40 protein-coding genes and 1 tRNA gene are annotated in these 57,671 nt (G+C 63.3%); 12 read left to right on the forward strand and 29 right to left on the reverse strand.

What is annotated here, in order from left to right; translation table 11 throughout:
* The 3 genes from P3T43_RS22780 to P3T43_RS22790 all read right to left on the reverse strand — a co-directional run.
* The coding region (locus P3T43_RS22780; protein WP_429283303.1) for an ATP-binding cassette domain-containing protein at positions 1-242 on the reverse strand (242 nt) is incomplete at its 3' end.
* Between the two features lie 12 nt (positions 243-254).
* Entirely contained in the window at positions 255-2,018 is a 1,764-nt protein-coding gene (locus P3T43_RS22785) for an ABC transporter permease (protein ID WP_429283304.1), read from the reverse strand.
* A 218-nt stretch (positions 2,019-2,236) separates the two neighbouring features.
* Entirely contained in the window at positions 2,237-2,386 is a 150-nt protein-coding gene (locus P3T43_RS22790) for a hypothetical protein (protein ID WP_429283305.1), read from the reverse strand.
* Between the two features lie 918 nt (positions 2,387-3,304).
* On the opposite strand from P3T43_RS22790, the gene P3T43_RS22795 reads away from it, so the two are divergent.
* Both P3T43_RS22795 and P3T43_RS22800 read left to right on the forward strand, forming a co-directional pair.
* Positions 3,305-3,439: a hypothetical protein gene (locus P3T43_RS22795; RefSeq protein ID WP_429283306.1), complete on the forward strand. Its 135-nt coding sequence runs from the start codon at positions 3,305-3,307 to the stop codon at positions 3,437-3,439.
* Positions 3,440-3,532: 93 nt separating this feature from the next.
* Positions 3,533-5,056, forward strand: a complete 1,524-nt coding sequence (locus P3T43_RS22800) for a carbohydrate porin (RefSeq protein ID WP_429283307.1) — start codon at positions 3,533-3,535, stop codon at positions 5,054-5,056.
* Between the two features lie 99 nt (positions 5,057-5,155).
* Here the strand turns inward: P3T43_RS22800 and P3T43_RS22805 are convergent, their stop codons facing one another.
* From P3T43_RS22805 to P3T43_RS22815, 3 genes are all read right to left on the reverse strand, one after another.
* Complete coding sequence (locus P3T43_RS22805) at positions 5,156-7,054, reverse strand: potassium transporter Kup (protein ID WP_429283308.1); 1,899 nt, start codon at positions 7,052-7,054, stop codon at positions 5,156-5,158.
* A gap of 518 nt (positions 7,055-7,572) precedes the next feature.
* A tRNA-Met gene (locus P3T43_RS22810) sits at positions 7,573-7,649 on the reverse strand.
* Between the two features lie 69 nt (positions 7,650-7,718).
* Complete coding sequence (locus tag P3T43_RS22815; RefSeq protein WP_429283309.1) at positions 7,719-8,006, reverse strand: hypothetical protein; 288 nt, start codon at positions 8,004-8,006, stop codon at positions 7,719-7,721.
* Between the two features lie 292 nt (positions 8,007-8,298).
* Here P3T43_RS22815 and xth point away from each other — a divergent pair, with 292 nt between their 5' ends.
* Complete coding sequence (gene xth / locus P3T43_RS22820; protein ID WP_429283310.1) at positions 8,299-9,075, forward strand: exodeoxyribonuclease III; 777 nt, start codon at positions 8,299-8,301, stop codon at positions 9,073-9,075.
* Here xth and P3T43_RS22825 read toward each other — a convergent pair.
* From P3T43_RS22825 to glnA, 4 genes are all read right to left on the reverse strand, one after another.
* On the reverse strand, positions 9,068-11,200 hold the full coding sequence (locus P3T43_RS22825; protein WP_429283311.1) for a prolyl oligopeptidase family serine peptidase: 2,133 nt from the start codon (positions 11,198-11,200) through the stop codon (positions 9,068-9,070). The genes xth and P3T43_RS22825 overlap by 8 nt on opposite strands.
* Positions 11,201-11,300: 100 nt before the next feature.
* The gene (gene ntrC / locus P3T43_RS22830) at positions 11,301-12,815 is read right to left on the reverse strand and encodes a nitrogen regulation protein NR(I) (RefSeq protein WP_429283312.1); all 1,515 of its coding nucleotides are present in this window, start codon (positions 12,813-12,815) and stop codon (positions 11,301-11,303) included.
* A 45-nt stretch (positions 12,816-12,860) separates the two neighbouring features.
* Complete coding sequence (gene glnL, locus P3T43_RS22835; RefSeq protein WP_429283313.1) at positions 12,861-14,003, reverse strand: nitrogen regulation protein NR(II); 1,143 nt, start codon at positions 14,001-14,003, stop codon at positions 12,861-12,863.
* A gap of 187 nt (positions 14,004-14,190) precedes the next feature.
* Positions 14,191-15,606: a type I glutamate--ammonia ligase gene (gene glnA / locus P3T43_RS22840; RefSeq protein ID WP_429283314.1), complete on the reverse strand. Its 1,416-nt coding sequence runs from the start codon at positions 15,604-15,606 to the stop codon at positions 14,191-14,193.
* Positions 15,607-16,082: 476 nt separating this feature from the next.
* On the opposite strand from glnA, the gene P3T43_RS22845 reads away from it, so the two are divergent.
* The gene (locus P3T43_RS22845) at positions 16,083-16,547 is read left to right on the forward strand and encodes a rhodanese-like domain-containing protein (RefSeq protein ID WP_429283315.1); all 465 of its coding nucleotides are present in this window, start codon (positions 16,083-16,085) and stop codon (positions 16,545-16,547) included.
* Positions 16,548-16,781: 234 nt separating this feature from the next.
* Here the strand turns inward: P3T43_RS22845 and P3T43_RS22850 are convergent, their stop codons facing one another.
* From P3T43_RS22850 to P3T43_RS22865, 4 genes are all read right to left on the reverse strand, one after another.
* The gene (locus P3T43_RS22850; protein ID WP_429283316.1) at positions 16,782-19,727 is read right to left on the reverse strand and encodes a GH92 family glycosyl hydrolase; all 2,946 of its coding nucleotides are present in this window, start codon (positions 19,725-19,727) and stop codon (positions 16,782-16,784) included.
* Between the two features lie 515 nt (positions 19,728-20,242).
* Positions 20,243-21,085, reverse strand: coding sequence for a competence/damage-inducible protein A (locus P3T43_RS22855; protein ID WP_429283317.1), 843 nt, complete (start codon positions 21,083-21,085; stop codon positions 20,243-20,245).
* A 19-nt stretch (positions 21,086-21,104) separates the two neighbouring features.
* A complete protein-coding gene (locus P3T43_RS22860; protein WP_429283318.1) occupies positions 21,105-21,938 on the reverse strand; it encodes an EI24 domain-containing protein in 834 nt (277 codons plus the stop codon).
* A gap of 349 nt (positions 21,939-22,287) precedes the next feature.
* On the reverse strand, positions 22,288-23,307 hold the full coding sequence (locus P3T43_RS22865) for a beta-propeller fold lactonase family protein (RefSeq protein WP_429283319.1): 1,020 nt from the start codon (positions 23,305-23,307) through the stop codon (positions 22,288-22,290).
* 580 nt (positions 23,308-23,887) lie between these two features.
* Between P3T43_RS22865 and P3T43_RS22870 the strand changes: the two genes are divergently transcribed.
* A complete protein-coding gene (locus P3T43_RS22870; protein WP_429283320.1) occupies positions 23,888-25,972 on the forward strand; it encodes a YadA-like family protein in 2,085 nt (694 codons plus the stop codon).
* A gap of 122 nt (positions 25,973-26,094) precedes the next feature.
* On the opposite strand, the gene hrpA is transcribed toward P3T43_RS22870, so the two are convergent.
* Entirely contained in the window at positions 26,095-30,456 is a 4,362-nt protein-coding gene (gene hrpA, locus P3T43_RS22875; protein ID WP_429283321.1) for an ATP-dependent RNA helicase HrpA, read from the reverse strand.
* A gap of 23 nt (positions 30,457-30,479) precedes the next feature.
* Here hrpA and argA point away from each other — a divergent pair, with 23 nt between their 5' ends.
* From argA to proP, 3 genes are all read left to right on the forward strand, one after another.
* On the forward strand, positions 30,480-31,868 hold the full coding sequence (gene argA / locus P3T43_RS22880) for an amino-acid N-acetyltransferase (protein WP_429283322.1): 1,389 nt from the start codon (positions 30,480-30,482) through the stop codon (positions 31,866-31,868).
* A 67-nt stretch (positions 31,869-31,935) separates the two neighbouring features.
* On the forward strand, positions 31,936-32,211 hold the full coding sequence (locus P3T43_RS22885) for an oxidative damage protection protein (protein ID WP_429283323.1): 276 nt from the start codon (positions 31,936-31,938) through the stop codon (positions 32,209-32,211).
* A 556-nt stretch (positions 32,212-32,767) separates the two neighbouring features.
* Positions 32,768-34,270, forward strand: a complete 1,503-nt coding sequence (gene proP, locus P3T43_RS22890) for a glycine betaine/L-proline transporter ProP (RefSeq protein ID WP_429283431.1) — start codon at positions 32,768-32,770, stop codon at positions 34,268-34,270.
* A 90-nt stretch (positions 34,271-34,360) separates the two neighbouring features.
* Here proP and P3T43_RS22895 read toward each other — a convergent pair whose 3' ends face one another.
* The 13 genes from P3T43_RS22895 to P3T43_RS22955 form a co-directional block, all read right to left on the reverse strand.
* Positions 34,361-34,840, reverse strand: a complete 480-nt coding sequence (locus P3T43_RS22895; protein ID WP_429283324.1) for a metallophosphoesterase family protein — start codon at positions 34,838-34,840, stop codon at positions 34,361-34,363.
* Entirely contained in the window at positions 34,837-35,178 is a 342-nt protein-coding gene (locus tag P3T43_RS22900; protein ID WP_429283325.1) for a cupin domain-containing protein, read from the reverse strand. The genes P3T43_RS22895 and P3T43_RS22900 overlap by 4 nt, the downstream gene beginning before the upstream one ends.
* Before the next feature lie 51 nt (positions 35,179-35,229).
* Complete coding sequence (locus P3T43_RS22905) at positions 35,230-36,624, reverse strand: FAD-containing oxidoreductase (protein WP_429283326.1); 1,395 nt, start codon at positions 36,622-36,624, stop codon at positions 35,230-35,232.
* Between the two features lie 149 nt (positions 36,625-36,773).
* A complete protein-coding gene (locus P3T43_RS22910; protein ID WP_429283327.1) occupies positions 36,774-36,962 on the reverse strand; it encodes a hypothetical protein in 189 nt (62 codons plus the stop codon).
* Positions 36,963-37,236: 274 nt separating this feature from the next.
* The gene (locus P3T43_RS22915; protein WP_429283328.1) at positions 37,237-37,851 is read right to left on the reverse strand and encodes a glutathione S-transferase family protein; all 615 of its coding nucleotides are present in this window, start codon (positions 37,849-37,851) and stop codon (positions 37,237-37,239) included.
* Positions 37,842-40,151 (reverse strand): putative bifunctional diguanylate cyclase/phosphodiesterase, encoded by a 2,310-nt coding sequence (locus P3T43_RS22920; RefSeq protein WP_429283329.1) that lies wholly within the window; start codon positions 40,149-40,151, stop codon positions 37,842-37,844. The genes P3T43_RS22915 and P3T43_RS22920 overlap by 10 nt, the downstream gene beginning before the upstream one ends.
* A 109-nt stretch (positions 40,152-40,260) precedes the next feature.
* Positions 40,261-41,256 carry a 2,3,4,5-tetrahydropyridine-2,6-dicarboxylate N-succinyltransferase gene (gene dapD / locus P3T43_RS22925; protein ID WP_429283432.1) on the reverse strand — a complete coding sequence of 332 codons (996 nt, stop codon included), beginning with the start codon at positions 41,254-41,256 and terminating at the stop codon, positions 40,261-40,263.
* A gap of 27 nt (positions 41,257-41,283) precedes the next feature.
* Entirely contained in the window at positions 41,284-42,033 is a 750-nt protein-coding gene (locus P3T43_RS22930; protein ID WP_429283330.1) for an SH3 domain-containing protein, read from the reverse strand.
* Positions 42,034-42,428: 395 nt separating this feature from the next.
* Positions 42,429-43,940 carry a chemotaxis protein CheW gene (locus P3T43_RS22935; RefSeq protein WP_429283331.1) on the reverse strand — a complete coding sequence of 504 codons (1,512 nt, stop codon included), beginning with the start codon at positions 43,938-43,940 and terminating at the stop codon, positions 42,429-42,431.
* Between the two features lie 13 nt (positions 43,941-43,953).
* Entirely contained in the window at positions 43,954-44,430 is a 477-nt protein-coding gene (locus P3T43_RS22940) for a chemotaxis protein CheD (protein WP_429283332.1), read from the reverse strand.
* Positions 44,427-45,254, reverse strand: coding sequence for a CheR family methyltransferase (locus P3T43_RS22945; protein ID WP_429283333.1), 828 nt, complete (start codon positions 45,252-45,254; stop codon positions 44,427-44,429). The genes P3T43_RS22940 and P3T43_RS22945 overlap by 4 nt, the downstream gene beginning before the upstream one ends.
* Positions 45,255-45,267: 13 nt before the next feature.
* On the reverse strand, positions 45,268-46,932 hold the full coding sequence (locus tag P3T43_RS22950; RefSeq protein ID WP_429283334.1) for a methyl-accepting chemotaxis protein: 1,665 nt from the start codon (positions 46,930-46,932) through the stop codon (positions 45,268-45,270).
* A 382-nt stretch (positions 46,933-47,314) separates the two neighbouring features.
* Positions 47,315-48,049 (reverse strand): ABC transporter substrate-binding protein, encoded by a 735-nt coding sequence (locus P3T43_RS22955; RefSeq protein ID WP_429283335.1) that lies wholly within the window; start codon positions 48,047-48,049, stop codon positions 47,315-47,317.
* A gap of 501 nt (positions 48,050-48,550) precedes the next feature.
* Between P3T43_RS22955 and P3T43_RS22960 the strand changes: the two genes are divergently transcribed.
* The 4 genes from P3T43_RS22960 to P3T43_RS22975 all read left to right on the forward strand — a co-directional run bounded on the left by P3T43_RS22960 (position 48,551) and on the right by P3T43_RS22975 (position 56,319).
* Positions 48,551-51,742 (forward strand): efflux RND transporter permease subunit, encoded by a 3,192-nt coding sequence (locus P3T43_RS22960; RefSeq protein WP_429283336.1) that lies wholly within the window; start codon positions 48,551-48,553, stop codon positions 51,740-51,742.
* Positions 51,732-52,919 (forward strand): efflux RND transporter periplasmic adaptor subunit, encoded by a 1,188-nt coding sequence (locus tag P3T43_RS22965; RefSeq protein ID WP_429283337.1) that lies wholly within the window; start codon positions 51,732-51,734, stop codon positions 52,917-52,919. Before P3T43_RS22960 ends, P3T43_RS22965 begins: the two co-directional genes overlap by 11 nt.
* Entirely contained in the window at positions 52,912-54,381 is a 1,470-nt protein-coding gene (locus P3T43_RS22970) for an efflux transporter outer membrane subunit (protein ID WP_429283338.1), read from the forward strand. The genes P3T43_RS22965 and P3T43_RS22970 overlap by 8 nt, the downstream gene beginning before the upstream one ends.
* 114 nt (positions 54,382-54,495) lie before the next feature.
* Positions 54,496-56,319, forward strand: a complete 1,824-nt coding sequence (locus tag P3T43_RS22975; protein WP_429283339.1) for an IlvD/Edd family dehydratase — start codon at positions 54,496-54,498, stop codon at positions 56,317-56,319.
* Positions 56,320-56,336: 17 nt separating this feature from the next.
* Here the strand turns inward: P3T43_RS22975 and P3T43_RS22980 are convergent, their stop codons facing one another.
* Positions 56,337-57,626, reverse strand: coding sequence for an ABC transporter substrate-binding protein (locus P3T43_RS22980; RefSeq protein ID WP_429283340.1), 1,290 nt, complete (start codon positions 57,624-57,626; stop codon positions 56,337-56,339).
* Between the last annotated feature and the right edge of the window lie 45 nt (positions 57,627-57,671).

The following is a 57,671-nucleotide window of genomic DNA, read 5'->3' on the forward strand; positions in this document are numbered from 1 at the left end:
CCGGCGATGATACGCAACAGCGTCGACTTGCCCGAGCCCGACCGGCCCAGCATGCCAACGATCTCGCCTTCGCGCAGCGACAGGTTCACGTCGTCCAGAACCAGCAGTTCGTCCTGATTCTTGTCGAAGCCACGGCTCACGTCTTTCACGCGCAGCACTTCTTCCCCGAGGCGCGAAGTCGTAGAAGGCGTCGGGGACGTCGACTGGAACAGATCTGCAGAGACCACATTAGGATTTAGCATTGTGTTTTACTCTCAGTCGAGCCGGAGCCTGGATTCGGCAAAGGCATACATCGGACGCCATAGCGTACGGTTAAACAAGGTGACGAACAGCGACATCACGGCAATGCCGAGAATGATCTTCGGAAAATCGCCCGCGGCGGTGGTCTGCGCGATATACGCGCCCAGACCATGGGCGACCACCTTGGTATCGCCCCACTGCACGAACTCGGCGACGATGCTCGCGTTCCACGCACCACCCGAAGCCGTAATCGCCCCGGTGATGTAGTACGGAAAAATGCCCGGCAGCATCACCTTGCGCCACCACTGCCAGCCGCGAATGCGGAAGTTGGTGGCGACCTCGCGGTAGTCGTTCGGATAGGCACTCGCGCCCGCGATCACGTTGAACAGGATGTACCACTGCGTGCCCAGCACGATCAGCGGCGACAGCCAGATATCCGGGTTCAGATGAAAGCGCACGATGACGATGACGAACACCGGAAACAGCAGATTCGCCGGGAATGCGGCCAGGAACTGCGCGACCGGCTGGATCTTCTCGGCGAGCGCGGGACGCAGCCCGATCAGCACACCCAGCGGTACCCAGATCACCGAAGAAATCGCAATCAGCACCACCACGCGCAGCAGTGTGATCAGCCCCAGCACGAACACGTGTTCCACCTCGGCGAGATCGACGCCGGTGCGCACAAAGCTCACGACGCGATAGACGACATAGAGCGTCAGGAGAATCACCAGCACGCCCCAACCGATGTCGCCCGCCAGCGAGGGCTTTTGCCGGCGCGGCATGCTGATGCTGATCCGTCCTACACCTGGCAGACTCGCTGGCAGACGCACGGGCACGCGCGCCGCGTTGGCGAACAGCTTGCCCATCGGCACGAGGCCACGGTGAATCAGCCGTGTGCGACGGATCAGGTCGAGCAGCCACGACTCCGGCGCGTTGCCCGAACTGGTGTTCTCCATGCGGAACTTGTCGGCCCAGGCGACCAGCGGCCGGAACAGGAACTGGTCGTAGGCAAGAATCACGATCGTCATGGTCAGGATGACCCAGCCGATTGCGTGCAGGTTTTTATCGGAGATCGCCTGGGCCAGATACGCGCCGATGCCCGGCAGCGTAATCGTGTTGTTGCCCACCGTGATGGCCTCGGAGGCCACCACGAAGAACCAGCCGCCCGACATCGACATCATCATGTTCCAGATGAGGCCCGGCATCGAGAACGGCACTTCGAGCTTCCAGAAACGCTGCCAGCCGGTCAGATGAAAACCGCGCGACACTTCGTCCAGATCGCGCGGCACCGTGCGCAGCGACTGGTAGAAGCTGAAGGTCATATTCCAGGCCTGGCTCGTAAAGATCGCGAAGATTGCCGCGAGCTCCGCGCCGAGCACGCGGCCCGGAAACAGCGCCAGAAAGAAGGTGACCGTAAACGAAATGTAGCCCAGCACCGGCACCGACTGCAGGATGTCGAGAATCGGCACCAGCACGAGGCCCGCGCGGCGGCTCTTCGCCGCCAGCGTGCCGTAGGTCAGCGTAAAAACCAGCGACGCCACCATCGCGGCGAGCATGCGCAGCGTGGTACGCAGTGCGTATTCCGGCAGACTGGCCGGATCGAGCGAGATGACCTGCGTCTTCAAGGTCGACATCGGCGCCAGCGTCTGGTGAAAGCCGATCGCGGTGAGCGCGAGCACGCAGATGATGAGCGGAAAGGCGACGAAGTCCCAGCCGTTGGGCAGCAGACGCCACGCGGAAGCATTGGCGGTGCGGTTGAGATTGAAACTGAAATTCATCAGGCGACTCCCCGGTTACGGAAGGTTGAAACACCGGGAGCGCCCTTGGCGCAATGCGCGGCAGTGGCAGTGGAAGTAGCAGCCAGCACTCGCGACGAAAGGCTCAAATGAGTCATGGTGGAACTCGGGCGAACAGAAAATGGCGCACGCTTGCGTCATCTGCTCGCGCGTATCATCAACGATGACGCCGCTTGCAGACGACACAAGATCGGGACAACTCAGGAAACGAGCGACTTCAAGCCGCGCCAGAAGGCGAGCAGCTTGTGGGCTTGGCGGGGTTCGTGGGCTTGCAGCGACAGCATGGCGTCGTAATGGACGCGCGATTCCTGCACGTGCGGCAGTTGCGACAGAAGAAGGCCGAAGTTCATGGTAATTCTCCGAGCGTTTGGCTTAACGCAATTCAGCGGAAGCCAGCAGACCCGGAGTACCCGCGTATCACACGCGCGGCGGCACAGTTCTACTCGCTTCCTTCAGACAAAGGGAAGGCATAGCGGCGTAAAGGGCAACTGTCAGGGTCTGGCATGGGGTACTCCTTATCGGCGTTCGGTGCGCCCGTCGTGGACGGCGCAACCACGGAGCCGCGCGAACGCGCGAGATCGCTGCGTTCGTACGGCGCGGATAAAGGTGCACGGAGAAAATCACTACGGCGCGCACCGTCTGCCTGCTGGCAAGACGGCGGCTCAGGAATACGGCGCGGGCGTCCTGCTGGTCAGGCAATGAAACTGATCGAAGATCGACTACTGCTACTGTCCAAGGCATTTGCCCCATTTGTGACGACGGCAGAATTCTAGACATTTTGAGAAGAAAATGTCAACTTGATTCGCTAAGCAGAGCCAACATATTCAAAAGCCCTCGTTAATCGGCAGAGGGCCGGGTCGTAATGCTTCATTGCCCTTTCAAAAAAGCCGTAGGGAAAGCTCTGCGCAAGTGGAATGTCGGCTGATTTTCGAGTGCCGCGCCTTTGTGCTTTTTTTACTTGCCGCGCCGCGCAAGTGGCGAATACAATCCGCCCGTCTCATCAAAAGGAGTCCCTTGTGGACACATGCAGTAGTGGTAGTCCGATGCCGGCCCAGGCCGGCGACACAACCGCGAGTTAGCGGCGCAGGATGCCTCCTTCGCCGCTAACTCGCTCTGGTCGGGTTAGCGCGCGCCCTCTCTGACTGGCTTTCTGCCAGTTCGTCAGCAGCACGCTCCCTTGTTTGTCCGTCTTTCGCAGGCTCGCTTGCGAGACGCCATCACGTCTTCATACGTCGCCTGAGTTCGTCAGGCTGGACGGGGGGAAGCTTATGTTCGTCACCACTTCCGGTTACAGCATTCTGGCGATGATCGCCGCCGCGTTTGCGTTAGTCGCGCTGTTGTCCCTCTCGCCCATCGGTCGCGCGCTCGATAGCGCGTTACCGCTGAGCGGGTGGTTTTCCTGACACGGGATGGCGTCACATTCCCGTCTTTTCCGAAGCATCAAATCGATAAACACCCAGGCGGCTACGCCGCGATAACGATTGCCCCCGCTCGCCATGAAAAAAAATCTGCAAGCCAAACTATTGATATGCCGTCGACCCATAAGCTTGAGCCTGCTGCTCCCGCTCGGAATCGTGCCGCCTGCGTTCGCCCAGGCTAATGGTGAAACGCCGCCCTCCGCACCGGCGTCGTCCGCTGCGGCGACTTCAAATGCACAGAGCGACGCGCAAGCCACCGGCCCGAACGGCACCGCTGCCCAAACCGATCAGACGCCTCCCACGCCGACCGGCTTCTGGGACCGCTCGAATCTGCTCGGTGACATGGGCGGACTGCGTCCACTGCTCGGAAATTATGGGGTGACGTTTGGCCTGCAGGAAACCAGCGAGTACCTGAACAACCTGTCGGGCGGCACGCGACGCGGCGGCGCTTACGACGGTCTGACCCAATTCGGTATCGGTGTCGACACGCAGAAAGCGTTCGGCCTGCCAGGCGGCATCTTCAACGTCTCGGGTCTGCAGATTCACGGCACCAATCTGAGCACGCGCGATCTGCAAACGCTCCAATACGCAAGCGGTATCGAGGCGGATGCAACGACGCGTCTGTGGGAACTGTGGTACCAGCAAGCGCTTTTCGGAGGCAAGGTCGATGTCAAGATCGGTCAGCAGAGCCTCGACCAGGAATTCATGGTGAGCCAGTACGCCGCCACCTTCATGAACGCAACGTTCGGCTGGTCCGTTTTGCCTTCCATCGATTTGCCCGCGGGCGGGCCAGCCTACCCGCTCTCGTCACTCGGTGTGCGTGTGCGGGCTGCGCCTTCTGACAACTGGACCGTGCTGGCCGGCGTGTTCGACGGCAATCCCGCGGGTTACGGCGTGGGTGATCCGCAATCGCTCAACGCACACGGCACGAACTTCAATCTGCATGACAGCGCCTTGTTCATCGGCGAAGCGCAATATGCATTTAATCCGGCGCCGTCCGATCCGGGAGCGCCGAAACCCGCCGGCCTGCCCGGCACCTACAAACTCGGCTTCTGGTACAACACGCAGCAGTTTCCCGATCAGGGTGTCGACACAATCGGTCTGTCGCTCGCGAACCCTGCGAGCAACGGCATCGCGCAGCATCATCGCGGCGATTACAGTTTCTACGCGGTGGCCGACCAGATGGTGTGGCGCCCGAGCGCGGATAGCCCGCAGTCGCTGGGTGTGTTTGCAAGGGCGATAGGTGCGCCCGGCGACCGCAATCTCGTGGATCTGGGCATCAATGCCGGCGTGACGCTGAAGGCGCCGTTCAAGGGCCGCGACAACGACGTCGTCGGGCTGGCGCTCGGTTATGCGCAGATCGGCTCGCACGCGCAGGACCTCGCCAGCGCCCAGGCCAGCTTCACACCGGGTTACCCGTCGCGTAGCGCGGAAACCGTCCTCGAAGCGACCTATCAGTATCAGGTCACGCCGTGGTGGCAACTGCAGGCTGACTTTCAGTATGCGTTCCGTCCAGCCGGCGGTATTCCGAATCCGGACAACCCGTCACACCGTATCGGCAACGAAGCGATCATTGGCCTGCGGACCAACATCGCTTTCTGAGCAGACCGAACTACTGCCGACACGCACGGGTGATGCGGTGCTGACGCAAGCGGCTGGGTACAGAGCGACTCGACCCAGCCGCGAGGCCAAAAAAGAAGCCTACAGGTTGATCTGGCCGCCCAGTTCGACGACACGATTGGCGGGCAAACTATAGTACTCGGCCGCCTGTGCCGCATTCCGTCCAAGGAACGCGAACAGCTTTTCGCGCCAGAGCGCCATGGCCTTGCTCTCCCCGGTAGCGAGCACCGTGTCGCGCGCGAGGAAGAAGGACGTGTCCTGCGGTTCGTATTGCCAGTCAGGGATCTTCTTTGCAACCAGCAACAGGATAGCCGGCACGTTGGGAATCTCCATGAAGCCATTGCGCACGGTGACCGAATAGCAGCCATAGCCCATGTCTTCCACGGCAACTCTCTGATCGTCGTGCACATGCGGCACGTTGTCGGTCATGCCGGCCATGAAGATGTTGATGCTGTGCATCACCCGATTGTGCTTGAGGTTGTGCATGAACGCGGACGGCGTCATGCCGGCCACGCCGCCGGGAAACACCGCCGTGCCATCGACACGCGGCGGCGGATGCGAGCCGCCGCACAGCGACTTGATCAGCCCTGCGAGCGGAATGTTGTCGCTCTTCATGCGCTCCACCACCACCTCGCGGCCGCGATGCCACGTGGTCATCACCGTGAACAGCACGCCGCCGGCCAGCAGCGGAAACCAGCCACCGTCGAGCACCTTGCTGATATTACTCGAGACGAACACCGCGTCGATCAGCGCCAGCGGACCGATGACCACGAAAGTCGCGAGCGGCTTCCACTTCCACAGCGAATGCGTGATGAAGTACATCAGCAGCGTGGTCAGCAGCATGGTCGAGGCGACAGCAATACCGTAGGCTGCGGCCAGATTGTCGGAAGATTTGAAAAACACCACCAGAAACACGACCGCGGCGTACAGCGACACATTGATGAATGGTACGTAGACCTGGCCCACCTCATGGGTCGAGGTGTGAACCACAGGGATGCGCGGCAGAAAGCCGAGCTGGACCGCCTGCTTGGTCATCGAGAAGGCGCCCGAAATCACCGCCTGCGAGGCGATGATGGTGGCGGCCGTCGCCAGCAGAACCAGCGGCACCAGCGCCCAGCCGGGCGCCGATTCGAAGAACGGTTGCTCCACCGTTGCGGGCCTCGCCAACACCAGCGCGCCCTGACCGAAATAGTTCAGCACGAGGCTCGGCAACACCAGCAGCAGCCAGGCGAAACGGATCGGCTTTTTGCCAAAGTGCCCCATGTCGGCGTAAAGCGCTTCGCCCCCAGTCAACGCGAGAAACACCGAACCCAGCACCACGAAAGCCGTGCCGGGTGCGTGAGCCACGAAACGCGCGGCAAACACCGGCGAGGCGGCTTCGATGATGGACGGTCCGGTCACGATGTGCAGCAGCCCCAGCGCTGCCAGCGTGATAAACCAGACGACCATGATGGGACCGAAGACCTTGCCGACCGTCCCGGTGCCGCGCTTTTGCAGCTTGAACAGACCCGTCAGGATCACGAGCGAGATGGGGACGATCCAGGCCGTCAGTTTCGGATCGACGAGGGTGACGCCTTCCACCGCCGAGATCACCGAAATCGCCGGCGTAATCATGGAGTCGCCGTAGAACATGGCCGCGCCGAACACGCCAAGCGTGAGCAGCAGGCGCGAGAGGCGCGCCGGCGCCACGCGCGACGCCAGTGCCGTGAGCGCGAGGATGCCGCCTTCGCCGTCGTTGTCCGCGCGCATCACGAAGCTCACGTACTTGAGCGTGACCACCATGATGATCGACCAGAGAATCAGCGAGACGATCCCGAACACATTCGGCTGGCTGATGCCGCCCGCGGCTTTCAGACATTCGCGCAACGTATACAGCGGGCTCGTGCCGATATCGCCGAACACCACGCCAATCGCGCCCAGGACGAGACTGGGGGCGGCATTGACGGTCTGAGTCGAGGAGCTGGTGACAGATGAGGACATAGGGTGTCGTAAGTTAAATGAAAACAACGGCATGCCTGACCGGATTGGCGCCTGACGAAAATACAGTCCTCGCACCAGCGGAGTATCCAGCTTGTAGCAGGTTCCTGATACAGCGCGATGAAACCAGGTCGCAACGGCGAGATTGTCCCGCTCGCTCGCGGGTGTGCGCGCAGCGCTACCTGAGTTTCCAGATACCCCAGATTGCGATTGCCAGCGCCACGCCGAAACCACCGCCCAACAGGATGTAGGTATCCATTTCAACGTCCTCGAAACCAGGGTTGCTGCGGGTCGAACGCCGTTGTCAGACGCACCACCCTTAAGCGCCGAATACTACCTTCGCTTCCTTTCAGAAGCTAACGCTGGTTTGCTTCTGGCGACGGCTGCGATATGGCGGCTCATCTCAACCCGATTGCTCAGGATTCCATAATGGTTGCGATACAGCCGCGCTGCCTGCAAACCTTGCGTATCTGCAAATGAAAAAGCCCGCGTGGCGATTGCCAGCGGGCTTTTCTGATATTTGGTTGCGGGGGTAGGATTTGAACCTACGACCTTCGGGTTATGAGCCCGACGAGCTGCCAGACTGCTCCACCCCGCGTCAGAGAAAACGGATTGTATAGAGATGTCGGCAGATCGTCAAACAATCACGCGGATTATTTTTTAGGCCTCACAGATCCGCGACCGACGCACCTTCCACCTTGCCGTCGATGATGTCTGCGCCGTACTGACTTGCGCTGCGTTTGGCGATGCCGAAATCGGAAAACGTGGAGGGACGCACGAGTCGAAACACACGGCTTGCCTTCGAGCCGCTAATCGCACCTGGGCGACACACGCGCACGGCGACGTCGTAACCCTCCGCATGCCTTTTATGGCCGTCGAACTTGTCGAACTCCCGCGAGAACACCAGCGGATGCACTTCGAAGTCCTTATAGATAGCAGGATAGAGTTCGGCCATGGCGATTCCCCGATACGTGAATATGAGACCCACTATACGCCGTGCAATGAGCCCATCCGCGATTTATTTTGCGGCGGGCGAAGCGGTGAGGCACGCTCGTGTTTTTCCTCATTTGCTGCTGTCTGGTGGCCGTTTCGAGCGTCGCAGCGCAGCAAATGCACGGCACGCCGCTAGCCAGAAGCGGCGGCCGGATCGCGGTAAGATTCGGGCAACCCACGGCGCGGGCGTTGTGCATGCCCGCGCCTGCCCTGCAGGGACACACCCCAGCACCCGACATCAATGAGAAATGCCGATGAAAATCGCCACCTGGAACGTCAATTCCCTCAAAGTACGCCAGCAGCACGTGATCGACTGGCTCGAAACCAGCCAGACCGACATCCTCGGCCTGCAGGAACTCAAACTGACCGACGACAAATTCCCGCGCGGCGAACTCGAAGCGAAGGGCTACCGCAGCTGGTTCACCGGCCAGAAGACCTATAACGGCGTGGCGCTTCTGGTGCGCGACGGCTTGAGCGTCGACGAAAGCACTATCGTGCGCAATATCCCTGGCTTCGAGGATCCGCAGCAACGCGTGATTGCCGCGACCATCGAAGGCGTGCGGGTGATTTCCGCCTACTTCCCCAACGGCCAGGCGCCCGGCACCGACAAGTTCGCCTACAAGCTGCGCTGGCTCGAAGCGCTGCACGACTGGCTGGCGGGCGAACTCAAGCAGTATCCGAAACTCGCGCTGGTCGGCGATTACAACATCGCGCCGGAAGATCGCGATGTCCACGATCCGAAGGCATGGGAAGGACAGAACCTGGTGTCCCCCGAAGAGCGCGCCGAATTCGTTCGCCTGATTGGTCTCGGGCTCGTGGATGCATTCCGCCAGTTCGAACATCCGGAGAAAGTGTTCTCGTGGTGGGACTACCGGATGATGGCGTTTCGCCGCAACGCGGGCCTGCGCATCGATCACATCCTGTTGTCCGAGCCCCTTGCCGCGGTTTGCACGTCCTGCGACGTCGACAAGGTACCGCGCAAGTGGGAGCAACCGTCGGACCACGCACCGGTGGTCGCGCAGATCAGCTAGACGCCGGACCGTTCAGACTGGCCCACAGAAATTCATACTCCATCGCGTCATGAACGGCCTGCTCCAGTTCATCGGAGCCGCCGCCATGTCCGCCGTCCGTGTTCTCCCGATACCAGACCCGCTCGGCGCCCTGCGCCTGCATGCGCGCGACCATCTTGCGCGCGTGTCCCGGATGGACGCGATCGTCGCTCGTCGAGGTCGTGAACAGCACCGGCGGATAGGCCACGCCGGCGCGCACCTGATGGTACGGCGAATAAGCCGCGAGCACGCGCGCCTCATCCGCTTCGTCCGGATCGCCATATTCGTCGATCCATGATGCGCCTGCGTGCAGCAGGTGATAGCGGCTCATGTCCAGCAACGGCACCTCGCACACCACCGCGCCGAACAGTTCGGGACGCTGCACCATGCACGCCGCCACCAGCAGCCCGCCGTTGCTGCCACCCTTGATACCAAGTTGCGCCGGCGTGGTCACACCGTCGTCGATGAGCGCCTGCGCAACCGCGATGAAATCGTCGAACGAACGCTGCCGGTTTGCACCTTGCGCTGCGAGATGCCACTCGGTACCGAACTCGCCGCCGCCGCGGATATGCGCGACGACGAACACCCCGCCCTGCGCAAGCCAGCCGATTCCGGGTCCGGTCAGATAGCTAGGCGTGAGCGGAATCGCGAAGCCGCCATAGCCGGTCAGCAGACACGGACGTGCGCCCTGACGCTGGCCACTTTGCGATCCGGATTCAGCCAACGAACGTGGGCCGATCACCGTGTATGGCACCCGTGTGCCGTCGGCGGAGCGCGCATGGCCGCGCTTCACTGCGTACGGTGTGGCGTCGAACTGGGTCGGCCAGCGGTCGAGCAATTCCCATTCGGCCAGACTCTCGTGGGTGAGATCGGCGAGCCAGTACTCGGGCGGCAACAGATAATCGTCGACGTCGACATACACTTCGTCGTTCAGCGTCGGCTCGATTGGCGAGACATCCACCTGCGAACTGGCGCGCGACGGAAACGCGCGCGACGACCACTGCCATTCGCCGTCCTCGGATTGCTGCGGTTGCCAAAGCACCGTTTTGCTCTGTACGTCGTCCAGATACGAGACGATCAGATGATGACGCGTGTGGGTCCAATCGCATGCCGAGGTCTGCGTGTTCGGCGTAAAGAGCGACACGAAGCCGCGCTCGCCAGCCAGAAACTCGCGCTCACGAATGACGAGCAGCGCGCCGCCCGGATACAGCGTGTCGCCATGCAACCAGTCGAGCCGCGGCTCGAACATCAGCCAGCCTTCCCAACCGCCCACTGCCACGTGCTCGGGCACGTCGTAGCGTTGCCATGCGCCGGCAGCGTCGAGGTAATACGTTTCGGAATCGAAGAAATCCACGCTGCGCACGACGGTATGGCGCAGATCGATGGGATCGTAGTTCGCATCGACGCTGATATCGTCGAAGTCGCCACGAAACACCACCGTTGCATCGGCGAGTGCCGTGCCGCGCGTCCAGCGCCGCACTTCACGCGGATAACCCGAACGCGTCAGCGACTTGCCGCCCTTGTCCCAGCCGACATAAACCGTCTCGCGATCGATCCACGACACCGTATGCTTGCCCGCTTTCGGGACCACGAAACCCTCGCTCAGGAAGCGTTGCGCGTCGATGTCGAATTCACGCACCACGACCGCATCCGAGCCGCCCGGCGACAGCGTCACGAGCGCGCGATCGCCGTCGGGATAGAGAATGTCGAGGTCGACGCAGACCCACGGCGTGCCCTCTGCTGCGCCGAGCGCGTCGAAGTCCAGCAGGTTCTGCCAGACCGGCGCGCCGTCGCGCCAGCTCGCCCATGACGTGCGCCGCCAGATGCCTTTGGGATTGTGCTCGTCCTGCCACAGATCGTAAGCCCAGTCCTGCCAGCGCTCGGGGATCACGGGCCGCTCACGCGGCAGATACGCCTCGGCGAGGCGTTGGGTCAGCGTATCGAAGCGCGCCCCGCTGCACCATGCGGTGTGCGTGCGGGCGTTCTGACGTTCGACCCACGCCATGGCGGCGGGGTCGTCGAGCGACTCGAGCGACAGATAAGGATCGGGAGATTGCGGCCAGAGGGGCCCGGAAGAGGAACGCGAAGTTGAAGCGGAAGCTGGCATGGTAGGCCGTCGTAACTGGATAACGACGATTATGCCTTGTGATCGGTTTGCGGCTCGCAAAGGGGCGATGCCGCGCATCGCCCCTTTGTCCCTTCACACATCAAGGCTCCAGGTTGAGTTCCTGAATCTTGCGCGTGATCGTATTGCGGCCAATGCCTAGCCGCTCGGCCGCTTCGACCTTGCGTCCGCGCGTGAAATCGAGCGCCTCGCGAATCACCGCAGCCTCGAAGCGCCGCGCGAGTTCGTCCATCACATCGGGCGCATTCTCGCGCAACATCTTTGCGACTTCGGTGCGCAATCCGCTCTCCCACGCAGCGACGCTCGCGCCTGCCGTCACGCCCGCTGTCCCCTGCAGATGCGACGCGCCAGCGGCACCGTTTACCGCCGACTGCCCCGCGATACCGCTGCCTGCATCGCCAGCCAGCACCCCGCCCGGCACGATCTCGACCGCGCCGGCTTGCGCCGGCACCAGATCGGGCGGCAGATCCTTGATCTCGATGGTCTGCGCCGGTGCCATCACGGTCAGCCAGTTGGCGAGATTTTCGAGCTGGCGCACGTTGCCCTGAAACGGCAGCGACGCAAGATACGCGAGCGCCTCCTCGGACACGCGCTTCGATTCGACGCCGAGATCGCGCGCACTCTTCTGCAGAAAATGGCGCGTCAGCAACGGAATGTCTTCACTGCGCTCGCGCAACGCCGGCAAACGCAAGCGAATCACGTTGAGGCGGTGATACAGGTCCTCGCGGAACAGACCCTGACGTACCCGCGCTTCGAGATTCTGGTGCGTAGCGGCAATCACCCGCACATTCGCACGCAACGGATTGTGGCCGCCGACCCGATAGAACTGTCCATCGGAGAGCACGCGCAGCAAACGGGTTTGCAGATCGAACGGCATGTCGCCGATTTCGTCGAGAAACAGCGTACCGTTTTCGGCCTGTTCGAAGCGCCCTTGACGCATCGCCTGCGCGCCGGTGAAGGCACCTCGTTCATGACCAAATAGTTCGGACTCCAGCAGATCTTTCGGAATCGCCGCGGTATTCAGCGCGATGAACGGACCATTCGCGCGTGGGCTATGTCGGTGCAAGGCGCGCGCTACCAGTTCCTTACCGGTGCCTGATTCGCCGGTAATGAGCACGGTTGCCGCAGAATGGGACAGGCGGCCGATGGCGCGAAACATGTCCTGCATCGCCGGCGCCTGGCCGAGCATTTCCGGTGCATCGGCGACGCGTTCGTCCCACGTCTGCTCGCCGCGCATGCTTTCGTCGACGGCGCGACGAATCAGTTCGACCGCCTTGTCGACGTCGAACGGTTTGGCGAGATACTCGAAAGCGCCGCCCTGAAACGCGGCCACGGCGCTATCGAGATCCGAGAACGCGGTCATGATGATGACGGGCAAGCCCGGCACCTTGTCGCGCACCGTCTGCAGCAATTCGAGGCCCGAACCGCCGGGCATGCGAATGTCCGACACCAGCACCTGTGGGCTGTCGTGATCGAGCGCGGCTGCCGCGTCGCGCACATTCGCGAAGCTGCGTGTCGCGAAGTTCTCACGGGCGAGTGCCTTTTCGAGCACCCAGCGTATCGATTGATCGTCGTCTACTATCCAGATCGGCTTCATATGGTCGGTCAGAAGTCTTTAGGTGCGCTTGTGACGCATGTGGTATTAGCAGTCGAGCGGCAGCAAAATCTGAAACTCGGTGTGGCCCGGCCGGCTTTCCACTTCGATCAAACCATCGTGCTGCTGCACGAAAGTCTGCGCGAGCGTGAGACCCAGACCGCTGCCATCGTCACGCCCCGAAACGAGCGGATAAAAGATGCGGTCGCGGATGTCTTCCGGAATGCCCGGTCCGTTGTCGATGATATGCAAGTCCAGTGCCAGCTTACATAAGCGTTTCGCAATCGTGATCTTGCGCGCCACGCGCGTGCGCAATTCAATCCGCGCGTCGCCCTGCGAAATCCGTTCGCGCAGCGCTTCCGCTGCATTGCGCACGATATTGAGCACCGCCTGAATCAGCTGCTCCTTGTCGCCGCGCAGATCGGGCACGCTCACGTCGTAGTCGCGCTCGATGGTGAGGCCGCGCGGAAATTCCGCAAGAATCACGGCCCGCACGCGTTCGCACACTTCGTGAATATTCACGTCACCCACGATATGCGGATGACGATGCGGTTCCAGCAGCCGGTCGACCAGTGTCTGCAGCCGGTCCGACTCCTTGATGATGACCTGGGTGTACTCGCGCAACTCGTCGCGCTCGCGTACGCCCAGTTCGAATTCCAGCAATTGCGCCGCGCCGCGAATGCCGCCGAGCGGATTCTTGATTTCGTGCGCGAGATTGCGGATCAGTTGCTTGTTGACCGCGGTCAGATCGTTGATCCGCTCTTCGCGATCGGTGCGCAGGTGGCGCTCGTTTTCGAACAGCTCGAGCAGGACGAAGTCCGGCGCGCTTTCGATGAAACCCACGATCGCATGCACATGTAGCGGTTCGTGGCCCTGACGCTCCAGTACCGCGTCGAGGTGAGTCGCGTGAAAACGGTGTTCGGCGATCGAGGCAATCGTCGCGATCAGTTCGTCTGAATTCGCGAAGATGTCGGGCCACGCCATCTGCGTGAGTTGCCGGCGCGAGAGATCGAGCATCGACTCCGCGGAGGGATTCGCAAACGCGACGCGCAGCGTGCGCTTGTCGAGCACGAGCACGACCGTCGGCAATGCTTCGAACCCCGTCAGCAAGCCCGACTCCACCAGCTGTGCGTTTTCCGACAGCGGCTCGGCATGCCCTTTTCTAGCTTTGATCAGATTCTTCAGAACCATCTTGCAGTCTGGCCGATGAGAGATGGTGATACATCAAACCGCTTGTGCGTCACAAATGGCATCGCAAACGTTAAGCACGTCGCAACAAAAAAGGGACGGCGCCGCCGTCCCTTTGTGACCCGCATTCGATCAGTCACGAGCGTCGGGCGCGCGCTTCGCCACTTGCGCGGCGAAGCGCCATCGCCGCTTACAGCGAGTAGTACAGTTCGAACTCGACCGGGTGCGTGGTCATACGCACACGTTGCAGTTCCGCTTCCTTCAGTTCCAGGTAAGCGTCGATCATCGAATCCGTGAACACGCCACCGCGCGTCAGGAACTCGCGGTCGGTATGCAGCGCTTCCAGCGCCTGGTCGAGGCCGGCACACACGGTCGGGATCTTTGCATCCTCTTCCGGCGGCAGGTCGTACAGGTTCTTGTCAGCGGCTTCGCCCGGATGGATCTTGTTCTGCACGCCGTCCAGACCCGCCATCATCAGTGCCGAGAAGCACAGGTACGGGTTGGCCATCGGATCCGGGAAGCGCGTTTCGATACGGCGGCCCTTCGGGTTGCTCACGTGCGGAATACGGATCGATGCCGAACGGTTACGCGCCGAGTAAGCGAGCTTGACCGGTGCTTCGAAGTGCGGCACGAGACGCTTGTACGAGTTCGTCGTCGGGTTCGTGATGGCGTTCAGCGCGCGAGCGTGCTTGATGATGCCGCCAATGTAGAACAGCGCGAATTCCGACAGGCCTGCATAACCGTTGCCTGCGAACAGGTTCTGGCCGTCCTTCCAGATGGACTGGTGAACGTGCATGCCCGAACCGTTATCGCCGACCACCGGCTTCGGCATGAACGTCGCCGTCTTGCCGTAGGTGTGCGCCACGTTGTGTACGATGTACTTCAGTTGCTGCGTCCAGTCAGCGCGTTGCACCAGCGTCGAGAACTTCGTGCCGATTTCGTTCTGCCCCTGACCAGCCACTTCGTGGTGATGCACTTCGACCGGGATGCCGATCTGTTCGAGCAGCAGACACATTTCCGAACGGATGTCCTGGAACGAGTCGACCGGCGCGACCGGGAAATAGCCGCCCTTCAGACCCGGACGGTGACCCGTATTGCCGCCTTCGAATTCCTTGCCCGACGACCACGGTGCTTCTTCCGAGCCGATCTTCACGAAACAGCCCGACATGTCGATGTTCCACTGGACCGAGTCGAAGATGAAGAATTCGGGTTCCGGACCGAAGAACGCCGTGTCGCCCAGACCCGTGCTCTTCAGATAGGCTTCTGCGCGCTTTGCCAGCGAGCGCGGATCGCGTTCGTAGCCCTTGCCGTCCGCCGGTTCGACGACGTCGCAAGTCAGCACCAGGGTCGACTCTTCGTAGAACGGGTCGATGAAGGCCGTGTTGGTGTCCGGCACGAGCAGCATGTCCGACGCTTCGATACCCTTCCAGCCAGCAATCGAAGAACCGTCAAACGCATGGCCGCTTTCGAACTTGTCTTCGTCGAATGCCGACACCGGCACCGAAACGTGTTGCTCTTTACCGCGCGTGTCGGTGAAACGGAAGTCGACAAACTTGACGTCCTCGTCCTTGACGAGTTGCATGACGTCGGCCACGGATTTACTCATAACCTATCTCCTGATTAACGAATTCGGCGGATTGAGCCGCCGCCCAAATCTAGCTGACCCGTCCCGGCACGTCTACCTCGCATTTCTGCAAAATTGACGCAGAGGCTGAATGCCGGTGCCCGAATCGATCGGCACCAAATAAGCAGCTTCTGTGCCATGTATGCGCCAACCCGGCGCAAAAGCTTATCGCCACGCGCGTTTGCGGGGAGCCGCCGCACCCTGGCAAGCTTGAACGAGCCCTGTTTCCCTCATCATTCGCACCACTATGGGGCGGGCGGGAAACGTGCCACATCACAAATCCCCATTTTTGGGCATTCACATCATTTTGCACCGTTTTGGCGCATTTCGCACTCCACTGAGGTCCGCGCCGTGCATCGCCGCTCATCACGGTGCGTCGCTCCGCTTGCCGGTGGGCCGCACCTGCGCAGAATACGCCGCGCTAGAATGGAAATTTGGTCCGACGGAGACTTGCTGTCATGAGTACGCTCGAACAGTTGTATGCCCAGGCCGAACAGCGCCGCCTCGACAACCAGTTGCCCTACGCCGGCGCGTTGTCGCCCGCGGAGGCCTTCGAGCTTCTTCAACTCGACCCGCGCACGCGTCTGGTCGACGTGCGCACGCGTGCGGAACTCGATTGGGTCGGCCGGCCGGTGATCGGCGACGGCCAGTACGCGCATATCGAATGGACCCGTTATCCCGGCGCGGTGCCGAATCAGGAATTCCTGCAGCAACTCGGTCTCGCCGCCAGCGCCGACACACCCGTGCTGTTTCTGTGCCGCAGCGCCGCGCGCTCGAAACTCGCCGCGCTGGCCGCGACCCAGGCCGGTTTCACCAAGGCGTACGACCTGCTCGAAGGCTTTGAAGGCGACAAGGACGGCCAGGGGCATCGGAAGATGGTCTCAGGCTGGTGTTTCCGCGGTTTGCCGTGGATCGGCGCCTGACGCCTCGTGAGGCTGGCTAACGCCACATCCGCATGAACCGGCGACTGACGCGGACCTGCCGCCACTCGCCTGCAGCAGTCCGCTAAAGCGGCACGCGCCGGCGACACATTGACTGCATCGTCGGCGCGTGATGTGACACTACGATGATGCGGCCGCGAACCCGCTTCATCAGCGAATGCGGCCGCTTCGAGCGCTTGCGTTTTACCGGCGCCGCGCGAGCGGCGCCTCATCGACTCAAGGTGCGGCGGCAATCCCGAAGACGTGCAACTTGCCGGCGCTGACCTGCCTCGGCAAGGTGACGCTCACCACCGCCTTGCCAGGTGTGAGCGGCACTTGCTGCACGAACAGATACGTCTTCACGGCATTGTTGGTGCCATCGCCCGCGTTGCGGTAGGTCGTGGTCAGCGCAATCGGGTCGATCGGAGCCGCACCGCCGCCATTGAGGGTCCAGTCATCGAAGGCCAGCGTGAACGGCGTGGTCGTGCCGTCCGCGTAGGTGATGAGCGCCGCACCCGAGCCAGGACCGTTGTTGGCCGAACCCAGCAGGACCAGCGTGCGACCGCTGGTACCAGGCGGCATCGCAATGGTCTGCCCCACTGCAACCGCGTTGTCGAGCGGGCCGCCCGACAGGATAAAGCTCGCGCCATCGAACACGAACGGTTGACCCGGTGCCGCGCCAGCCGCCTTCAATGCCTGCGACGAGTAGCTGTAGAGCGAACCGTCGAAGTCCGCACCCAGGCCGTCCGTATCGGTGCCGCCGTCCACGCTGATGCCGTGGTTGTTGAAGGCATCCGCCACACCGCGAGCAACCGGCACGCCATAGGACGGCGGTGCATCGGCCGCGGCCGTGCCCCAGTCCGAAGGCGACGAACCCATCGCGAAGTCCAGCGTCGCGCCATTGGCCAGCGCGTCGACGTCGAGCCACGAACTGTTGTGCGCGGCGCCATTGACGGTGAGCCTCTGTACGTAATTCGCGTTGGGTGCACCGGGTGCGTTGATGCGCAGCGTCTTGCCATTGCCCAGGTGAACGGTGATTGACGAGAATTGCGGGCTGCCAATCGCGAAGCCGCCGACACCCGGAATCTCCGGATAGAGGCCAAGCGCACCCCACACATACCATCCCGACACCGCGCCCAGGTCGTCGTTACCCGGCAAACCGTTCGGCCCTGTGCCAAAGGCACTTGTCATGATCTGCTGAACGACATTCTGCGTACCCGCCGGCGAACCCGCCCAGTTGTACAGCCAGGGCACCTCGAAGGTCGGTTCGTTGCCCATATAGAAATTCGGCAGACTCGTCCCTGCGTTCAACACCGTGAAGAACGTGTTCAGCCGCGACACGACCGCCGTATTGCCGCCCAGTTGGGCAAACAGTCCGGTCGGGTTGAACGGCACCATCCACGTGTATTGCTCGGCGTTGCCTTCCACGTAGTTGTCGGTGCTGCTCTGGGTCTCTGGAATCCAGCTGCCGTCGGCATTGCGTCCTGCGTTGATGGGCGGCGTCAACGACGTGTTCAGCACGTTTTGCCAGTAGGCCGAACGGCTGCGCATCATTTTCTGGATGGTCGAGTTGCCCAGTTCGCCGGCGAACTGCGAAATGGCGAAATCGCTGCTGGCGTATTCCAGCGTGGACGACGCCTGCCCCCATTCGCCGTTCGTGATGTAGCCGTACTGCAGATAACTGGCGCGGCCGCCGTTCGTCGTCACGCCATTGCACGCCGTACCGGGAACATTGGCCATCTGGACCATATGGTTCAATGCGCCCGTCGTATCGAAGTTGCGTGCGCCGAACCCGTAAGCGCCCGCCACGATCAACGATCCCGCGTCACCCGGCATTACGCCGTCTTCGACGTTGTCATTGACCCAATGCGGAATCGCCCCGCACTGGTCCGCATCGTTCACGAGCGACTGCGCCATGTCGCTGGTCTCCTGCGGAAACAGCGTGGCCTTGAGCGGTATCAGCGAACGGTAGATGTCCCAGCCCGAAAAGCTGGTGTACTGCGCAGCATGCCCCGCGCTCACCTGATGGACCTTCTGGTCGAAGCCGATATATTGGCCGTTGACATCGCTGAAGACGCTCGGTGCCCACGACGCGTGGTAGAACGCCGTATAGAACTTGGTCAGCGCAGTGGCATCGCGGCTACTCACCTGAATGGTGTTGAGGCGCTGATTCCATATTGCATCGGCCAATGCTCTCACACCATTGAAATCCCATGATGGATTTTCTTTCTCGAGATTCGCTTTGGCATTGGCGACACTCACGTATGAAATACCGATTTTCATAAGGACTGTCTTTCCTTTACCGAAATTCAGTACGGCAACGCCATTGCTAATGGAAGAAGTCGACGCAAATGGCTGGCTAAATTGCGCATAAAAATAGACCGGAACGTTGGTGCCATTGCCGCAGAAATGGCCGCCGGTGGTACTGCCTGAAAGCGTCTGGGCATCCACCTGGGTGACCGTGCCGGTCACGCTCGATTCCGTGTTGGTATAGGTCGTATTGAGGACCAGCGACGACGGTTGCTGATCCGGATAGATGAAGCGGCCAAAGCCGGTGCGCAGGGTCGCGGTCAACTCGACCTTGATCTGGTTGTCGAGCAGCACCGAATAGGCGCCCGCTACCGACTTCTCGTTGGCATGGTTAAACGTTTGCGCGAGCGGCTTAGTAGCATCCAGCGTCGGCATCACAGGGAATTCGCCGTCGTTGCCGCCGCAGCCTGCGCCGCTCATGTGCGTCAGGCTGAAGCTCTGGATCGAACCGATGTCGTAGTAGTAGCCAGCCGGCGAACCGGGTTCCGCGCTGTTCGACGGGGCGGGCGTGGTGTTGGTATCAGGCGCCCATTGCACCATGCCGTTCGGCAGGCCGGCTGCGGGCACGACGCTACCGGCCTGGCCTGCGGGCACCGGGTTCGGCGAGTTGCTGGCCAAGGTGCCGATCAGCGGATTGACGTACTGGGTCAAGCGGGTGGCGAACTGCTCGGCGGGTATCTGCGCGGCGGCATTCATAGCGGTTGAGCTTGAATCGCCAGCACTGCCGCCGGCGCCACTCTGACCCGCCCCACCAAGCTGTTTGGCCGCGACTGCGGCACTTCCGGCGTCAGCGGAGCCTGGACTGTCTCCTCCGCAACCCGTCAAAGCACCTATGAAGATCAGAGCGACCGAAAGACGGCGTAAAGCTACCATGGCTGTCTCCTGAATTTTTGTTTAGTCATCCGAATCATCAATCCGGGATTGACGAAATGACTGGAAGCCATGCTATACGACGGGTTCAAATGGCGTCAACAGATATCCATTTACCATTTCTGTTTATCCGGATTTACTAAACAAGCTAATATCCTTTCAAATTCATTCACCAATCAATTCAATTGAATAATGCGGCGTGACTGGGGTCAATCAGCCATGCGAAATACAATACATTTAGCGAATGTCTGGAAGTGATGCCAATGATCGCGTGAGCGGAATTGATGAAAATCGGCATGTATGGCCGGCTTTTGCTGCGGCTGCGGAAAAGCGGAGATTAATTCAGGTAATTAAGGCGGTCTGCGCCGTCAAGCGGTGATGGTGCGCACCGCCCATCGACCGTGTCCATTCACTGCGCGCACGGCGATGTCAGCGAATCGACGTGCGCGGCGGGCCCTCACCGATGCACCTGACCCGGGTGGTCCCGCGGCGCAACAAATGACGTATCGCCGCGACCGTCAGCTACGCGGTTTTGCTGCTGCCGCTGCTGCCGCCGCGTCCGGCTCGACGATATCGCCACCGAGCAGATGCACGCCCTCACGCAGCTTCACGAATGCTGCGGCGACCGCCTCCGGCTCACCCTTCACACCCAGATCGATGTGCCGACGCGCATAAATGCCGCCGCGCTCCGCATCGCCGACGCTCGGCAAGCTGAACACGCGCACGCCGGGGAAGTCGCGCTCGATCTTCTCCATCAGCGGCGTCAGCGTCGATTCCGGCAGTTCGAACACCAGTAACGACTTTTCCGCGTGCGGCATGGCGTGGTGCAGATGGGCGTATTTCGTGTCCAGCACCCATTCGATCATCGGCCATGCCATCACCGGAAAGCCCGGCACGAAATGGTGGTCGCCCACTGAAAAGCCCGGGATCTTGTTGTAGCCGTTCGGAATGATCGAGGCGCCCTGCGGGTACGTCCCCATGTTGAGACGGTGACGATTGTCCGGCGAGTCGAGATCCACGGGGTTGGGTGAATTGGCCGGATGCGTTTCGCGAATCCGCTCGCGGATCAGCTCCGCCGCTTCCGGATGCAACGCGAGCGGCACGCCGAGCGCGGCGGCCGCGCATTGACGCGTGTGATCGTCCGGCGTGGCGCCGATGCCGCCCGTCGAAAAGACGATATCGCCCGAAGCAAAGGTGCGGCGCAGCGTGGCCGTGATGCGGTCCGGCTCGTCGCCGATGTACTCGGCCCACCCGAGCGACAGGCCGCGTGCGGTCAACAGTTCGATTACCTTCGGCAGGTGCTTGTCGACCCGCCTGCCCGACAGGATTTCGTCGCCTATGATGATGACGCCAAATGCCATTGCGGCCTCTCAAATGAATTCAGTAGGGAACCACCGGCGCCGCGTGACGCGCGCCCTGTTCTTCCGCACGCATGCGCTGCAACGCGCGCAGACAGTAATTGCCGAACCATAGCGCCGAAAACACGAGGATGAACGCATAGATCCAGATCGTCACCGCCGTCATGACGGGGAACAGCACAATCAGCCAGACCGACGTCGCCCACAGCAACGTCGGCAGCGAACCCAGCAAACCACTCGCGACGCCGATCAGCAGCAACGGCAAGCGGTAACGCCGCACCAGCGCGCGCCGCTCGTCGCGGCTGGCATGCAAGGCGAGCGCGTCGTACGTCATCACGCGGTAGGTGAGCCAGCCCCACAGCAGCGGCGGAATCAGCGCGAAGAACGGCGGAATCAGCCACAGCGGCAACGTGACGATCAGCATGACGAGGCAGACGAGCGTGGTCCAGAGCGCCTGCGCGAGACTACCGTACCACGTTCCGCCGCGACGCATCTCGAGGCTAGCGAATTGGCGCGTGGACAGATGGCGGATCACACCTGGCATCGAAAGCGTGGCGATCAGCAGCAGGATCGTCACGACGATCAGCGGAATCGCCACGGCGATCACAATGAACGGCGCGAGCACGGTATGCAGCGCAGCAAAGCCGAGCCAGTCGAACAGATGATAGAGCGTGTGGGTGAACGGAGCGCTTTCAAGCCAGACGCGCGTGGTGCCGATCAGTGTTTGCCACGAAAACCAGAGAATCACGCCCCAGACGACCGTTGCCGCAAAGAACGGCAGAAAGGTCAGCCAGAGCATGCGCGGGTGGAGCGCGCTTGCGAGCGCGCGGCCGAACGAGCGCAACAGATCATTCATGCGAGCCAGTGCGAGTGAGCGAAACGATGGGACAAAAAGGAAGCCGGGCAACCATCCCGCACGGGAAGGTAACGCCCGGAGTCTGCACAGGATAAACCACGCGGCCAGGCGCCGGTAGTGCCGCAGCACTGCGAAGCGATTACGATCGGCTAGCGGGGGCCGCCGTGCGTGTCTTGGTTGTGATCCAGCAGATGCAAATGCGGGAGCGATCGCATTGGCTGCGCCGCGTCGGCCTGCGAGGCGGTCTGCACCGCGCGGACCCGGCGGCCGCGCGCCGCAACGATCAGATGAAACGAACCGTATGTCTCGTTCCCGCCGTCACGTGTGGCGCGCCAATCGCCTGCTGCGCTCAGGCGCCGTTGGGCGCCGTGACTGGCGCGCGGTCGTAGAAATAGATGCCGTGTGGCGAGCGGCCCACCGCGATGGTCTGGATCAGCTTGCGCGTGCTCAGATCGATGATGCCGACGTGTTTGGCAAAACGGAACGTGACCCACAGATAACGCTTGTCGGCCGATAGCTCCATATCGTCCGGGCCGGGCATCAGGCCGGTGATGTCGCCCACGTTGGTGAGGCTGTCTTCGTCGATGATGCTGATGGTGCTCGCGACACGGTTCGACACCGCGACGTGTTTGCCGTCCGCCAGCGAGCGGAAATTGTGCGCGCCGTTGCCGGTCTGGATCGTCTTGACGATCTTCTGGTTGCGCCAGTCGACGACCGCGACGTAGTCCGCCCCGGTCATGCCGATCAGCAGGTATTTGTCGCCGGGCGTCATCCACAGGCCGGCCGGCACCTTGCCGACTTTCATCTTCCACTTGACCTGCTGCGTGGCGAGATCGACCGCGGCCAGCTCGCCCGAAACCTGCAGCGTGACGAACACGGTCTTGCTGTCGTTCGAGAACGCCATGTGGCTCGGCATCACGGCGAGCGGCAGGCGCACGGCGAGCGTCATGTCGTGCCCGTCGTAGTGGTAGATGTCGAGCCGGTCGACGCGCAGCCCCGTCGTCACGACCCACTTCTGGTCAGGCGAAAAGCCGATCTGGTACGGATCTTCGATGTTCTCCACCCAACGCTGCACCTTGCCGGTTTTCGGGTCGACGAACATCAGGTTGTTGGACACCGAGTTGGCGACGATCAGCGAACGGTTGTCCGGCGTCGCCATCAGGTGATGCGGCTCCTTGCCGGTGGGCACCGTGCCGGTCACCTGATGGGTGGCTTCGTCGATCAGGCTGAGGGTGGCCTCGCCGGAGTTGAGCACGATGACGCTGCTGGCGTGGGCCGCGGGCGCACTCAGGGCGGTGGCGATAGCCAAAGCCGCGCTGAAGGCTAGCCCGGCCGACAGGCGCAGGCCGCGAAAAGAAAGATTACGCATGAAAGCTCGCTTCAGGGAACAGCGGGCATTGTAGACGGTTTGTAAGGGCCGCCGGTTGACGTGGATCGGGGTGACGGTGCACGTCGGGGCTTCAGGAGATGGGGCAGTCGGGCCGTGGTGATGGCGGGTCGGTTATCCCGCCGCGAAAACTGAACCGATCTTTAACTGGATTCAGTGATGGCTGAATGTCGCGCAAGGTTGAATTCTTGTTATCGCCACGTATCAATAAGAATCATCAAGAGTATTCTTTATTAATCATGTTTTAAAACATTTATTGACAATTTTATAAAACATTTTAAATCAACAAATTGATTTTAAGAATTAACTTATATCGAGCCCCGCCCCGCCCACCGGACAATCGCGACGATCATCGCACTTACATTTAAAACCTTGTGGCCCCGAACGCAGAACGCCTCCAATCTGAACGCGTGGGAAATTTCTGACTGACATGGAGAACGAAATAATCTCGATCAATATGTCAAATTTCATACGTGATATATAAGAGCGATGACGTCTTTCCAGAAGAAGATGCATTTGCATATTGGCCACGCCCGTCATACCGCGGAGTTATTTTTAAAAAATGAACAAAATCTATAAATCAGTCAGGAACGACACCACGGGAACCTGGGTCGCCACGTCCGAAACCGCTCGTGCGAAGACCTCGCGCGGTGTATCGCGCAAGCTCGCGGTGGCGCAGGTCGTGCTGGCTGGGGCAGCGTGGACGGCTAGCGGCGCCGCTCATGCGGACGCGGCTTCGGCGGCCACCTATTTCACCGTAAGCGGAACCGGCCTCGCCGCACTCGTCGGCCCCAGTGCGACTGGGGCCATCGCCGTTGGCGACGGATCATTCGCTGGCGGTCAGAATGCTATCGCCGTAGGCAGCAATTCGTCGGCATCCACACCTGCCGCTCTCGCGATCGGCGCCAATACGTTCTCCACAGGATACGGCTCGTTCGCCGGCGGTACGAACGCCAGAGCAATGGCCGACTCGGCGACCGCTACCGGTTACCAGTCTGTCGCCACGAATGTCGGCGGGACAGCACTCGGTGCCAATGCCACCGCGAGCGCGGCGCATGCCACGGCAGTCGGCCTGCAGTCGAGAGCGAGCGGCGATGGTTCGTTAGCGGTCGGCATGGGCGCCGCAGCGGCTGACGACGGCTCGATGGCATTGGGCGGAGGTTCGATCGCAACCGGTGCGACAAGCACGGCCGTCGGCTGGTTTGCAAAGACGGGCGCTCAATCCGCAACTGCGCTTGGCGTCGCTGCAACGGCCAATGGAGCATCAAGCGTGGCGATCGGCAACAGCGCCATCGCCGAGACGGACAACAGCCTCGCCTTGGGTAACGCCGCCACGGCGACGGACATCAACGCCATCGCCGCAGGCACGCAAGCCAGCGCTTCGGGCGAAAACGCCATTGCAATAGGCAGTACCGCGTCGGCGAGCAGCAAGAGCAGCATCGCCATCGGCGACGCTGCGATTGCCAGCGGCATCAACAGCACGGCAATCGGCGCGAACGCAGCCGTAGCGAATGCAGACGACGGTGTCGCCCTCGGCGCCAATACGAAGGTCACGGCCGCCAGCAGCGTCGCGCTCGGCACCAACTCGACCGCGTTCGTCGGCGCCTCCACACCGGGCGAGCAATTCGGCACCAGCGGCACGGTCAAGGCGCTGACCGGCGTGGGCGAAGTGTCGCTCGGCTCGGCCGGCAACGAACGCCGTCTCACCAACGTCGCGGCGGGCGCAGCCGATACCGACGCGGTCAACCTCAGTCAGTTGAAGGCCGTCGACAGCAAGATCGCCGATCTCGCCGGCCAGACGGTCAAGCTCGACGGCGCGGTGATGTACGACACGCAGGCCGACGGCACCGTCAACAAAAACAGCGTGACGCTAGGCGGTGATCCGGCAGCAGGCGGCACGGCGATCCACAACCTCGCCGACGGCGTGGCCGCAACCGATGCGGTCAACCTGGGCCAGATGCAGGCCGCGATCAGCGGTGCGATCCAGAACATCGCACCGAGCGGCACCGGCGCGCTCGCCAGCCCGCTCTTCAGCGCCGCGGGCGACATCAACAGCGAAGCTGCGCAAGCGTCCGGTACGCACGCGGTGGCGTCCGGTGCGAATGCCCTGGCAAGCGGCACCAATGCGGTTGCGATGGGTGCCAACTCGGCGGCGAGCGGCAACAATGCAACGGCGCTTGGCGCAGCGGCCAACGCCAGCGCCGCTAACTCGGTGGCACTGGGTCAAGGCTCGATCGCCGATCGGGCGAATACGGTATCGGTCGGCGCCGCCGGCAGCGAACGTCAGATCGTCAACGTCGCACCGGGCGTGCAGGGCACGGATGCCGTCAACGTCAACCAGTTGAACACGACCATGAGCGGCGCCGTCGGCCAGGCCAACAGCTACACCGACGACAAGATCCGCTCCGCTCGCCGCGATTCGTACGGCGGCACAGCCTCGGCGCTGGCGGCGGCCGGCCTGCCTCAGGCGGTTCTGCCGGGTCACGGCATGGTGGCGATCGGAGGCGGCACTTATGCGGGTCAATCGGCGGTGGCACTGGGCGTGTCGCAACTGTCGGAGACCGGCAAGTGGGTCTACAAGGTACAGGGCACCAGCGATTCGCGCGGCGAGTTCGGCGCGTCGATCGGCGCCGGCATGCACTGGTAAAAAACGAGTAGAAAACCGTTCGAGCTAGAACCGTAACGGATCCTGGCGAGTAGATGCAGGTCCGCCTGGACCTGCACTTTGCGCGACATCGGCTACGCCAGCCGATGTCGCTTTTTTTATGCTCACCGCTGCATCGATTCCCACACCTTGTGCAGCCGCTTCACCGACACCGGCATCGGCGTGCGGAGTTCCTGCGCGAACAGCGAAATGCGCAATTCCTCCAGTAACCAGCGGAATTCCGCGAGCCGCACATCCATCACCCCGCCGCGCATTGCGAGCGCGCGCTGATAGTTCTGCAGCAACGGTTGAAACTCCGCGAACTGCCGCGCGTCGCGTAACGAGTCGGCCTTGAGCTTGTCGACGCGCAACGCGATGCCCTTCAGATAGCGCGGAAAGTGCGCGAGCTGCGCATACGGCGTGTCGATCACAAAGCGCTTGCCGATCAACGCGTCGAGCTGGTTCTGCATGTCGGCATAGGCCGCCGCAAACGACTTCGCCTGGACGAGCTTCTTCGTCACACTCGTGTATTCCGTGAGAATCTGCCCGATCAGCCGCGCGATTTCCTGCGCCAGCAAGGTCAGACGGCTGCGTCCTTCGTCACGCCGCGTGTGGAATGTCACGTCGTCGGCCGGCAACGGGTCCTGCAGGCAGGCACGATCGAGCGCGGTATCGATCAACTGGTCGCGCAACTCTTCCTGCGTGCCGCGCGGCATGAACTGCATCGCCATCTCGCGCAGACCCGGAAGGTTCTTCTCCAGATACTTGATCGGCTCCTTCAACTGCAGCGCAAACAGGCGCCGCAGTCCCGCACGATGAATCCGCGCGGCTTCGTCCGGTGAATCGAACACTTCGACGTCGCAATGCGTGCCGCGATCCACCAGCGCGGGATAGCCGAAGAGCGTCTGGCCGCCACGGCGGATCTCCAGCAACTCCGGCAGCTTGCCGAAATTCCACGTCGTCAGCTTCTCGTAGAGCGCGGTGGTGGTCGAGCCATCCTGCGACGCGGTTTGTGGCACAGCCACACCACCCGCTCCGCGCGCTGCGCGTGACGACTCGCCCGAACCCGTCGCGCCGGCTTGCCCTTGCGCGCCAGCGCCGGAAGCCGCCCTGCCTGGCCCACCCGGCCCGCCGCCGACACCCGCCAGCGCCACGCCCGCCGCCCCGGACGCGATCTTCTGAAAATGCTGCTGCGCCTGGCCGCCCAGTTCCGCGCGCAGTTGCGCAAGATTGCGCCCCATCGCGAGTTGCCGGCCATGCTCGTCCACGACCTTGAAGTTCATGAACAGGTGTCCGGCCAGGGTTTCGAGCTTGAAGTCGGATTGCTTCATCGCGACCTGCGTCTGTTCGCGCACATCGGCAATCAGCGACTCCAGCAGCCCACCCGCACCGAAGCGCGGACCACCCGCGCGGTCCACGAAACCCGCCGCATACTCCGGCAACGGCACGCAATGCCGGCGCAGTTTTTGCGGCAACGACTTGAGCAGCAGTTGCGCCTTTTCTTTCAACATGCCCGGCACGAGCCACTCGCAGCGCCGCGAATCCACCTGGTTGAGCGCATAGAGCGGCACGGCGAGCGTCACGCCGTCGCGCGGCGAACCGGGCTCGAAGTGATAGGTCAGCGCCATTTCGACGCCGGACATCGTCATGCGCTTCGGAAACAGGTCCGTCGTGACGCCAGCGGCCTCGTGCCGCATCAGATCGTCACGCGACAGATACAGCAGGCGCAGCTTGTCTTCCGGCTGGCCGCTCTTTTTCACTTCGTCGCGATACCAGCGTTCGAACGCGGCACCCGTGTACATGCCTTGCGGCAGCGCCTGATCGTAGAAGCCGTAGATCAGTTCGTCGTCGACCAGCACGTCCTGGCGGCGCGATTTGTGTTCGAGCTGCTCGATATCCGCGAGCAGCTTGCGGTTGTGCGCGAAGAAAGCGAGTTTGGTGTCGAACTCGCCCTCCACCAGCGCGCCGCGAATGAACAGTTCGCGCGCCCGCGCCGGGTCCTGCTTGCCGAAACTCACGCGCCGCCGGTGATAGATCGGCAGACCGTACAGCACGGCGCGCTCGTACGCCGACACTTGCGCCGCGCGCTTTTCCCAATGCGGCTCGGAAAGCGACTTCTTCAGCAAATGCGCGCCGATCTGCTCAATCCACTCCGGCTCGATCTTCGCAATGCAGCGCGCGTACAACCGGCTCGTTTCGACCAGCTCAGCCGCCATCACCCAGCGCCCGGCTTTCTTCACCAGCGCCGAACCGGGCCACAGATAAAACTTGATGGTGCGTGCGCCGAGGTAATACGGCTCGTCGTCGGCTTTCAGGCCGATATTGCCGAGCAGCCCGGTGAGCAGCGCGAGGTGGATCTGCTCGAAGGTCGCCTCGGCTTCGTTGATCCGCCAGCCGTGTTCGCGCACCACCGTCAGCAATTGCGAATGCACATCGCGCCATTCGCGCAGGCGCAGTTGCGAAAGAAAATTGGCGCGGCATTCGTCCTGCAGTTGCCGGTTCGACTTCTTGTGCGCAATCGCCTCTTCGAACCAGTTCCAGATCTTGAGCCATTGCAGGAACTCGGAACGCTCGTCGGCAAAGCGGCGGTGCGCCTGGTCGGCCTGCTCCTGCGCTTCGATCGGCCGGTCGCGCGGATCCTGCACCGACAGCGCACTGGCGATGATCAGCACTTCGCGCAGCGCCTGCTGATCGCGGGCGGCGAGAATCATCCGGCCGACGCGCGGGTCGAGCGGCAAGCGCGCGAGCTCACGGCCGAGCGGCGTGAGTTCGTTGTCGTCGTCGACCGCGCCCAGTTCGTTGAGCAGCTGATAGCCATCGGCAATCGCACGGCCCGGCGGCGGTTCGATGAACGGAAAGGTTTCGATCGCCGTCAGGTGCAGCGACTTCATCCGCAGAATCACGGAGGCGAGCGACGAGCGCAGAATCTCCGGATCGGTGAAGCGAACCCGCCCCTGAAAATCGCTTTCCTCGTACAGGCGGATGCAGATGCCGTCGGCGACCCGTCCGCAACGACCGGCGCGCTGGTTGGCTGCGGCCTGCGAGATCGACTCCACCTGCAACTGCTCGACCTTGTTGCGATACGAGTAGCGTTTCACGCGCGCCATGCCCGTATCGACGACGTAGCGAATTCCCGGCACCGTCAGCGAGGTTTCCGCGACGTTGGTGGCGAGCACGATGCGCCGCGCGTTGGAAGAACGGAACACACGCTCCTGCTCCGCTGCCGAGAGACGCGCGAACAGCGGCAGAATCTCCGTATGCGGTGGATGATGTTTGCGCAGCGCCTCGGCGGCATCGCGGATCTCGCGCTCGCCCGGCAGAAACACCAGCACATCGCCGGGACCTTCGCGGCACAGTTCATCGACCGCGTCGACAATCGCATCCATCAGGTCACGGTCCGTCTCGCGCTGGCTCTTGGGCCGCTCGCGCGTGGCGGATGGCGACGCGCCCTCCGCAGACTTGACCGCCGGACTGTCTTCCGCCACCGGGCGATAACGCACCTCCACCGGGTACAGGCGGCCGCTCACTTCGATCACCGGTGCGGGTTTCTCGTCGGTGCCGAAGTGACGCGCGAAACGGTCCGCGTCGATGGTCGCCGAGGTCACGATCAGCTTCAGATCGGGGCGCTTCGGCAAGATTTCGCGCAGATAGCCGAGCAGGAAATCGATGTTCAGGCTGCGTTCGTGCGCCTCGTCGATGATGAGCGTGTCGTACGCCTTGAGCAGCGGGTCGGTTTGCGTTTCGGCGAGCAGGATACCGTCGGTCATCAGCTTGACCGACGCACCCGGCGACAGATTGTCGGTGAAACGCACCTTGTAGCCGACCACCTCGCCAAACGGCGTGCCGAGTTCTTCGGCAATGCGCCGGCCGGTTGCCGATGCCGCAATCCGGCGCGGCTGCGTATGGCCGATCAGACCCGAGCCGCCCGCACCGAGTCCGCGTCCGAGCTCAAGACAGATTTTTGGCAACTGGGTGGTTTTGCCTGAGCCCGTCTCGCCGCAGACGATCACCACCTGATTGGCCGCAATCGCGCGCGCGATTTCCTCGCGGCGGCCCGATACCGGCAGCGCTTCGGGGAACGTGATGGGTGGAATCGGATTCGGCTGGGCCGTGCGCACCGGGCGTGGAGCGCGCGGTGGACGCGCTTCGGCTGCGGCATCGCCGCCACCCGCAGGCTTGGCTACGTTTTGCGGATCCTGAGAGGTATTGCGCCCGCGCTGATCCGTCCCCTGCCCTGCGCTCGCCGGGCGGCGCGCGTCGTCGCGAGAACGTGGTGGTTGAGCCGGCTTTTGTGACGTTTTCGGGTCAGCGTTCGGCTCACGACGCGCGTCGCGCGCCGGCTGCCCGGCTTGCGGCTTCTGCTGCCCGCCGCCAGCGGCGCGCGCGCGCCGCTGGGCCTCGCCGTGCGACTCGCGCGATGGGTCTGATGAGGCGTCTCGCGCCGTTTTCTCGTTCGCCGGAGCGGGACTTTTGGGTACATTCGACATGGGGGCGCATTATAATCCCGGGCATGAATTCCCAAACCGACCTCGTCCCCACGCCCGCGAGCGCTCCGGCCACGTCCGGCGCTACGGAATCCGACTCGCAACACGCGCAATTCGTCGACTGGATGCGTTCGGTTGCCCCCTATATTCACGCATTCCGCAACAAGACCTTTGTCGTCGGCTTCGGCGGCGAAGTGGTGCATCAGGGTCTCCTGAATGCGCTCGTCTCCGACATCGCGCTGCTGCAGGCCATGGGCATCCAGATCGTGCTCGTGCACGGCTCGCGTCCGCAGGTCGAAGAGCAGATGAGTCTGCACGGCGTGGAGTCCGAGTTTTCGCACGGCATGCGCATTACCGATGCACGCGCGCTCGAATCCGCGAAAGAAGCCGCCGGCGAAGTGCGTCTGGACATCGAGGCGGCAATTAGCCAGGGCCTGCCGAACACGCCGATGGCGCACGCGCACATCAGCGTGGTGTCCGGCAACTTCGTGACGGCGCGGCCGGTCGGCATCCTGGACGGGGTCGACTTCGCGCACACTGGCGTGGTGCGCAAGATCGACGCGGATTCGATCCGCCATTCGCTCGCGAGCCGCAAGCTCGTGCTGCTCTCGCCGCTCGGCTTCTCGCCCACCGGCGAGGCCTTCAATCTGGCCATGGAAGACGTCGCCTCGGCAGCGGCCATTGCGCTGCGCGCCGACAAGATCGTGTTTCTGACCGAAACGCCGGGCCTGATGGAAAACGGCGAAGACGGTCCCGAACTGATGCGCGAACTGTCGCTCGACGACGCGTACAAGCTGCACGAAAGCGGTGAAGTCACCGGCGACGCGGGTTTCTATCTGAAGCATTCGATCCGCGCCTGCCGCGGCGGCGTGGCGCGGGCGCACATCATCCCCTACGCGCTCGACGGCAGCCTGCTGCTCGAACTGTTCCTGCACGATGGCGTGGGCACGATGATCTCGTACGAGAACCTCGAAAGCCTGCGCGAAGCAACACCGGACGACGTCGGCGGTATTCTGGCGCTGATCGAGCCGCTCGAATCGGACGGCACGCTGGTGCGGCGCGGGCGCCACCAGATCGAGCGCGACATCGATCATTTCTCGGTGATCGAGCACGATGGCGTGCTGTTCGGCTGCGCGGCGCTGTATCCGTACACGCAGGAACGCATCGGCGAAATGGCCTGCCTGACGGTCGCCCCCGAAGCGCAAGGCACCGGCGACGGCGAGCGGCTCCTGAAACGCATCGAGCAGCGCGCGCGGGCGCGCGGCCTCACGCGCATCTTCGTCCTGACGACGCGCACCGAACACTGGTTCCTGAAACGCGGCTTTGTGAAGGCAACGGTCGACGACCTGCCGGAAGATCGCCGCCGCCTCTATAACTGGCAGCGCAAGTCGCTCGTGCTGATGAAACAGCTCTGAGCGTCCCCATCTAAAGCGACTGTCCTATAACGCGAAAGCACCCCACCGATTACAGGAGAAGCACAGCATGACTCGTATGGTTCAATGCGCGAAGCTCGGCAAGGAAGCCGAAGCCCTCGATTTCCCGCCGCTGCCGGGCGAACTCGGCAAGCGGATCTACGAAAGCATTTCGAAAGAAGCGTGGCAGGCATGGCTCAAGCAGCAAACCATGCTGATCAACGAAAATCGTCTGAACATGGCCGATCCGCGCGCGCGCCAGTATCTGATGAAGCAGACCGAGAAGTTCTTCTTCGGCGAAGGCGCCGACCAGGCGTCGGGTTACGTGCCGCCGTCGCAGAGCTGACAGGCAGCCGCCGGGGGCGTCCGAATCGTTGAATGCGGCCCCTGCATCAGACACGACGTACGAAAAATCCGCGCCACGTGCGCGGATTTTTTTTGCCCCGCCGAAGTCTCGCGGGCGGCCTCGCAGCCCCTTGTTAAGTCTTCGTTTCAAATTCTCACACTCGTCCGCATCCCCCGCCCCGCAAGGGATTCCGGCGTCTCCCAGCGCCCTCGGCGGGCCGCCCCGTTTGCACGATCCTCCGTCATCGTGCTAATATGTGCATCGTTCCAACAGCAATTCACCATCATTCGCGTTCAATTTACTGTGCGGCGCCGTGCGCGACTCACCGCGGATTGAACTGTTTTTATACAAGAAGGCTAGTCGGTTGGTTTGCGACATTCTCGCGCTCATCACCGGCCTTTTTCGTTCCAGCCTTTCAGCGGCGCCCGGGCGGTTTCAGGCTTCCCCAGCGTCCTCATGCTTCTGCCCCCCTTCCACGGCCACGCAGAGGCAAACAATCAGCAGCACCTAAAGCACTTTCCCCAGCACCCGTGGCGGAACGTTCATGCGCGTTTTCATGCGTTTCGTCGCAGTCATTGGAGTTTTCACCTTGACCGCTTCCAGCAACGGCTTCTGGCGACACAAAAAACAAGAACAACGCCTCACACTCGACGACATCACGGTCGTCGATCAATCCCTTCTCAAACGCGCAGTCGGCGCCATGGCGCTCGGCAACGCGATGGAATGGTTCGACTTCGGCGTGTATAGCTACATCGCCGTCACGCTCGGGCGGGTGTTCTTCCCGTCGAGCAGTCCCTCGGCGCAGTTGATCGCCACTTTCGGCACCTTCGCGGCAGCCTTCCTCGTGCGTCCGGTCGGCGGCATGGTGTTCGGTCCGCTCGGCGACCGCATCGGCCGGCAACGCGTGCTCGCGATGACCATGATCATGATGGCGGCCGGCACCTTCGCGATCGGCCTGATTCCGAGCTATGGCTCGATCGGTATTCTCGCGCCGGCGCTGCTGCTCGTCGCGCGCCTCGTGCAAGGCTTTTCCACCGGCGGCGAATACGGCGGCGCCGCGACCTTCATCGCCGAATTCTCGACCGACAAGCGCCGCGGCTTCATGGGCAGCTTCCTCGAATTCGGCACCTTGATCGGTTATGTGCTCGGCGCGGGCACCGTCGCCGTGCTGACCGCCACGCTGTCACATGAGGCGTTGTTGTCGTGGGGCTGGCGTGTGCCGTTCCTGATCGCCGGGCCGCTGGGACTGGTGGGCCTCTACATCCGGATGAAGCTGGAAGAAACGCCCGCCTTCAAGAAGCAGGCCGAAGCGCGTGAAGCGGAAGACAAGGCGTTGCCGAGGCAAAGCCTGCGCGACCTCGTGGCGAGGCAATGGAAGCCGTTGCTGCTGTGCGTCGGCCTCGTGTTGATCTTCAACGTGACCGACTACATGGCGCTGTCGTATCTGCCGAGCTACCTGTCGTCCACGCTGCATTTCGACGAAACGCATGGCCTCTTTCTGGTGCTGCTCGTGATGGTGCTGATGATGCCCATGACGCTCTTCGCCGGCCGCCTGTCCGATACGATCGGCCGCAAGCCGGTGATGCTGTTCGGCTGCGTGGGCCTGTTCGCCCTGTCGATCCCGGCCCTGCTGCTGATCCGCACGGGTACGACGCTGCCGGTGTTCGGCGGCCTGATGATTCTTGGCGTGCTGCTGTCGTGCTTTACCGGCGTGATGCCGTCGGCGCTGCCGGCGCTGTTCCCGACCCGTATCCGCTATGGCGCGCTGGCTATCGGCTTCAATATCTCCGTATCGTTGTTCGGCGGCACTACGCCGCTCGTCAGCGCGTGGCTGGTCGAACACACCGGCAATCTGATGATGCCCGCGTACTATCTGATGGGCGCCTCGCTGATCGGTATCGTTTCCGTGCTGGCCTTGCGCGAAACGGCACGCCAGCCGCTGCTCGGCTCGGGACCGTGCGTGGCCACCCGTGCCGAAGCGCACGCGGTGCTGCGCGGCGAACGCGAGGCTGAAGAGATGGATGAGCGCTATGCGTCGGGAGCGACGGCGCGGGCCTGATCGCTGCGTCTCGCTGCCGCTGCCTGATTGCGCAGCCCGCAGCCCAAGGCTCACGGCCCACCCATGCTGACGCATGGGTGGCCTGTTTGTTTATGCCGGCAAGGTATGCAGCGTGGCCGTCGCCCGCGCGCCCTCCACGATCAGCAATCCCGCCGACACCGGCAACCTGAAGCGCCGCGGCCCGGCACTTCCGGGATTCACGAACAGCACGCCGTCACGCTCGTCGATCAGCGGCTTGTGCGAATGCCCGGTTACGACGACGCCGATCCCCTTGCTGCGCGGATCGGCCTCCACGTCGGCCATATCGTGCACCACCAGAATCGTCACCTGCTGTGCCGTCAGCGTTGCGTGTGTGGGCAGTGCGCGGGCCCAATTGCCCGTGTCGTTGTTGCCGCGTACGGCCGTGACGGGCGCGATGCGCGCGAGCGCATCGAGTACCGCCTGCTCGCAGATATCGCCCGCATGAATGATCGCATCGCACCCCGCGAGATGCTGCAACGCTTCCGGGCGCATGAGATTGTGCGTGTCGGAAATCAGGCCAATCCGGGTGATCGTGGAACCGGCGGTCATGGTTGCACGCTCGCGTCATAGTGAACCGCGAGCCAGACGGTCGGCTCGGTCTCGTGCGTGCAGGCCACGCGGTGCCGGCAATGCGCCTCGATCAGCACATGGTCGCCCGGCTGCATCACGTGCAATTGCGGGTCGCCGGCGAATTCCAGACTCGCTGAACCCGTCAGGAGCACGACCCATTCGTCGCGCGGGCTGTCGTACCAGAAGCCCGGCGCGCTCGCCTGTCCGGTCGGAACGATCCGCTCGATCGTCACGCCGCCGCGCTCCACGAGCGTATCGAAGCGCTCGTCAGTGCCTCGCGTTAAACCGCTTCGAAACAGATTGCCGCTGACAGGCATGGCGATTCCCAGAGTGATCCGCTGATACGCGCCGGCGCTCGAGCCTGCTCTTTACTTCATCGGCTCCAGACGGTCGAGCAGGGTCGGCACCAGTTCGCTGATGGTCGGATGGATATGCATTGCGTACTGCAGCGTCGGATACGGCGCGCCGGCCGTCATGATATCGATGAAGGTGTGAATCGCCTCGTCGCCCTCGATGCCGAGAATCGCCGCGCCGAGGATCTGTTTCGTCTCCGCGTCGACCAGCGCCTTCATGAAGCCATCGGTCTCGCCGCGTTCGCGGGCGCGACCGACCCGCGACATGGGCATGGTCGCAATCAGCGCGGCTCGGCCGGACGCGCGCACCTCGGCTTCGGACAAGCCCACCCGGGCCAGCGGCGGATCGACGAATACCGCGTACGCCATGATCCGCGTGTCGGCGCTGCGGGTGCCACCGTCGAACAGATTCGCCGCCACGATCTGGTAATCGTCATAGGACGTATGGGTGAATGCGCCGCGGCCGTTGACATCGCCGATCGCCCACACGCCAGGCATGCGGGTGCGCAAGCCGCCGTCGACCGGGATCATGCCCAGCGGGTCGGTTTCGAGACCGGCTGCCGCGAGGCCGAGATCGTCGGTATTCGGCTTGCGGCCGATGGCGAACAGCAGATGCGACGCGTCGACAGGCGGCTCCGAACCGCCGGGCATGATCCGCACGTGCTCGCCATCCAGCGGTTCGACACGCTGCAGCGGCGCGCCAAAACGGAATTCGATACCTTCGCGTGCCAGCACTTTCTGCACGGCTAGCGCGAAGTCGGCGTCCTCACGGGCGAGAATGCGCTCGCCGCGCACGAGCACCGTCACGCGGCTGCCGAAGCGGCGGAAGATCTGGGCGAATTCGAGCGCGATATAGCTGCCGCCCACGATCACCAGATGCTCGGGCAAGGTGGTCAGTTCAAGCAGCGTGGAATTGGTGTAGTAGCGAATCCGCTCGATGCCTTCGAGCTGCGGCACGACCGCACGCGTGCCGGTGTTGATGAAGATTTCGTCCGCTTCGAGTTCGTCGACGATCCGGCCATCGGCCCCGCTGATGCTCAGCGTGTGGGCCCCGGTAAAGCGCGCATGTCCCTGGAACACGGTGACATTAGGCGTACCGCGTAGCCATTTTTCGACGCCGCTGCGCGACTCGCCGATGATCCGGTCTTTGCGCGCCTTCACCTGCGCCAGATCGACCGTGATCTCGCCCGCCACCTGCACGCCGTAGCCGGCCGCACGACGCGCCACGTGCGCCACCCGCGCGCTCGCAACATAACTTTTGGTGGGAGTACAACCGACGTTCACACAGGTGCCGCCAAACGCGCCGCGCTCGATCACGGCCGTCTTGCGGCCGCTTGCGCCGAGCCGAACCGCGAGCGGCGAGCCGCCTTGACCGGTACCGATCACGACTGCATCGAAGTGCTGTGGCATGACATGTCTCCCGAGGCCTGGTGGCAGTGTTGTGCCATCTTACGCTAGCGCTCGCGGGGAGATGCCGGTGAGGTCCTGACGGGTGATGAGCGAGCCTGAGGCCCGTTATTCAAGCGGTGTTACGTGTGACGAATCTGCTTGCGATGGACTCAGCCGTGGCAATGCGCCGCGCAGATGAAGTCGCGCGAACGTTGCAGTGCCGCCTGGGCACCTTTGGTGGCCACCATCAGGCCCACCTGGCTCAGGTTGAAGTCCTGTGCCACCATCATTTGCATCAAGGCCACCATCGGTAGGACCACCGACGGGTGATAAAGCTGTCTTTCGATTAATGCTCGCATTGCCGCTCCCGACGCGTCCTACCGCTTCGGCAAGACGTTACTTTCGTTTCGATGGTGGGATTCTAGGCATCCAGCGGCCGCGGATAAATAGTCGGAAAGCGAAGGGACTTGTCTAGGATCGCGAACAATCCGCGGTGATGCGCGGCTCCGGCCGCACAGGCCCGGCCGGCGGGGCTTGCCACAACGGTGGCGCATGCGGATGAGCAGCGCAGGACGCCGCCAGGCCTTACGGCCCGACAGCCTCCACGCGCACCAATGGGTTATTCGAGCGGGATTATTCGAGTGGCGCGCCGATAAACACCGGCAGCGCCTCGGCGCGTTCGGAGAACGCCGCGAGGGCCGGATAGCGCGTCGCGTCGAGCACGCCCGGCAACATGAACTGCGTGAAGCGCCACGCCACGGCCACCGTAATGTCCGGCTGCATCAGACGCTCGCCGAACAGCCAGCCGTCGTGGCCAGCAAGACGCGTCTCGAGTTCGCCAAACGCGGCGTGCATCTGCTTCTGCACCCGCTCCACCCACGGTTCGAACTGGAATGCCTGCGGCCGTAGATTGCGCTCATAGACCGTCTGCATGGCCTTTTCGGTGGCGGCGAGCGCGAGACCGATCACGCTCAGCGCCTGCAGCCGCGCACCGGGCGCCTCTGGCAGCAGACGGCGGCCGGCTTCGACCTTGTGGTCGAGATGATCGAGGATCAGGCTGGAATCGATCAGCAAGGTTCCGTCGTCCTCGATGAAGGTGGGGGCCTTGACCACCGGATGGATCTGCGCGAACGCGTCGAACTGGCGAAACACCGAAATGCTGCGATGCTCGAAGGGCAGGCCGAGCTCGGCCAGTGAAATCGCCACGCGGCGCACATAGGGAGAATCCAGCATGCCGATCAGTTGCATTCATTGCCTTGCGGGTCGAGTTGGAAGGATTGCAGGTTGCGCGCGTAGGCGCTTGCCGCCACCGGGCGGCTGAAAAGATAGCCTTGCTGCTTGTCGCAGTCTATCGAGCGCAGGAACGCAGCCTGCGCCGGTGTCTCGACCCCTTCGGCCGTGACATTCATGCCGAGCGAATGCGCCATCGCCACCACCGCCTGGGTGATCGCGATCGAATCGCGATGATCCGGCAACCCGGCGACGAACGAGCGATCGATCTTCAGGTTATGCAAGGGAAAGCGTTTCAGATACGACAGCGAGGAATAGCCGGTGCCGAAATCGTCGACCGAAATCCGCACGCCCATCGTGCTGAGCGCGCTCAGGATCGGCAGCACGGTTTCGCTGTCGCTCATCAGGAGACGCTCGGTAATCTCCAGTTCGAGCGCCTCGGGGCCCAGTCCGCAGCGCGCCAGACACTCCTCGATCTGCTCGACCAGCCCCTCGCTCACCTGACGCGGCGAGAGATTCACCGCCATCACGAGATCCGGCCCGAGGGTGCGCCGCCATTCGGCCAGTTGCTCGCAAGCGTGCTCCAGCACCCAGGTGCCGATCGCCACGATCAGGCCGGTGTCCTCCGCGACCGGGATGAACTCCACCGGCGAGACATCGCCCAGTTCGCTGTTGTACCAGCGTATCAACGCCTCGGCGCCGACCGTGCGGCCGCACCGGCTGTCGATGATCGGCTGGTAGACGAGACTCAGCTCTCCCGCCGCCAGCGCGCGGCGCAGAAACTGCTCGATCGCGAAGCGCCGCTGCAGATGCTGGTTCAGCTCCGCGGTGAAGAACTGGAAGTTGTTGCGGCCGCGCTGCTTGGCCGAGTACATGGCCGAGTCGGCGTTGCGCATCAGGGTCTGCACATCGAGGCCGTCTTCGGGAAAGAGGCTGATGCCGATCGACGCACCCAGATAGTATTCGTTATCCGCCACGGCGAACGGCACGCCGACCGTCTCCAGGATACGGCGGCCCAAGGCGATCAGGTCGTCGGTGTCGTTATAACCGTTGACCACGATGACGAACTCGTCGCCGCCCACCCGCGCCAGCGTGTTCTCCGCCTCGACGCACGAAGCCAGCCGGCGCGCCACGCTACACAGGAGCGCATCGCCGGCTTCGTGGCCGGCCGTGTCGTTGACCTTCTTGAAGCCGTCCAGATCGACGAACAGCACCGCGACGCGCGCCAGTTCGTTGTCGAGCGCCGAGGGCTCGAACAGGTCGCGCATCCGCTCGGTGAGGTAGGCGCGGTTATAGAGGCCGGTGAGCGAATCGCGGGTGGCCAGGTACTTGAGCTGCTGCTGAGCCAGACGCACCGGGCCGATATCGGTAAATGAGATCAGCATCGAACCCGGTTCGCGCTCGCCGGGCTTCAGGATCGGCACCACGTTCAGGGTGGTCCAGATCACGTCGCCGTCGGTGAGTTCAAGCCCGATGGTCTGACCGAGCACCGCTTTGTTGGAGGCAAGCGCGCGCACCGTGGGCCGGTCGGCGTGGGCGATCGGCGTGCCGTCTTCATGAAAGGCCCGCACCATGACGGTCAGAATATCGTGGCCGATCAGCTCGGAGCCGGTATGCAGCATGCGCAGCGCACTCGGATTGCACGCCAGCACCACGCCGTCGCGCGACTGCACCACGATGCCTTCGTTGAGATGGTCGACCACCAGACGGTGATGCTCTTCACTTTGCGCGAGCCGTTGCGCGATGGCGTCCTGATGGACGGCGAGCCCGACGCTGCGGCCAATATTGCGCAGCATCGCCTCCTCTTCGAGACCCGGCCGGCGCGGCGTGCGATGATAGACCGCGAACGCGCCGAGTACCCGGCCCTCGTCGTTTTCGAACGGAATCGACCAGCAGGCGCGCAAACCGAACGGCAACGCGAGCCCCTTGAAGTCCGTCCACAGCGGATCCGTTTCGATGTCCTCCACCACCACCATGCGGCGCAGGTACATCGCGGTGCCGCACGAACCCACGCGCGGGCCGATCTCGGCGCCGTCGAGCGCGGCGGTGTACGACTGCGGCAAGGACGGCGCGCCGCCGGCACGCACATGCACGCCGTCTTCGTCGAGCAGCAGGATCGAGCAACTGGCGCCCTCACCGAGCAGGGCCTCGGCATAGCGGCAGACTTCGTCAAGCAGTTCCGGCAGCGGCGTGTTGCGCGTGATGAGCCGCAAGACGCTGCGCTCGGAGGCCAGCAATTGCTCCGCTAGCCCCGACGGATAGCGGGTGCCGTCAGACGCTGCTGCAACCGCGTCACCTCGTGTCACCTGGCAAGTCATATCTGAGCCCCCCATCCCGACATCGGCAGGTTTGGAACGGCACCGTACTGGAGTTTACGCCTAGACGAGTGAATCGATCCATTGCGCATCGCAGAGCCGTCCCGGCTACCTAGTTGTGCTTGTGCAAATCCGGATTCAGTTGCCCCCATGTTTTATTGCGCGAAATGGCCTCGACCGCGCCGCTCTGCGAATTGCGCCGGAACAGCCAGCCGGGTTGCCCCGACACCGTGGCGGCCTTGACGACCGAGCCATCCGGCAGGCTCACCCGCGTACCGGCTGTGATATAGCAGCCGGCTTCCACGACGCAGTCGTCGCCGAGCGAAATGCCGATGCCCGCGTTCGCGCCGAGCAGGCAGCGCTTGCCCACCGACACCACCTGCGTGCCGCCGCCCGACAGCGTGCCCATGATCGACGCGCCGCCGCCGATATCGCTGTGATCGTCGACCACCACGCCCGAGCTGATGCGTCCTTCGACCATCGAGACGCCGAGCGTGCCCGCGTTGAAATTGCAGAAGCCCTCGTGCATGACCGTAGTGCCCGGCGCGAGGTAGGCGCCCAGCCGGACCCGATCCACATTGGCGATGCGCACGCCCGCTGGCACCACGTAGTCGGTCATGCGCGGGAATTTGTCGATGCTCGTGACTTCGAACGGCGTGCGCGCGGCGCGCGCCTTCAGCCTCGCCTGCGAGACCGCCTCGACGGTGCAGGGGCCAAACGACGTCCACGCCACGTTGGCCAGCAAGCCGAACAGTCCGCTCAGATTGGCGCCGTGCGGCTTGATCAGGCGGTGGCTGAGCAGTTGCAGGCGCAGGTAGACGTCGTGCGCGTCGAGCGGCGGCCCGGCGAGCGATGCGATCGTCGTGCGTACGCCGACCACCTCGACGCCCCTGCGCTCGTCGGGGCCGAGGCAGTGTGCCGCCGCGTCGCCGAGCGCGCGCGACAGTTCGTCGTGCGATAGGCGGACGGTGCCGGCCTTGACGACCGACTCCGTGCCCGGCTCGCCGGTCAGTTCGGGTTCGGGGAACCAGCTATCGAGAATGGTGCCGTCGGCGGCCACGGTCGCGAGGCCGACTGCCGTCGCGCCGCCCGTCTGGTGTTCACCCAATGCCATCGCAGCTGTCTCCAGTGACACTCAGTTATTACGCGGCGGCGGTTTGCCCTGGTTGCCGTTGCCGCCTCCTCCGCCTCCTCCGCCTCCTCCGCCTCCTCCGCCTCCTCCGCCTCCTCCGCCCGGTGGACGCCCGCCCGAACCGGGTGGCTGACCGCCTGGGGGCCGTGCGCCACCGTTGCCTGGGGGTTGACCGCCCGGAGGACGGCCACCGCCATTCCCCGGAGGTTGACCGCCCGGAGGACGGCCACCGCCGTGACCTGGAGGCGGGCCGCCCGGAGGCCGCCCACCGCCGTGACCCGGCGGGTGCCCACCTGGCGGCGGTCCGGGCGGACGTCCGCCGCCCGGCCGCGGTGGCGGTGGCGGCGGCCGATGCGCCCAGCGCGACTGGTCGTGGTACCACGGCCGGCCACGGTAATAGTTGCCCCAGTACGTGCCAATCGAGAAAGAGACGATAGGCAGCCCGATCACCGTGCCGTAGTTCAGCACCGGTACGGGGCTGCCTTGATAAGGGTAGCTAATACGGCCAGCGTAAACCCAGCCGCGCAGATTTGGCAGTGCGACATCGCACCATGTGTAACCGGCCACACATCCCATCACCGTGACCGGCACGCCGCCGGGCAATTGCGACACCACGGGATAGTCCTGTCCCGGCCCGGCGCGAAGGTTCACCGGACCACTGGTGGCGGCCGGGGTCTGCGCGAACGCGGCTGCGGACACAACTAACAGACTGGTCAATCCGGCATGACAGCACTGCACGAACTGCCTTCGCATGGCGGGCTCCTCGGCGCGGGGCGGTTTCGGGTTATCGCTGCGTATTCTGGGCTGTAACTGCGCTGGGCTGTAACTGCGCTAGGCTGTAACTGCGCTAGGCTGTAACTGCGTGAGCTAGCGTACCGCATCCCGGTGAAGGCCGCAGGTCATTTGGCTCGGCGAGGGAAACTTTTGGCAGGCGGGTTGCAAACCGGGCCGTTCTTGCGGTTTGCGCGATTCCCGTTCGGCAGGTCATGGATCGTGCACTGGAAGCCCGCTTCGATTGCATCAGGCGGGCGCCGGCTCAGCCAGACTCGAGGGACGAGCGGAAAGTGCGGTATGTACGGGCAGTGCAGGACAAGCAAGCCAGATTGCCGCCCTGCGCCCACTCCCCCCCTTGTTCGAGCAACGTGACGTCAAACCGCCGACTCGACCGCAACCCGCTCGCACAGCGTAGCCAGGTCGATCAGCATCAGCGTGCCGCGTCCCGGCAACTCCACCGCCTCGGTCATGCCATTGCCCCAACCGTTGCCGAGCTGACGCGTCAGCATGGCCGGCACCGGAATCCGGCTGGCGGATTCGATGGTGACGATGTTGTCGACCGCGTCGACCACCAACCCGTACTTTTCGCCACGGTGTTCGACGATCAGGATTTTCGCGTCCTCCAGGTCTTCGTACGCCGGCATGCCGTACATGGCGCGCACGTCGATCACCGTCAGCAGTTCGCGGCGCAGATGCAGCACGCCGCGCACGAAGCCAGGTGCGCCGGGCGTCACGACGATCTCGTTCGAGTAGTCGATCACCTCGCGCAACTGGCCGATACGCACGCCCAGCAGATGGCCGAGACGGAAGGTCACGTAGGTCTCGCGGGTGCCGCCACCGCGCTTGTTCGTGGCCGCCGCCGGGGTCCTGTCGCGATACAGGTCGCGGTGCCCCTGGGCCACGGTGGTGATCTGCGGGTGCGTGCAGAGCGCCTCCGGACTCAGCAGGATGATGCTGTCGCGGCCCTCGTTGCCCAGACAGCCGGCGAACAACGCCACGTGCCGGCGACTATAGGCGGGCATGACCATCAGTTCGTCGTCGCGATAACCGACAATGCTGCGCACTTCGTCGACCAGCAGCCCGACATGCACGTCGTGCTGGTTGAGCACGACAATGCGGCGTTCGTCCGCGCCCGCCGCCTGGCCCGCAGGCAACGCCGCGTCCTCACGCGCAAACCCCATGAAGCGCGCGAAGTCGATCACCGGAACCGTCGTGCCGCGCAGATTCAGCATGCCGATGCAGACCTCGTCGGCAAGCGGCGAAGGATGCATGGCCGGCACGCGGATGATCTCCTGAATGGCGGCCATCGGCAGCGCGAGATGCGCCCCGGCGACGCGAAACGAGACCGTCTGGCGCCGCTGGGCCTGCTGCGCGCGCCGCTGCGTCGCCGCGGCACGATGATGCAGTTGCGGAACGTCAGGCAGGCCCAGCAACGCCGCCGCCGAAAGGATCTGCAGAATGCGCTCGCCGCCGTCGAGCTTCAACGCGCCGCAGATGACTGCGGGCGCGTGGTCCGCGCGCTCGAAAGCGATTTTCTGCGCGACCGGCACGCGCAGAATTTCGCCCGTCGTATCGAACTGCAGGCCTACGCGCACGTCACCCAGTTCGACGATCGCGATCTTGCTGCTCGCGCCAGCCGCAGCGGCCGGCAGATGCAGCAATTGACGCAGGTCGACGATGGGAATGAGCGTGCCGCGCAGGTTGAACAGTCCGAGCAGATGGCTCGGTGCGAGGGGCACCGGCGTGACCGCCGCGGGATAGTTGACCACCTCCTGCAAAGCGGCAACCGGCAGCGCCAGTTCAGTCTCGCCGAGGTGGAACGAGCCGAACAGTTCGACCGCGCGCTCGGCTGCGGAATCGTCGGCGGGCGTGGCGTTGATATCCATGATGGAGACCCGTTCAGAGAGTGCGCGAAATCTTCTTCACAACGAACGAATGCCGATGGCAATCGATCAGCAATTGCCTGCCGCAGTCCCCGCCGGCATCCACGTGCACCACGCGCACGCCGAGCGTTTCGAGCAACTGCTGCGCGGTGCGCACGTTCTGTTCACCGATGGGCGCGTGAGTCGGCCGGCGCGCGTAGTGCACCATATTCGCACCGCCCGCGAGCACCGCCTCCAGCGCATCATGCGAGGCGCGCTGGACCTGCATCAGACGCAGCAATGACGGAACGGCCTGGGTAACATATTTGGCGCCGATCCCTTCAGGCCGGTTGGCGCCATCCGGCAGCAGACAATGCGCGAGGCCGTAAATCGCCCGCTCGCGCCACAGCAGGCCAATGCCCACGCACGATCCGAGCGTGGCGCGCAATACGTCATGCCCCGTGCCGATGCCGATCGCGCACATGTGAACCTGAATCTCGCGGGCGTCGGTCATGGGCGGCCTTCATTGCGGTAGATCAGCGGTTGTTCGAACGCGAAACCCATATCGAAGCGGCTCAACGATTCGGACTCCCCAACGATCAGCACGCCTTCAGGCGTCATCGCACGACGCACGTTTTCGAGCACCGCCTGCTGGCCTTCCGTGTCGAAGTAGATCAGGACGTTGCGCAACAGCGTGACGTCCATCGAACCGATGTCGCGCACCGCTTCATGCAGATTGTGCTTGCGAAAGCTCACGTTCGCGCGCAACGCCGGACCCGCGGCGAAACCGCCGTCCTGCGCGACGAAATACTTCGCCAGCCACTCGGGATGACTCTGCTTCAGGCCGTCGATGCTACGTCCCTGGTACTGTGCGGCAGCCGCCTTGCGCAGGATCGCATCGCCGATGTCCGTGGCGAGAATGCGGTAACGGAACCCCGGATGACGGCTGCGGAATTCCTCGCAGAGCATCGCCACCGTATAGGCCTCCTCACCGCTCGAAGCCGCCGCCGACCACACCCGCAGCGGCGTATCGGCGTGCGCCGCAAACCAGCGCGGCAGAAATTCCCCGGCGAAATAGTCCCAGATGCGCGGCGTGCGAAAGAACGAGGTCTCGTTGGTGGTGACCAGATCGATGAAATCGCGCACTTCGTCGGGCTTCGCCTCCAGCACGTGCAGGTAGTCCCGGTAGCCGGTGAGCGCCAGTTCGCGCAGACGCCGCCGCAAGCGGCCTTCCAGCAGCGTCCACTTGCGCTCGCTCATGGCAATGCCGGTGTGCCGCCGCACCTGGTCGAAAAACGCACGACGGGTCGCCGGATCGACTTCACGTTCCATATCCATAGTGCCTCCCGCGTCAGACGACGAAGCGGGTCACGGTCTGATCGAGCGTCTCCGCGCCCTGCATCAGCGTGGCGCTGGCGCGCGCGATCGTGTCGCAGGCACCGGCCGATTTCTCGGTTTCCTCGGCGACCTGCTGAATGGCCGCGCTCACCTCGCGAGCCGCGATCAGTTGCTCGTCGGCGCCGCAGGAAATCTCCGAGATCGCGTGCGTGGTACGGCTCACGCCGCTGACGATCTTGTCGAACGCCTCGCCTGCCTGCTTCGAGATCTCGCTGCCCTGGGTCACCCGCTTGACCGATTCGTTGATCAGCTTCGAGATTTCCTTGGTCGCCTGCGAGGAACGCTCGGCGAGCTTGCGCACCTCGTCGGCCACCACCGAGAAGCCGAGTCCATGCTCACCCGCCCGCGCGGCCTCGATCGCCGCATTGAACGCCAGCAGGTTGGTCTGGCTGGCAATCTCGCCGATCACCTTGATGATCTCGCTGATATCTTCGGACGACTTATTGATCAGCTCCATGGCCTCGATCGAGCGGGCCACCGCCTTGGCGCCGCGTTCGGCTTCCTGCTGGGTGTCCTTGGCGAGGTTGTCGGCGCTGCGCGAATTGTCGGCAATCGAATTGATCGAGGCGGTCAGCTCCTCGATCGACGCGTTCATTTCTTCGACCGTCGCGCCGAGCAGCTGCGCGCCGCTCGCCACCGTGTTGGCGCGTCCGGCGATATCCTGCGACGACACGCTGAAGCCGCCCGACGATTCGATCACCTTGCCGATCACGCCGCGCAGATCGTCCATCATCCGCTTGATGCCGGCCGCGAGCTGATCGATCGGCTCGTTGCCGGCGACGTTGACGGAACCGGTCAGGTCACCCGCAGCGGCCTTGCTGACCACGTTCAGGAGTGCTGCGACCTTGCGTTGATCGTCTTCCGCGCGGCGCCGTACACGCTCCTCCAGTTCAACCTGGGCGGTGACGTCGATCGCGAACTTGATCACCTTGTGCAGCTTGCCGCCGCCATCGAAGATCGGGTTGTAGGTGGCCTGGATCCACACCGCGCGGCCGCCCTTGGCGACGCGCTTGTAGCGGCCTGCATCGAATTCGCCGCGGTTGAGCTTGGCCCAGAAATCGCGATATTCGGCGCTGGCCGTGTAGGTATCCTCACAGAACAGGCGGTGATGCTTGCCCTGGATTTCGTCGAGCCGGTATCCGAGCGTGTCGAGGAAGTTCTGGTTGGCGAACAGCACGCAGCCGGACAGATCGAATTCGATGACGGCCTGGGCGCGGTCGAGCGCGCGCACCTTTCCCTCGTATTCGGCGTTTTGCTGGCGGCTTGCCGTGATGTCGGTGGCGAACTTGATGACCTTGTAGGGCTTGCCGTCCGCATCGAACACCGGGTTATACGAGGCGTTGATCCAGATCTCACGACCGCCACGGCCCACGCGCTGGTATTCGCCGTGATCGAATTCGCCCCGGGCGAGCTTCTCCCAGAACTGCCGGTACGCGGCAGTCTCGGCGTACGCGGAATCGCAAAACATGCGGTGATGCTGGCCGCGAACTTCGTCGAGGCTGTAGCCGAGGGTCTTGAGGAAGTTGTCGTTGGCGTGCAGGACGATGCCATGCAGATCGAACTCGATGACCGCCTGAACACGATTTAGCGCGCTATTGATCGCGCTGAGTTCGTTCATTTCCAGGTGCCGTTCGGGCGTTGAATGTTCCAATTCGTTCTCCTCGTTGAACGCGCGCGAAAAACCAAAACACGCCGGCACCTCTCTCTGCGAGTGGGCCGGGCCGTGCTTTTCTCTCAGGTTATGTAGTGTGTCCTGCTGTTTTTGCAGCGTTAGAGAAGCGCCTCCCTGCGACGATCTTGGGGTCGGCGCCCTTGCGCTTCACTAGCACTGCATCAGGTATATCGGCCGGCAAACATAAAATCTTTATATCTGGGTAACCCTGATTTTGCAGCGCGGTTATTTTTGCTTATTGATTTTTCAGCAATCGTTTATGAATATTTATTTGTCGAGTATTGATTCGGAACGAATGGCTTTTAAAAGGACGATCTGTTAGTGCCGCTCATCCGGCGGGCGCAATCAGCGCCCCCTGAATGCCATGCCGCGCCAGCGCCGCCGCGACGAATCCGGACGACTTCATCTCCTCGATGAATTCCCGCAAATAGTGCGCGGCCGCCTCACCCCGGCTGACAGGCGTGCCCATTGCCTGCTGGATGACCATGAAGCGTTCGTCCAGCAGGCGTAATCCGGGGTTGAGCGCCGCGGCCGCCTCGAGTTGCTGTTTCACGCCGGCCGCCACCTCCAGTTGCTGCTCAAGAAACGTTTGAACGACCGCCGGCGAACTCCGTGCACGCACGATTTGCGCGTGACGCAGTTCGCGGGTGAGAAACAGGTCGTAGGCGCTGCCCTTGCCCACCGCCACACGGTGAGCCGCTGTGTCGACCTGCGCGTTGTGCCGGATCGCCGATTCGTCATGCACCAGGTAATAGCCTTCGATCAGCACATAGGGCGCAGTAAATGCGATGTTCGCGCCGCGAGCGGGATCGACTGCGAAGAAGCCGATATCGGCCCGCCCGTCAGCGACCGCCTCGACCGATTGGCCCGCCGTGTCGAACACGACCTGTTCGACTTCGACGCCCAGGCGCCGGGCGAATTCGTTGGCAAGGTCGACCGAGACACCGAACGGCTGTCCCGTTGCAGCGTCTCTTTTGACGAGGATCGGATTGCCGAGGTTGAGCGACGCCCTTAACTTGCCGGTAGGCAGGAAGGCCGTGCGAACAGAAGGCGCGAGGGTCATCGGCGAGGCTCCAGCAGCGTTTCGGGGGACCTGTTTTTCACACAACAGTATTGTGCGAAAGACACGTTTTCAAATGCTTTGTGACCCATTACTCTGCCACGCCTTACGCACTGCCACCACGAAAAAATATCCGCCTGTGCAGCGGCCGAGACCTGCCAAATTGAAAGCTCACCTCGACCCCCGTGAACCTGGATCCGCACGGATAGCGCCGTCAAATGCGCCTCGTGGCGCGACGCTTCGGACATTCATTGGCATTCCTATACTTACAGATGACGCCCACGCCATCATTGCGACACGTCCTCGACCGGCTCTCGCAGTCGCCAGACGGCGAGGGCCGACACGCTGTGAAAGCCCCATGACGACCTTGCCGCGCGTGGGGTTTTGTTTTCCCGTCAGCAGCAATTTCGGGCTTTGTGTACATTCTGCCTTGGCTCAGGAAAGAGACTTTTTCCACGCCTGCACCACGCGCAACAACGTCTTTCCCCAAGCCCTGGAACCCACATGCTCGGCCTAGTCCGTATCGCCTTGCGGCGACCCTATACCTTCGTCGTACTGGCGATCTTCATTCTCATCGTCGGACCGTTGTCCGCAATGAGGACGCCTACCGATATTTTCCCGGACATCCGGATTCCGGTCATCAGCGTGGTGTGGCAGTACACCGGCCTGCCGCCGGACCAGATGGTCGGCCGCATCACCTCGCCGTTCGAACGCACGCTCACCACCACCGTCAACGACGTCGAACATATCGAGGCGCAATCGGTGTCCGGCTTCGGGATCATCAAGATCTTCTTCCAGCCGGGCGTGAATATCAGCACGGCGAACGCCCAGGTGACCGCGGTCGCGCAGACCCAGTTGCGGCAGTTGCCGCCCGGCACGACGCCGCCGCTGATCCTGAACTACAACGCCTCGACGGTGCCGATCATCCAGCTCGCGCTCTCCGGTAAAGGCTTGTCAGAACAGAACCTCGGCGACCTGGGCCTGAACGCCGTGCGGCCGGTTCTCGTGACGGTCGCCGGTGCGGCGATTCCCTACCCGTTCGGCGGCAAGACCCGCCAGGTGCAGATCGACGTCGACCCGGTTGCCATGCAGGCGCGCGGCTTGTCCGCCCAGGACGTCGCCAATGCGCTGGCGGGCCAGAATCTGATCACGCCGGTGGGCACGGAAAAGATCGGCGACTATGAATACACGCTGCAACTGAACGATGCGCCCTCGCAGATCAAGGCTCTCGGCGATCTGCCGATCAAGGCGGCCAACGGCACCACCGTCTATATCCGCGACGTGGCCAGCGTACGCGACGGCAGTCCGCCGCAGACCAACATCGTGCACGTCAACGGCAAGCGTTCCGTGCTGATGTCGGTGCTCAAGAACGGGTCCGTTTCGACGCTGGGGATCATCTCCGGCATCAAGGCGCAGGTTACCGCCGGGAAAGCCTCGTGGCCCGACAATCTGCAGATCGATCCGATCGGCGACCAGTCGCTGTTCGTGCGCGCCGCCATCACCGGCGTGGCGCGCGAGGGCGTGATCGCAGCGGTGCTGACGAGCCTGATGATCCTGCTGTTCCTCGGTAGCTGGCGCTCGACCATCATCATCGCCACTTCGATCCCGCTCGCCATTCTCGGCTCCATTGCCACGCTCTCCGCACTCGGCGAGACGCTGAACATCATGACCTTAGGCGGTCTCGCGCTCGCGGTGGGGATCCTGGTCGACGACGCGACCGTGACGATCGAAAACATCAACTGGCACCTCGAACACGGCAAGGAAGTGGAAACCGCGATTCTCGACGGCGCCGCGCAGATCGTCACACCCGCGTTCGTCTCGCTGCTGTGTATCTGCATCGTGTTCGTGCCGATGTTCTTCCTGAATGGTGTCGCGCGCTTCCTGTTCGTGCCGATGGCCGAAGCGGTGATCTTCGCGATGATCGCCTCGTTCATCCTGTCGCGAACGCTGGTGCCGACCATGGCCAAGTACCTGCTCAAACCGCACGTGCAAGGCGAGCATGAGCACGAGTCGAAGCGCCCGGGACCGCTCGGCCGCTTTCAGCGCGGCTTCGAAGCGCGTTTCGAGAAAGTCCGCACGCGCTACCACGGTTTGCTCGAACTGGCCCTGACGCATCGGCGCCCGTTCGTAATCGGCTTCCTCAGTTTTGTCGTCATCTCGTTCGCGCTGGTGCCGTTCCTCGGCCGCAACTTCTTTCCTGCGGTCGACTCCGGGCAGATCCTGATGCATGTGCGCGCGCCGGTTGGCGTGCGCGTCGAGAAGACCGCGCAGATCTTCGCCAATGTCGAAGGAGCGATCCGCGAAATCATTCCGGCGTCCGAACTAGGCACCGTGGTCGACAACATGGGCCTGCCGGTGAGCGGCATCAACACCGCCTACAACAACACCGGCACGGTGGGCTCGCAGGACGGCGATATCCAGATCGCACTGAACGAAGGCCATCGTCCGACCGACGAGTATGTGCGCGAGATGCGCGAAAAATTGCCGCGCGAGTTTCCGGGCGTCACGTTCTCGTTCCCGCCTGCGGACATCATCAGTCAGATCCTGAACTTCGGTTCGCCTGCGCCGATCGACCTGCAGATCCGTGGCAACAACCTCAATGCCAATTACGCTTACGCCGACCGTCTCCTGCGCGAGATTCGCGACGTGCCGGGCGTGGTCGATGCCCGCATCGCGCAGTCGCACGCCAATCCGACCTTCAATGTCGACGTCGACCGGACCCGCGCGCAATTGCTCGGGATTACTGAGCGCGACGTGACCAATAGCATGGTGGTCAATCTTGCGGGTTCGAGCCAGGTCGCGCCCACGTTCTGGTTGAACAACGCGAACGGCGTGTCGTATCCGATCGTGATGCAGACGCCGCAGTACAGCCTCGACTCGCTTGCGGCCCTGCAAAACCTGCCCGTCACCGCGAGCGGCGGCGGCACCTCGCAGATTCTCGGCGGTCTGGCCACACTTCAGCGCACCAGCACCAACGAGGTGGTCAGCCAGTACAACATCCAGCCCATGGTCGAGATCTTCGCGACCACCCAGGACCGCGACCTCGGCGCGGTGGCCTCGGATATCCAGCGCATCGTGCGCGAAAACGCCCAGACCTTGCCGAAGGGCTCGACCGTCGCGCTGCTGGGTCAGGTGCAGACCATGAACAGTGCCTTCTCCGGCATGTTGTTCGGACTGCTTGGCGCGGTGGTGCTGATCTATCTGCTGATCGTGGTCAATTTCCAGTCGTGGGCCGATCCGTTCGTCATCGTGACCGCGCTGCCGGCCGCACTCGCGGGCATCGTCTGGATGCTGTTCGCCACCCACACCACCCTCTCGGTCCCGGCCCTGACGGGGGCCATCATGTGTATGGGGGTGGCCACCGCCAACTCGATTCTGGTGGTCAGCTTCTGCCGCGAGCGTCTCGCGGAACACGGCGACCCGTTCAAGGCTGCGCTGGAAGCGGGCTTTACGCGCTTCCGTCCGGTCCTGATGACCGCGCTTTCGATGATTATCGGCATGGCGCCGATGGCACTCGCGCTCGGCGAAGGCGGCGAGCAGAACGCGCCGCTTGGCCGTGCCGTGATCGGCGGTCTGCTGTTTGCCACCACCGCTTCGCTGTTCCTCGTCCCCGTCATTTTCTGTATCGTCCATGCGCGCCCAGGGCGCGCAGCTACCCCGGCAGCCGTCTCGGGAGGTCCTGCACATGTCGTCTGATTCCGTTTTCCCCGTCGATGCGCCGTCACGCCGTCCCCTCAAGCTGGCGGGCGTGATCGGCCTCTTGATCGTCCTCGGTATCGTTGCAGCGGGCCTCACGCTGCGCGTCGTCGACGCTCGCAAGCTGAAAACCTGGACCGATGCACAAGCGGTGCAGACCGTCACGCTGATCCAGCCGATCCACGACGCCAACGGTCCATCGTTGCAACTGCCTGGACGCCTCGAAGCCTATACACGGGCGCCGATTTTCGCGCAGGTCGGCGGCTATCTGAAGTCGTGGAATGTCGACATCGGCACGCGCGTCAAAGCGGGCCAGCCGCTCGCTGAGATCGACACGCCCGAGCTCGACCAGCAACTCGTGCAGGCACGCGCCGATCTCCAGAGTGCAGAGGCGAACGCACTCGTCGCCGGCACCACGGCGAAGCGCTGGGAAGCGTTGCGCGGCACCGATTCCGTCGCCCAGCAGGATGTCGACCAGCGCACCGCCGACTACACGGCACGCGCCGCGCTTGCGGCAGCGGCCAAAGCCAACGTCGATCGTCTCGTTGCCACCAAGGCGTTTGCACGCATCGTGGCACCCTTCGATGGCGTGGTGACCGCGCGCGACATCGACGTCGGCGCGCTGGTGAGCGCGGGCAGCGGAGGCACCGGCCGCGAGCTGTTCGAAGTGTCCGAGGTCAAGCAGTTGCGCGTGTACGTGCAGGTGCCGCAGAACTACGCGCCGGCGATTCACGACGGCACCACCGCGTCACTGAGCGTGCCCGAGTATCCGGACCAGCAGTTCACCGCGCGGGTCGTCGCCGCGGCGGATTCGGTCAACTCGAATTCGGGCACGACACTCGTGCAATTGCTGGTCGACAATGCCAACGGCAAGCTGCTGCCCGGCGGTTTTGCCAGCCTGAAATTCACCCTGCCCGTTGCCGCGAACGCGATCCGCGTGCCGGCCAGCGCGCTCGTTATCGATAGCCGCGGCGTCCTCGTTGCCACCTTGGGCGCGAACGGCCAGGTACAGTTCAAGCACGTGAAGATCGATCGCGACCTTGGCGATTCGGTGGAAATCGGCGCGGGCCTTGCCGCAACCGATCGTGTGATCGACACGCCGCCTGACGGTCTGGTGGACGGCGATCGCGTGCAGGTCGCCACGGCGGCTGACAGGAAGGCGGCGGCCCATGGTTAAGTACGGACTTCCGGCGCTGCTGTCGGGCGTCGTTGCGCTCTCGGCCTGCTCGCTTGCCCCGGACTATCAGGTGCCCGCAACGCCCGTCGCCGCGCAATACAAAACACCTGGCCCATGGGCCAGCGCGCAGCCTGCCGACCAGATCGACCGCAACGGTTGGTGGAAGATGTATGGCGACGCGCAACTCGACGAGCTCGAAACGCGTCTGCTCGCCAACAACACCGATCTGCGCGCGGCGTACGCGCATTATCAGCAGGCCCAGGCATTCGTGGCCCAGGTGCAGTCGGGGCTCTATCCGAGCATCAGCGCGAGCGCCGTGCCGCTGCGCGAGCGTCAGTCCGACACCGCGCCGTTACGCGGCAACGGACCGGCCGACTACAGCTCTTACACGCTCGGCGCCTCCGTCAAATACGATCTCGACCTGTGGGGCCGCGTGCGCGACTCCGTAGTGGCCGGCAAGGACGAGGCGCAGGCGAGCAAGGCCGATCTGGCTTCTGTGCGCCTGAGCCTGCAGGTCGAACTCGCGGACAGTGACATTCAATTGCGCGGTCTCGATCAGCAAACGGCGCTGTTGAACGACACGGTCGTGGCGTACACGAAAGCCTTGCAACTCACGCAGACCCTGCACAACGGCGGGATCGTTTCCGGTCTCGACGTGTCGCGCGCGCAAACGCAGCTCTCCGCGGCGAAGTCGCAACTGTCGCAGAATCTCGCGCAACGCGCGTTGCTCGAACACGCCATCGCGTTACTGGTGGGCGCGTCCGCCGCGGAATTCAGTTTGCCGCAGCAAACCGCGGCCATCACGTTGCCGGCTATTCCCACTGGTGTGCCTTCGACGCTGCTGCAGCGTCGGCCGGACGTCGCGGCCGCCGAGCGCCGGGTCGCGGAGGCCAATGCACAGATTGGCGTAGCCCGCGCTGCTTACTTCCCGGACATCACGCTGGGCCTGCAAGGCGGTGTGCAAAGCGCGGCCTATGCGGGGCTCGTCAGCGCGCCGAACGCGTTCTGGGCGATCGGTCCGCAACTCGTGCAATACCTCTTCGACGGCGGCTACCGCCGCGCACGACTCGATGCCGCCAAGGCGGCCACCGACGAAGCGGGCGAGCGCTATCGCGGCGTGGTGTTGTCCGCGTTCCAGCAGGTCGAAGACAATCTCGCCCTGCTGTCGTACCTTGGCAGCGCGCTTGACGAACAACGCAACGCGGCTGCGTCGGCGCAAACCACCGTGGATCTCGCGGTGCGTCAATACAAGCAGGGCACCGTGGGTTACCTCGATGTGGTCGACGCGCAGACCGCCCAGCTCGAAGCGCAACGCGGCGTGCTCGAGGTCCAGACCCGCCAGCTCAGCGCCGATGTGCAACTCCTGCATGCATTGGGCGGCGGATGGTCGAGCGACGAACTCGCCAGCGTGGCGGCGACGCCGGTGCTCGTCGCGAACAGCAACGCGCAGGCCGCGAACTGAAACGTGGAGGGTGAACCGCGTGGCTGATGGGCCACGCGGTGTCGTGATTGAAGCGTGACAAACCGGAGAGCTGGAGTATTCTGGAGCACCCCCATGCCTCCACCGGACGACATCATGTCTCACGACGCTTCTTCCCACAACCACCCGAACAGCGGCGCCGATATGAGCGGACGACGTCTGCGCAGCCGTCGCTGGTTCGACGATCCCGCGGATCCCGGCATGACCGCGCTCTATCTCGAGCGCTATATGAACTACGGCATCACGCGCGAGGAATTGCAATCGGGCAAGCCGATCATCGGTATCGCCCAGACCGGTTCCGATCTCGCGCCGTGCAACCGTCACCATCTGCAACTGGCGCAGCGCGTTCGCGACGGCATTCGCGATGCGGGCGGCATTCCGCTGGAATTTCCGGTGCATCCGATCCAGGAAACCGGCAAGCGCCCCACCGCCGCGCTCGATCGCAATCTCGCGTATCTCGGTCTGGTCGAAATTCTGCACGGCTATCCGATTGACGGGGTGGTGCTGACCACCGGTTGCGACAAGACCACGCCCGCCTGTCTGATGGCGGCCGCCACCGTCAATATTCCGGCTATCGTGCTGTCCGGCGGCCCCATGCTCGACGGCTGGTGGAAAGGCAAGCTCGCGGGTTCCGGCACGGTCATCTGGGACGCGCGCAAGCGTCTGTCGGCGGGTGAAATCGGCTACGAGCAGTTTATTGAAGAGGTGTCCTCTTCAGCGCCCTCGGCGGGACACTGCAACACCATGGGGACCGCGCTGTCGATGAACTCGCTTGCCGAAGCGCTGGGCATGTCTCTGCCTGGCTGCGCCGCGATTCCGGCGCCTCATCGCGAACGCGGCTGGATGGCGTATCAGACCGGCAAGCGCATTGTCGACATGGTTGCCGAGAATCTACGGCCGTCCGACATCATGACCCAGGGCGCATTTGAAAACGCCGTCGTGGCGGCAGCGGCGCTCGGTGCATCGTCGAACTGTCCGATTCACATGATCGCGATCGCGCGTCATATGGGCGTCGAGCACACGCTCGACGACTGGCAGCGCCTCGGTCCCGACATCCCCCTTCTGGTGGACTGCCAGCCTGCGGGGCGTTTCCTAGGTGAGGCATTCCATCGTGCCGGCGGTGTGCCTGCCGTGATGCGCGAACTGCTGGCAGCCGGCAAGCTGGACGGCAGCGTGCGCACCGTCACGGGCCGTACGCTGAAGGAAGATCTGGCCGCCCTGCAGGAGCCCGACCGCGAAGTGATCCGGGCCTACGACAAGCCCCTGCGGGAAGCCGCCGGTTACGTCGTGCTGTCGGGCAATCTGTTCGACAGCGCCGTGATGAAGATCAGCGTGATCGATCAGGCCTTCCGCAAACGCTTCCTGTCGGACCCGGCTCATCCCGACGTGTTCGAAGGCAAGGCGATCGTGTTCGAAGGGCCCGAGGATTATCACGCGCGGCTCGACGATCCGGAACTGGGCGTGGATGACCGCTCCGTGCTGGTGATTCGCAATTGCGGACCGGTGGGTTATCCGGGCGGCGCGGAGGTGGTCAATATGCAACCGCCCGCGGCGCTGCTCAAACGGGGCATCGACACGCTGCCCACGCTGGGCGATGGCCGCCAGAGCGGCACGTCCGCGAGTCCATCGATCCTCAACGTTTCACCGGAAGCCGCCGTGGGCGGCAACCTGGCACTGCTGAGAACCGGCGACCGTTTGCGCATCGATCTGCACGCACGCAAGGTCGACGTTCTGATTCCGGATGAAGAGATGGCGCAGCGCCGCGCGGCGTACCAGCCGCCGAAGCTCGACAACAAGACGCCGTGGGAAGAGATTTACCGCAGCATGGTCGGGCAACAAGGCACGGGCGCGTGCCTCGAACCCGCCACGCTGTATCTGAACATCATCGAGACCCGCGGGGAGTCACGACACAATCATTGACGCGAGCGGCGTCCGGCTTACTGCGTTTTGGCTGCGGCGGCCAGCTTGTCCGCTGCATCCTGGGCGGTCTCGTTGTCGTCGTTCCAGTAGTTGCCGAGCACATCGTAGAAGGCGCCTTCGACCGCCGGCGTATCGACCATGTCATGCGCCCACGACGGCACGAGCGTGCCCTTCGCCTGCGAGCTCGTGAAATCGGCCGCCGAGCGATGCGCGCAGGCGTCGAACTTCGACAGATCCATGCCCTGGCGTACCGGAATCGAACCCTTGTTGAGGTTGAAGATTTCCTGGAACTTCGGACTCAGAAGCAAGCTCGCGAGATCCTTCTGGCCTTTCTCGACATCCGGGCTCTTGACCTTGAAGAACGCAAAGCTGTCGACATTGAACGTATAGGCGTTTTGCGAGCCCGGACCCGGCACGCACAGATAGTCTTTACCCGGCACCTTGTTGGCCACGCTGAATTCGCCCTTGGCCCAGTCGCCCATGAACTGCATGGCCGCCTTGCCGGAGATCACCATGCCGGTTGCCATGTTCCAGTCGCGACCCGTCTGGCCCTTGTCGGTATAGGCCTTGATCTTCTTGAAGGTTTCCAGCGCCTTGACCATGGTCGGGCCTTTAAGCGTTGCCTGATCGAGTTGGACGAAGGCCTTCTTGTAGAACGCCGCGCCACCCACGCCAAGCGCGACCGTCTCGAAGGTTTCGGCCTGCTGCCACGACTGGCCGCCAATCGCGACCGGCGTGATGCCTGCTTTCTGCAACGCGTCGGCGGTCTTGAAGAACTCGTCCCACGTCGCCGGAGGCTGCGCGTTGACCTTCTTCAGCGCATCGGCGTTGATCCACAGCCAGTTGACACGGTGCACGTTGACCGGCGCCGCCACATATTGGCCCTTGTATTTCATGATGCTCGAAATCTGCGGCGGGATCAGCTTGTCCCAGCCTTCGCTCTTCGCCACATCGTCAATGGATAGCAGTACACCTTCGTCGCCCCATTCCTGAATGGCCGGGCCCTTGATCTGCGCTGCCGCAGGCGGATTGCCGGCGATCACGCGCGTCTTGAGCGCGGTCATGGCGTTGCCGCCGCCACCGCCCGCAACGGCGAAGTCCTTCCACGTGTCGCCCTTCTCTTCGAGCATCTGCTTGAGGACCTGGGCGGATTTCGCCTCGCCGCCCGAGGTCCAGTAATGCAGCACTTCAACCTCCGCGGAGTGCGCGCCACCGGCGGCAACCAGCGCCGCGACGCCGAGCGCGCAGGCAGTGAACTTCGCGGTCCGGCTGGTTGACTTCGACAGGTGGCGTGATTGGGTTCGCATGCGGCAGTCTCCTTGTTGGGTCGTGGTTCGTCGTATTCTGGATGA

The sequence above is a fragment of the Paraburkholderia sp. GAS41 genome (assembly GCF_050436545.1).
Taxonomy (GTDB): Bacteria; Pseudomonadota; Gammaproteobacteria; order Burkholderiales; family Burkholderiaceae; genus Paraburkholderia.

Coding starts and splice junctions, on each gene's coding strand:
- P3T43_RS22785 (WP_429283304.1), bottom strand. CDS start 2,018: ATGAATTTCAGTTTCAATCTCAACCGCACCGCCAATGCTTCCGCGTGG.
- P3T43_RS22790 (WP_429283305.1), bottom strand. CDS start 2,386: ATGAACTTCGGCCTTCTTCTGTCGCAACTGCCGCACGTGCAGGAATCG.
- P3T43_RS22795 (WP_429283306.1), top strand. CDS start 3,305: ATGTTCGTCACCACTTCCGGTTACAGCATTCTGGCGATGATCGCCGCC.
- P3T43_RS22800 (WP_429283307.1), top strand. CDS start 3,533: ATGAAAAAAAATCTGCAAGCCAAACTATTGATATGCCGTCGACCCATA.
- P3T43_RS22805 (WP_429283308.1), bottom strand. CDS start 7,054: ATGTCCTCATCTGTCACCAGCTCCTCGACTCAGACCGTCAATGCCGCC.
- P3T43_RS22815 (WP_429283309.1), bottom strand. CDS start 8,006: ATGGCCGAACTCTATCCTGCTATCTATAAGGACTTCGAAGTGCATCCG.
- xth (WP_429283310.1), top strand. CDS start 8,299: ATGAAAATCGCCACCTGGAACGTCAATTCCCTCAAAGTACGCCAGCAG.
- P3T43_RS22825 (WP_429283311.1), bottom strand. CDS start 11,200: ATGCCAGCTTCCGCTTCAACTTCGCGTTCCTCTTCCGGGCCCCTCTGG.
- ntrC (WP_429283312.1), bottom strand. CDS start 12,815: ATGAAGCCGATCTGGATAGTAGACGACGATCAATCGATACGCTGGGTG.
- glnL (WP_429283313.1), bottom strand. CDS start 14,003: ATGGTTCTGAAGAATCTGATCAAAGCTAGAAAAGGGCATGCCGAGCCG.
- glnA (WP_429283314.1), bottom strand. CDS start 15,606: ATGAGTAAATCCGTGGCCGACGTCATGCAACTCGTCAAGGACGAGGAC.
- P3T43_RS22845 (WP_429283315.1), top strand. CDS start 16,083: ATGAGTACGCTCGAACAGTTGTATGCCCAGGCCGAACAGCGCCGCCTC.
- P3T43_RS22850 (WP_429283316.1), bottom strand. CDS start 19,727: ATGGTAGCTTTACGCCGTCTTTCGGTCGCTCTGATCTTCATAGGTGCT.
- P3T43_RS22855 (WP_429283317.1), bottom strand. CDS start 21,085: ATGGCATTTGGCGTCATCATCATAGGCGACGAAATCCTGTCGGGCAGG.
- P3T43_RS22860 (WP_429283318.1), bottom strand. CDS start 21,938: ATGAATGATCTGTTGCGCTCGTTCGGCCGCGCGCTCGCAAGCGCGCTC.
- P3T43_RS22865 (WP_429283319.1), bottom strand. CDS start 23,307: ATGCGTAATCTTTCTTTTCGCGGCCTGCGCCTGTCGGCCGGGCTAGCC.
- P3T43_RS22870 (WP_429283320.1), top strand. CDS start 23,888: ATGAACAAAATCTATAAATCAGTCAGGAACGACACCACGGGAACCTGG.
- hrpA (WP_429283321.1), bottom strand. CDS start 30,456: ATGTCGAATGTACCCAAAAGTCCCGCTCCGGCGAACGAGAAAACGGCG.
- argA (WP_429283322.1), top strand. CDS start 30,480: ATGAATTCCCAAACCGACCTCGTCCCCACGCCCGCGAGCGCTCCGGCC.
- P3T43_RS22885 (WP_429283323.1), top strand. CDS start 31,936: ATGACTCGTATGGTTCAATGCGCGAAGCTCGGCAAGGAAGCCGAAGCC.
- proP (WP_429283431.1), top strand. CDS start 32,768: ATGCGTTTCGTCGCAGTCATTGGAGTTTTCACCTTGACCGCTTCCAGC.
- P3T43_RS22895 (WP_429283324.1), bottom strand. CDS start 34,840: ATGACCGCCGGTTCCACGATCACCCGGATTGGCCTGATTTCCGACACG.
- P3T43_RS22900 (WP_429283325.1), bottom strand. CDS start 35,178: ATGCCTGTCAGCGGCAATCTGTTTCGAAGCGGTTTAACGCGAGGCACT.
- P3T43_RS22905 (WP_429283326.1), bottom strand. CDS start 36,624: ATGCCACAGCACTTCGATGCAGTCGTGATCGGTACCGGTCAAGGCGGC.
- P3T43_RS22910 (WP_429283327.1), bottom strand. CDS start 36,962: ATGCGAGCATTAATCGAAAGACAGCTTTATCACCCGTCGGTGGTCCTA.
- P3T43_RS22915 (WP_429283328.1), bottom strand. CDS start 37,851: ATGCAACTGATCGGCATGCTGGATTCTCCCTATGTGCGCCGCGTGGCG.
- P3T43_RS22920 (WP_429283329.1), bottom strand. CDS start 40,151: ATGACTTGCCAGGTGACACGAGGTGACGCGGTTGCAGCAGCGTCTGAC.
- P3T43_RS22930 (WP_429283330.1), bottom strand. CDS start 42,033: ATGCGAAGGCAGTTCGTGCAGTGCTGTCATGCCGGATTGACCAGTCTG.
- P3T43_RS22935 (WP_429283331.1), bottom strand. CDS start 43,940: ATGGATATCAACGCCACGCCCGCCGACGATTCCGCAGCCGAGCGCGCG.
- P3T43_RS22940 (WP_429283332.1), bottom strand. CDS start 44,430: ATGACCGACGCCCGCGAGATTCAGGTTCACATGTGCGCGATCGGCATC.
- P3T43_RS22945 (WP_429283333.1), bottom strand. CDS start 45,254: ATGGATATGGAACGTGAAGTCGATCCGGCGACCCGTCGTGCGTTTTTC.
- P3T43_RS22950 (WP_429283334.1), bottom strand. CDS start 46,932: ATGAACGAACTCAGCGCGATCAATAGCGCGCTAAATCGTGTTCAGGCG.
- P3T43_RS22955 (WP_429283335.1), bottom strand. CDS start 48,049: ATGACCCTCGCGCCTTCTGTTCGCACGGCCTTCCTGCCTACCGGCAAG.
- P3T43_RS22960 (WP_429283336.1), top strand. CDS start 48,551: ATGCTCGGCCTAGTCCGTATCGCCTTGCGGCGACCCTATACCTTCGTC.
- P3T43_RS22965 (WP_429283337.1), top strand. CDS start 51,732: ATGTCGTCTGATTCCGTTTTCCCCGTCGATGCGCCGTCACGCCGTCCC.
- P3T43_RS22970 (WP_429283338.1), top strand. CDS start 52,912: ATGGTTAAGTACGGACTTCCGGCGCTGCTGTCGGGCGTCGTTGCGCTC.
- P3T43_RS22975 (WP_429283339.1), top strand. CDS start 54,496: ATGTCTCACGACGCTTCTTCCCACAACCACCCGAACAGCGGCGCCGAT.
- P3T43_RS22980 (WP_429283340.1), bottom strand. CDS start 57,626: ATGCGAACCCAATCACGCCACCTGTCGAAGTCAACCAGCCGGACCGCG.